This is a genomic window from Ruegeria sp. BG8 (genome assembly GCF_056538325.1).
This window is the reverse complement of the sequence record NZ_JBQFSZ010000009.1, coordinates 53,990-106,612: the sequence shown is the minus strand read 5'-3', so window position 1 is coordinate 106,612 and position 52,623 is coordinate 53,990. Positions and strand designations below refer to the sequence as shown.

Genomic DNA, 52,623 nt, shown 5'->3' with positions numbered 1-52,623 from the left:
AAAGGCAGGCCCCGCGCCGCGGATCAGGGCGCGTCCGGCCTCGGTCAGGCTGATCGAGCGTGTTGTCCGAATGAACAGCGCGGTGCCCAATTGGTCTTCCAACGCTTTCAATTGATGGCTGACGGTTGACGGCTTAATACCCAGAGCCTCGGCCGCAGCACGAAGCGATCCGTGGCGCGCGATGGCGGTAAAGATTTCAAGCGTGGCGAGTGGCAGGCGCATCGTCTCCCCGAACTGATTAATTATTCGATCCTATACATGAAAGAAGTGCCAGCAGGGTGAATTATCACGCTATGCCGGGATTATTATCTTAGTGTCACCGTATTCAGGAGGACACAAGATGAACACTCTGACCAAAGTTTCTGCCCTCACCGCTGCTCTGATCACAGGAGAGACCGCCATGGCCGCATCCCCAGAAGACAATATCAAGGTCGTTCAGGATTTCTTCGCCGCCTATGGCACCAGTGATCTGGACGGTATCGCAGCCGTGATGGACGAAAACGTCAAATGGCACATCCCGGGCCGCCACCCCCTGTCCGGAACCAAGACCGGTCGGGACGAGGTGCTGGCGTTTTTCGAACAGCTAGGCACCGCCGGGTTTCAGGCGGAACCCATCTATTTCGGCGCGGATGAGACCAATGTGGTTGATATCCACCGTGGCTGGTCGAACGCCGATGGCAAGCCGAATGTCGATACGACATGGGCCCTCGTCTACCGGATCGAGAATGGCAAGATCGTTGAGGCAACCAACTTGTCCGCTGATCAGGATGCGGCAAACACGTTTTTCTGGTCCCAATACTCGCTGGCTCCGGTCCCTGAGCGACTAGCCAAGTAAACCACAGACAGGTGGTTCAAGGGATCGACTACCCCAAAATCAGCACCTCTGATCATAAGAGCATTCTTGGATTAGGTGCTGAACTATGGCTTCGCTTCTCCCCTACAGTAGCTTTGACGCTCTGACGTCGGGACGCTCGAACAGCGGATTGGGCGGAATTCAAGCCAGTCTCTTTTTGTTGCCCAAGCAACTGACTGCAAATGTCGTAGCTTGGGGTATTGGTCCAAACCTGCTGATACCAGCATCATCCAGCGATGGAATCGGACGGAATGAATGGGGGCGGGGATTGCTGTATTGGCGTTAAAGCAACCGAAACCCTGGACCATCGGAGTTCTTACTAGCCACACTTGGGGCGTATTCGGCGCTGACGAACAGCAAAGCGACACATTCTTCAAACCTTTTTTAATTAGACGACCCATAGAGCGTAGACGTTCGTTCTCAACACCGAGAGCACGTATGATTGGGTAGCTGAAAAATGGTCGTCCCAATCAATGCCCAAGTTAAAAAGGTTGCCTGGATCGGGAGCCAGCGTGTGAGTTCTTCTGCAGGTTTACGAAACTGGGTCTCACCCTCGGAGAACGGGCCAGAAAACTGGGGCGCCGCATTATGGGCAACTTTCCTCTTCCCGAAATGACACGGTGGATCTGTAGCACCTTTTTAGGACCAACTTACCCACCAGCATCCATCCAATTATTGCATGGTTTTTTATGCGGACTAGCGGTGAAAGAGTAGACGCCTAGTGGCCAGCGAAAGCAATGTAGGTTATGTTTGAGCAATAAGAGACATGCATGCAGCCTCAGTTTGCGTCACATTACTCTAATGCTTGCTATCAAGTTGTATTGTTAGGTTTTGGTGGAGCCTAGGGGAGTCGAACCCCTGACCTCTTGCATGCCATGCAAGCGCTCTCCCAACTGAGCTAAGGCCCCAACATGTTCTGCCGCAGCAGTGGGCGGACGTTTATGAGACAGTGGCGGTGAGTGCAAGTCCAAAAATGGAATCCGCCAAAAACTTTCTGACCCAAATCCGGGATTGGCGCGAGGCGGCGAAGCGCCGCCTCAGACCGCGATCAGTTCTCGTCTTCGGACGACATGTCGGTGATGTCGTCCAGCGAGACATTGTCATCGCTGTCATCATCATCGTCCAGCAGATCGTCGTCCAGATCCACATCGACGTTGTCATCATCATCCAGAACCAGATCGTCCTCGGATGCGTTTTCGCGTGCTTTTGCCGACGCTGCGTCTTCTGCGTCTGCGGCGATCATGCGGCTTTTGCCGGTGTCCAGCTCCACGATCTCGCCGGTGTAGGGGCTTACGATCGGGTCCTTGTTCAGGTCATAAAACCGTTTGCCTGTTGTCGGACAAACGCGCTTTACGCCCCATTCTTCCTTGGGCATGTCAAATCCCCTTGATATCAGGTGAGTCGTGTCAACGATTCAGGTCACGTGCCACATGCGGCGGGGACTGTCAAAGCCTTTGAGCAGGAGAAACAGGACAATGGGAGATTACGCACTACCCGGAAGGCCTCCGGTGTCGTTGACCCTGCGCAAATCGGCGCGTGCGCGACGGATCAGCCTGCGGATTTCCCAGTTGGACGGGCGCGTTACCCTGACTTATCCGGTCGGTGTGCCCGAGACCGAAGCCCTGAGTTTTGCGCGGCTCAAAGAAGATTGGATTCGTCAGCATCTGCAGGATCGCCCCGACCCGGCGACGGTTCAATTCGGCCAGTCTATTCCCGTCGAAGGTCGTGCACGACGACTCGTTCCGGCCGAAGGGCGGCGTGTGTTGTTGAAGGATAATGAAATTGCCGTGCCAGAAGGGTCTGAGGCTAAGCGCCTTGCCCGGTTCCTGAAAGAATTGGCCCGTGATCGGCTGACCGGCGCGTGCGATGACTACGCCGCGATGTTGGGGCGCGAATACGCGAGCCTGACGATGCGCGATACCCGTTCGCGATGGGGGTCGTGCAGTTCGGCAGGTGGTTTGATGTTTTCATGGCGTCTGATCCTGGCACCGCCTGACATCCTGCACTACGTCGCAGCCCATGAGGTGGCGCATCTGGTTGAAATGAACCACTCTCAAGCTTTTTGGGTGCAGGTCGAACGCATCTTCGGTGACTACAAAGCGCAACGCCGTTGGCTGCGCGACAACGGGGCGCAGCTACATCAATACAGATTTGACACGAGCGTGAGTTGACGCTGGGCCAATTTGTGATCACATAGGGAAATGATTACCGCGCGGCCATCGGACTCTCAGACTGCGACTCATGATCGGGTTTATCGCGCCCTTCGTTCCAGGATCATGCATGGTGATATTGCGCCAGGACAGGCGCTGACCCTTCGCGGGATTGGTAAAGAATTTGGAGTGTCTATGACTCCTGCACGCGAAGCCGTTCGGCGGCTTGCAGCAGAAGGCGCTTTGTTCTTGTCATCCTCAGGCCGTGTCTCGACCCCCGAGCTTACAAACGATCGGATCGAAGAACTGGCCGCACTGCGCGCCCTGCTTGAGGTCGAACTTGCCAGCCGAGCGTTGCCGCGGGCCCATATCGCGCTGATCGACCGTTTGCAAAGCATCAATATGACTGTGGCCGAAATGGTCACCAAGCGGGACGCTGTCGGCTATATCCGAACGAACCTCGAATTTCACCGAACGTTGTATCTGCGGGCGCAGGCCCCGGCGATGCTGGCGATTGCAGAGACCGTCTGGTTGCAGTTGGGGCCGACCATGCGTGCGCTTTACGGTCGATTGCGCCGTACCGAGCCGCCCCATTACCACAAGCTGATCATAGCAGCGCTGAAAGCCGGGGATGAGCCCGGATTGCGGCTGGCTGTGCGATCCGACGTCACGCAAGGGTTAAGGATGCTGGTCAGCTAGGCGACCCATTGCCGATGCGCCTTGAATATCTGAATTCTGTGCAGCTGTTCTGGTTTGAGGGCCCGGTCTGGGCTACGCTGAACCAAATCACAACAAGAGCAGATTTCAGTCATGATAAATCGTCGAGTATTCTCAGTCGGCCTCGGATCTTCGCTGTTGGCCGCCTGTTCAGGGGGGACGCAATCTACGGCCCCTGTGTCCCGGATGCGCGCTGTTCCGAACGCAGGCTGGGATGCCTGGGTTGCCAGCTTTAAAAACCGTGCGGCAGGGCAGGGTATTTCTCAGACCACGATCAATCAGGCGTTTCAAGGCGCAGGCTATCTGCCCGGCGTTATTGAGCGCGATCGCAACCAGGTGGAATTCAAACGCTCACTTGAGGACTACTTGGCCATTGCTGCATCGGATGAGCGCATTGCGACGGGACAGCAGATGATGACGCGCCATGCTGGAACCCTTTCGCAAATCGAAGCGAAATACGGTGTCGACAAAGAAGTGGTCGTGGCGGTTTGGGGGCTGGAAAGTCGTTATGGCGCCCGTCGTGGCGATATTCCTGTGGTGTCGGCCTTGTCGACACTGGCCTATGACGGGCGGCGCGGTCAGTTTTTTGAAAGTCAGTTGGTTGCAGCGCTTGAGATTTTGCAGAACGGCGACACCTCGCCTGCGAACATGACCGGCAGTTGGGCTGGTGCGATGGGGCATACGCAATTCATCCCGACATCGTATCAGGCCTTTGCGGTGGACTTCACCGGTGACGGGCGTCGTGACATTTGGTCAGAGGATCCCACCGATGCGTTGGCGTCGACGGCTGCATACCTGTCGCGCTCGGGCTGGGTGCGTGGGCAGCCGTGGGGAGGCGAGGTTGGAACGGTGTCGGGTACCCCGGTTGCCGTATTGCAGCCGCAGGTGCCGGGGCCGCGTATCGCGGTTTTTCGCAATTTTCAGGTGATCAAACGCTACAACAACTCGGACAGCTATGCGATCGGGGTTGGGCATCTTTCCGACCGTATTGCGGGTGGTGCACCGTTTCAGACGTCGTTTGGGCCGGATGCAACAGGTTTGACGCTGGAAGATCGCAAAGAGCTACAACGTCGGCTGACCTCGGCTGGGTATGACACGCAAGGGGCAGATGGGGTGATCGGTAACAACACCAAATCTGCCATCAGCGGGTATCAAAGCGCCAATGGCTTGCCAGTGACCGGAGAACCCTCTGTATCCCTGCTGCGTAGACTTGGGAGGTGACGCTTAGGCGGCCAACCCTTTCGAGCCGATGTCCAGGAATTTCTGACGCCGGTGCCGGATCAGTGCGGCAGCGTCCTTGCCTTCAAGCTCTTGCAGCATTGCGGCAATCGCGGCGCGAACGGATTCTACCGTCGCGGTCCGATCCCGATGTGCACCGCCTTTGGGCTCTGTTATGATGCGATCGCAGACGCCCAGCTTGTACAGGTCCTGTGCCGTCAGGCGTAGCGCTTCGGCAGCTTCACGCATTTTCTCGGCGTCTTTCCACAGGATCGAAGCACACCCTTCCGGGGAGATCACAGAATAGACGGAGTGTTCCAGCATTGCGACACGGTTGGCCGTCGCGAACGCCACCGCACCGCCAGAGCCACCTTCACCAATGATGACAGACACCAAAGGCACGCCGATTTTCAGGCACATTTCCGTTGACCGGGCGATGGCTTCGGACTGGCCGCGTTCCTCAGCACCTTTGCCGGGATAGGCACCGGCCGTGTCGATTAATGTGATGACGGGCAGGCCAAAGCGGCCGGCCATCTCCATCAGTCGTACGGCTTTGCGATAGCCTTCGGGGCGGGCCATGCCAAAATTACGTTCGATGCGGGACTTAGTGTCCGAGCCTTTTTCATGGCCGATCACCATAACGGGTTGATCGTTAAACCGCGCCAGACCACCAATTACAGCCAGATCATCAGCGAAATTCCGGTCACCGGCCAATGGCGTGAACTCGGTGAACAGCGCCTCGACATAATCTTTGCAATGGGGGCGTTCCGGATGCCGGGCCACCTGGCACTTGCGCCACGGGGTCAGGTCTTCATAAAGCTCTTCCAGCAGTTTGGCGGCCTTGGCGTCCAATGCTGCGGCCTCTTCGGCTACGTCCATTTCTTCGTTGGCACGCGCCAGTGCACGCAATTCCTCGGCTTTGCCTTCGATCTCGGCCAGGGGTTTTTCGAAATCCAGATACTGGGTCATGACGCCTCTCAACGCGGAAGTTCCCTGCTATATGACCTGACGCCGCTTGGGATGCAACTCAGCAAGATTTGTGGATGCGCAATATGTTCAGTTGAGACGGCAAGGAAAGAGGATCGGATCGGATGGCAAACAGCTATGAGGCACGCATTCTGCGCGTTTTGGCCTATATCCACGACAACCCTGCCGGAGATCTGTCATTGGATGCTTTGGCGGATGTCGCTGCCATGTCGCGGTTTCACTGGCATCGTGTATTTCGGGCCATTACGGGCGAGACCTGCGCGCAGGCCGTGCGCCGGATCAGATTGCACCGTGCGGCCAGCCGTCTGGTGCAGTCCGACATGGCGATCGCGCAGATTGCGCGTGATGTCGGTTATCCGAACCTCAACTCCTTTGCGCGGGCTTTTACCGACGCCTACGGCGCCAGCCCGGCCGCTTTTCGAAAGGCCGGTCAGTTTTTGCCCGCAAATCCACTTTTCAAAACAGGAGACTATCCCATGCACCCAATTGAAACCCGCACCGAGCCCAGCCGGCGTATTGTCGGCTTGAAACACACCGGCAATTATTCCGAGATCGGCAAAAGCTTTGAAGCCTTCGGCGCGTTGTGCGAAGCTCGCCAGCTTTGGCCCAAACTTGGTCCGGTGATCGGCGTTTATCTTGATAGCCCTGACGAAGTGCCCGAAGACCAACTGCGCAGCTACGCCGGTGCCGAATTCTCTGGTGAGGCAACGCCGGATGGGATGGAGGATATGCAAATCTCCGGCGGTAAAACGGCAGTTCTGACCTACAAGGGCCCGTATTCCGGAATCCACGCGGCCTATCACAGCCTGTTTGGCAACTGGCTGCCGGGTTCAGGCGAAGAACCCGCCGATCAGCCATGTTACGAGATCTATCTGAACGATCCGCGCGACACCGCGCCCGAAGATCTTTTGACCGAAATCTGCCTGCCCTTGAAGTAGATAATCTGCAGCAGGGGTCTTTGCGTAGCAAAGCAGAGAACAGTGCCGCGATAACCTGATCGAAAAAACCGGCGCAGGGCTGCAAAAGCCCACGCCAACTGTTGTTCGGGAGCGGCCCTGACGCTGATGGATGATAGATAAACCGAGTTTCACAGGTTTTGGTACTCAGCGACGAGAACGTTCAGATTTCTGGAGCTCGATAAGCGCGTCGTATTTTGCGGTTTGATCGCGCGCCAAACACGCGTGTCAGCCGAATTGTGAAGAAGGCCTCACTTGCAGGGTCACAAGTCACACCGTAGTGTTCGGCCATAGTCCTAACCAAAATGGGGAAAAACCCCAATCGGGACCACACTCAGGGAGAAGACCATGAAATTCGTTGTTTCGACAGTGCTTGCATCTGCTCTGTTGTTGGCAGCTGGAGTTGCGATCGCGGAGCCCCTCAAGCTGACGCCAGCCAATCCTCAGCCGTCTAATCTAAAGGCCGGTTTGAACGTGAACTACGTTTGGGGAGGTTCGCCGCCCGCGGCTATCCAAAACGTTACATCCGCCAAGCTGCTTTTGAAGAAAAAAGCCGAACCCGGCGAACCGCTGAGGGGGTTGGACTATCGGGACACGCGTAAAGGGGATCCAGTTTTAACGCACCCGGAACACTATAATGTTGCTGCGGATATCTCGGGTTACATCCGGTTTGACTCCCCAGGCATCTATGAACTTGAGACGTGGTCAAATGATGGCGTGGAAGCTTTTATTGGCGGTCAACTCGTAGGAGACACTTTGGGTCGTCAGCCGTGTGATCCCAACCAGTTGGTCGAAGTCGAGGTTCCGAAGGCGGGCTGGTATGAACTCAAGATGGTCTATTTTCAGAAATACAGCACCGCGTGCCTCATGATGAAGTGGGGTAAGGCAGGCGAGAAGCTGACATGGGTGCCGAACGACGTTTTCGGTCGAAAATAAAACGGGCGCTTTGCCGCGCCCTTTAACTATTAGTTGCCCGCCGCGATCAATTCGGCCTGCGCGACGATCACCTCGGCCTGTTTGATGGACGCAATATCGACCAGACGGCCCTTATAGACGGTTGCCCCTTCACCGTTTGCTTTGGCTTGTTCCATCGCGGCCAGAATTTCGCGCGCTTCTGAAACGGCCTCGTCTGATGGGGTGAAGACCTCATTGGCCAAAGCGATTTGCTTGGGGTGGATCGCCCATTTGCCGACCATTCCCAAAGTGGCCGAGCGTTTGGCCTGTGCAATGAAACCGTCATCATCCGAGAAATCGCCAAAGGGCCCGTCTACCGGCAGCACACCATGGGTCCGGCAAGCAGCGACGATAGCGGCTTGTGCCCAATGCCAGGGGTCGGACCAGTGCTTTTCGCCCTCGCGCAGCATGTAATAGTTTTCCTGGGTGCCGCCGATGCCCGTGGTTTGCATTCCCATCGACGCCGCAAAGTCCGCAGCACCCAAGCTCATGGCTTGCATACGTGGGGATGACGCTGCGATTTCTTCGACATGGGCGATGCCTGCGGCCGATTCAATGATGACTTCAAAGCTGATCGGTTTGGTGCGGCCTTTGGCGCGCTCGATCGCGGTTACCAGCGCATCGACCGCATAAACATCAGCGGCACAACCAACTTTGGGGATCATAATCTGGTCCAAGCGGTCGCCAGCCTGTTCCAGCAGATCGACGACGTCGCGGTACCAATAAGGCGTGTCCAGCCCGTTGATGCGCACGGACATATACTTGTTGCCCCAGTCCACAGAATTTAGCGCCTCGATGACGTTTGCACGCGCGGCGTCTTTGTCGGTGGGCGCGACCGAGTCTTCGAGATCCAGATTGATTACATCCGCTGCAGATGCCGCCATTTTGGGGAATAGCTTTGTATTCGATCCCGGCCCGAACAATTGGCAACGGTTGGGGCGCGCAGGGGCGGTGGGTTGAATGCGAAAGCTCATCGGGACCTCGTGCGAGAAAGGAAATTACGTTTTTGTCGCCCTTGTGGGTATTAAATTGCGCGCACCTCCGCAAGGGGCTTTGTGCGAGTGCAGCATTGCAATCGCAGCATTCCCCGAATTCAGTGGTTGTTTCGATGGTTAAAGTTTAATCACTTTAAGAATTCGACAGATTTTCGCGCGAAATGACCCGTAGGCGCAAAATTTTCCCGACCAATTGAGTGCTGCCGGTCGAAAACGAGAAACACTCGTTCGGCACGTCCCATAGCCTGCGGCGGAATCAAAGGAGTGCACCGCAATGATCGAGACACCGTATCTGTTGTTTTTGGGCGATGCGCCCGACCAGCTCGCAGCAAAAGTTGCCATTGGTATCCGGGACTGGCGTCCGGAAAACGCCGTTGGTCAATTCCGGATGGATGGTTGCAAGGCCGATCTGGGGATGAAAGACCTGACCCTTGCCGAGGCGAAGGAAGCGGGCGCAAAGACACTGGTCATCGGTGTTGCAAACCGCGGCGGCGTTATCAGCGAGGCGTGGAAAGCGGTTTTGATCGAGGCGCTGGAGATGGGCTTTGACCTTGCTTCTGGTTTGCACAATCTCTTGCGCGACGAAGGTGATCTGGTTGCCGCGGCACAGACTCACGGCTGTACGCTGCATGACGTACGTGTTCCGACCGTGGGCTATCCGATCGCGAATGGTAAGAAGCGCACAGGCAAGCGGTGCCTGGCCGTTGGCACAGATTGTTCTGCGGGCAAGATGTACACTGCGATGTCGATGGATGCCGAAATGCGTGAGCGTGGGATGAAATCGACTTTCCGGGCTACCGGGCAGACGGGCATTCTGATCACCGGTGGTGGCGTTCCGCTGGACGCTGTGATCGCAGACTTTATGGCAGGCTCGGTTGAATACCTTACACCTGACAATGACGAAGACCACTGGGACCATATCGAGGGGCAGGGCTCTTTGTTCCATGTGTCGTACTCTGGCGTGACGATGGCTCTGATCCATGGCGGACAGCCTGACGCGCTGATTTTGTGCCACGAACCGACGCGGACCCATATGCGTGGCTTGCCCGAGTATTCTCTGCCCACCTTGCAAGAGCTTCGGGACACTGCCTTGCCGTTAGCGCGGATCGCAAACCCGGCTTGCCAGGTTGTTGGCATTTCGATCAACACACAGAATCTGGGTGAAGACGAAGCGAAAGAATACATCGCAAAGGTCGAGGCCGAGATGGGGTTGCCTGCGACAGATCCTTATCGCTTCGGCGCTGGCAAACTGGTGGATGCTTTGGCGGCTCTGTGATCTAAGCGATCCGGGTCTCTTAACTTCGATCCGTTTGAAACAAGGGGTGAACGCGTGCAGATCAACGTCGCTCGTGATGTATTTCGGTTGGCGCAGGTCTTTACGATCTCGCGCGGGTCCAGAACCGAGGCCAAGGTGCTGACTGTCCGTATCTCTGACGGTCAGCATCAAGGTTGGGGGGAATGCGTCCCCTATGCCCGGTACAACGAAACTCTGGAATCGGTCGAAGCCGAAATCAACGGCTTGCCCGATACCTTCGACTGCACGCAGTTGATCGATCTGTTACCGGCTGGCGCTGCACGTAACGCAGTGGACTGCGCGCTGTGGGATCTGGAGGCCAAGCGTGCAGGTCGACGTGCGTGGGACTTGGCGGGGTTGCCCGTGCCGGGCTCCGAAATCACTGCCTACACCCTTTCGTTGGACACGCCCGAGGCGATGCAGGCACAGGCCGCGCAGAACGCGCATCGCCCGTTACTGAAAATCAAGCTGGGTACACCCGATGATATGCCCAGACTGGAAGCGGTCCGCGCCGGCGCACCAAAGGCCAAGATCATCGTCGACGCGAATGAGGGCTGGTCTGCCGATGTTTACGCCGACCTTGCCCCGCATCTGGTGCGGTTGGGCGTGGCGCTGGTGGAACAACCTCTGCCAGCCGGGGATGACGAGGCGTTGATCGGGATGGATCGGCCAGTTCCGGTATGTGCGGACGAATCCTGTCATGACCGTTCCAGCCTGCCAAAGTTGAAGGGCAAGTATGATGTCATCAATATCAAGCTGGACAAAACCGGTGGCCTGACCGAAGCGCTTGAACTGCGCAAAGCGGCCATCGCCGAAGGCTATGACATCATGGTTGGATGTATGGTTGGCAGTTCCCTCGCCATGGCGCCTGCGACCTTGTTGGCGCAGGGTGCGATGGTAACAGACCTTGACGGCCCGCTTCTGTTGGCCGAAGACCGCGACAACCCGCTGACTTTTGATGACGCCGGGGTGCATCCGCCTGTGGCTGCGCTTTGGGGCTGAGGAGAACAACATGACCCGCACTGTTTACGTGAACGGAGAGTACCTGCCTGAAACAGAGGCCAAAATCTCGATCTTTGACCGCGGTTTTCTGATGGCGGATGCCGTTTATGAGGTCACAAGCGTGCTGGACGGTAAGCTCATCGACTTTGAAGGTCATGCGGTGCGACTGAAACGATCGCTTGACGAGCTGCAGATGGCAGAGCCCTGCACCAAGGAAGAGCTGCTGGAAATCCACCGCAAACTGGTCGAACTGAATGGGATCGAAGAAGGGCTGGTTTATCTGCAGGTCTCACGCGGCAGCGACGGCGACCGTGACTTTGTTTTTCCTTCTGCCGACACCAAACCGACGCTGGTTTTGTTTACTCAGAACAAACCGGGCTTGGCGGACAGCCCTGCCGCCAAAAAGGGTGCCAAGATCATCTCGATCGACGATATCCGCTGGGGTCGACGCGATATCAAGACGGTACAACTGCTTTACCCGTCCATGGGCAAGATGATGGCTAAGGCTGCGGGTTGCGATGATGCCTGGATGATCGAAGACGGCTATGTCACCGAAGGTACCAGCAACAACGCCTATTTCGTCAAAAACGGAAAGATCGTGACCCGCCCGCTGTCCAACGACATTCTGCATGGGATCACGCGCAAGGCCGTATTGCGCATGGCGGCCGAGGCGCAGATGGAAGTCGAAGAACGTTTGTTCACCATTGATGAAGCAAAAGATGCAGACGAGGCGTTCACCACATCTGCCAGCGCTTTTGTCATGCCCGTGGTGGAAATTGACGGTGTTGCGCTGGGCGACGGGACGCCCGGTCCGATCGCCACGCGTTTGCGCGAAATCTATTTGGATGAAAGCCGCAAAGCAGCGGTCTGAACCAAAGGCCCGCCGCTTGGCGGGCCTTTGTCCGATAAGGGGTTAACCCTTTTTCGTGACGTTCTCTTCGAAAGCGACCTTGAACTCTGCCTGCTTTTCAGGGCTTGCGTCGGTCTGGTAGTTCGCTTTCCACTCGTCCATGGTCATGCCGTAGAACTTCTGACGGGCTTCGTCCTTGCCCATCTCGATACCTTTTTCATTGGCTGCCTCTTGATACCAACGCGACAGGCAGTTGCGGCAGAACCCGGCCAGATTCATCATGTCGATGTTCTGAACATCGGTGCGGTCTTCCATCAGGTGCTTTTGCAACCGGCGGAACGCGGCGGCCTGAAGTTCGATTTCGGTTTGATTGTCCATGGTCTGGCTCCGGATAACGATCTCTTTGCCTTTGACCTAGCGGTCCGACGGCAATGTTTCAACAAACGTCTTGTCAGGCCAGCTTCAACGCCAGCCAAGGCACGACGCAGAACACAAGTGTAAGGATCTTGTAGTTGGCCAGATATCGAAAATACGCGCCCTTCACCTCGGGCGCGTCCATCTGGAACATCCTGCCATGTATGTCTGCAATCCGATCCTGCGCCAAAACAATCATTGCTGTTGTGAACAGCAAAACGGCAACGTTGATCACGGCCATCCAACCAAAGACGGCCATCAGAGTTTCCTGAGTCATGGTCGCCTCCTTTCCCCGCAAACATGGGGTTCAGGGTACGGCCTCACAATAGCGTGTGATCAAAGGTCGCTGTCAGCGAGCGCATCCTGCAATACAATCGCCAGCCGTTCGGCCCACGCCCTTTGACCTGTGTGATCTGCAATCAGATCGTTGCGCAACTCGATCAACGCATTTGGACGGCCAAACGTGGTGCAATGCTTGTCGATCGCATCACCGGGCAGGACACCGGTGTAAGGTTCGTTTACGCCAACACACAGATCGCCTTCCGATTTCAGCCGGTTGACCAGGGGGCGCGCAAACCGCTCGTCCGGCGTATGCAGAACGCCGATATGCCAGGGCCGCGGCGCGCGTCCACGCAGTTGGCGGGTAAACGAATGCATCGACACAATTACCGCATGGGGCAGGGCGGCCAGTTCCGCCAGCGCGTTGTGGTAGGGCCGGTAGCACATGTCCAGCCGCCGTTCGCGTTCTGCGGCATCTGCGTGACGATTACCGGGGATGATCGAGCCGTCATAAAGCTTCATCAATAGGGTCGGGTCGTCCTCACCCCGATTGGGGTCTATCACCAGCCGCGAGAAATTGGCCGCGATAACCGGGGCATTCAGGATTTCGCCCAAGTACTTGGATACTTCGTATGCACCAACATCATAGGCGATGTGGCGTTCCATATCCTCTCGCGCCAAACCAAGATCGCCACCGTTGATGCTGGGCGGTACGGTGTTGGTCGCATGGTCACATGTGATCAGCCAGCGCGATGGTCGATCCGCGCCATGGATAAAAAACGGAGAATACGTCATGAGCCTGTCATCTAGTTTGTCGCAGGTGTAGGGCAGTTGCTTCGAAAAGGGAATTGCGCAATAAGCAGCGCAAGACTTGTTTGCGGTAACATGACGCGTTTGAGGAGAGCTAGACCAATGCGACGCCTGAGAAGTGTAAAAATCGTGGCAACGCTGGGGCCGGCGTCCAATGACTATGATACAATTCGCGCTCTGCACGAGGCAGGTGCAGATGTTTTCCGCCTGAATATGAGCCATGGCAGCCATGACGAGATTCGCGAACGTCACCGTATGATCCGTCAGGTTGAAAAAGATCTGGACAGCCCGATTGCAATTCTGGCCGACCTGCAGGGTCCAAAGCTGCGTGTGGGTGTATTCGCAAACGAAGCAGAAGAGTTAGTGGAAGGTGCCTCCTTCCGGCTGGATTTGGATCCCGCTGAAGGCAACAGCGACCGAGTTTGCCTGCCCCACCCCGAGATTTTCGCAGCTCTGGAACCCGGCGCACGCCTGTTGGTCAACGATGGGAAAATTCGTTTGATCGTTCAGGACTGCGGGCAGGATTACGCAAATTGCACGGTTGAGGTTGGCGGCACGATCTCGAACCGCAAGGGTGTGAACGTACCGGATGTCGTCTTGCCGCTGGCGGCGTTGTCCGCCAAGGACCGTGACGATCTGGAATTTGTGTGTCAGTTGGGTGTCGACTGGCTGGCGCTCAGCTTTGTGCAGCGCGCTAAAGATGTCTTTGAGGCGCGTGCGTTGGCTGATGGCCGTGCCTCGATCCTGTCCAAGATTGAAAAACCCGCAGCGGTTGAGGCGTTTGATGACATCCTCGACGCATCCGATGGGATCATGGTCGCGCGCGGCGATTTGGGTGTAGAACTGCCAGTGTCTGCTGTGCCGCCGATCCAAAAACGTTTGGTGCGCAAGTGCCGGGGTGCCGCCAAACCTGTGATCGTGGCAACCCAGATGCTAGAAAGCATGATTGAAAGCCCGATGCCGACACGGGCCGAAGTGTCTGACGTGGCAACGGCAATCTATGAAGGCACTGATGCGATCATGCTCAGCGCGGAGTCTGCTGCCGGTTCGTACCCGATCGAAGCCGTGCAAACGATGAACAAAGTTGCAATCGAGGTCGAAGCAGACCCGACCTACACTCAGATTATCGCGTCCTCGAGGACTGCAAAGGGCACCACGATTGCCGACGGTATCGTTGCTGCTGCACGCGAGATCGCCGAGAAAACGGATATCAAAGCGATTTGCTGTTTCACCCAAAGTGGAACAACAGCCCTTTTGACAGCGCGTGAACGTCCCGGTGTTCCGATCATTGCAATGACGCCTGCCACAGGTACTGCGCGCCGCCTGTGCCTGACATGGGGCTGCCATTGCGTCATGACGCCCGAGCTTGAACGTTTCAAAGGCGCGGTGGTGAACGCCGCCCGCGCTGCGCGCGCAGGCGGTTTTGCCGCCGAAACTGATCAGATCGTGGTTACCGCAGGCGTTCCTTTTAACGTGCCGGGAACCACTAATATTCTGCGGATTGCTCCATGTGATGAACGGCTGATCTATAACACCGATCCAGGTTGATTTGCGGTCTGCGCACGGTTTTGCCTTAAAATTAGGCAAAAAATAAACAATAAAAACAAATGCTAAGGTGGTTAGGGGCTGAATGTTTCAGTTTCCCCTCTATTTTTCGGTGTTTTTCTTGGATACTGATGCACGTGGGCGGCCCTTTAAATCAGTTCCAGACTCCGGCTGCCCGACCCGGGGGCACGGGCCCCGGCATAATCAACAATATTGGAGGAACGTCATGACAACAAAGATTGTCATTGGGCTGGACGGGACAGAAACCGGAGAACGTGCGATTGCCTTTGCCAAGGATTTGGCCGGGCGTATCGACTCTTGTGAATTGCTGGTGGTTTACGTCATTGAATGGTCCCCTTTCACTTTCCAGACACCTGAGGAAAACGCTTTGCGCCACAAGCGACGCGAAGAAGAAGTCACGCTGGCCACGTCGCGGATCGTGACGCCAACAGTCGACGCGTTGACAAGCGCCGGTTTCAAAGCTCATGGCATCGTGCGCCACGGCGATGTGGCCGAAACGCTCAATGCGATTACGCTTGAGAATGGTGGCACACAGATCATCGTCGGCCGCGCTTCGGCTGACGGGTTCAAGAAACGGTTGTTTGGCAGCTCGACGCAGAACCTTGTGATGCATGCCGATGTTCCGGTCACGGTCGTGAACTGAGGGGAGGGACAAGAATGAACATTCAAAATAAATTGGGTCTTGCCACATTGGCTGCCTTGGCTGCGGGCCCTGCTGCGGCCCAAGAAGCGGTTGGCTTGGACCAGAAAATCAACCAGGCCTTTGCCGATTTCACCGGGCCTTTCGTCAGCTTTATTTTCGCGCCCTTCCCGGGAACGGGGTTCCCTTGGATCGTTGGTTGGCTGGTCGTCGCTGCGACCGTGTTCACGGTGTATTTTGCCTTTGTGCAGCTTCGGTTCTTCAGCCATGCGATCAGCCTTGTAAAAGGCGACTACTCCGATCCCAACGACGCCGGTGAGGTTAGCCACTTCCAGGCGCTTGCTACGGCGTTGTCGGGCACGGTCGGCCTTGGGAACATCGCGGGTGTTGCGGTGGCCGTCGGCATTGGCGGGCCGGGTGCTACGTTCTGGATGATTGTCGCGGGCCTTTTGGGCATGGCATCGAAATTCACCGAATGTACGCTGGGCGTAAAATACCGCAACGAATACGAAGACGGCACCGTTTCCGGTGGTCCGATGTATTACATGTCCAAAGGATTCAGCGAACTGGGTCTTCCGGGCGGTAAGATACTGGCCGTTCTGTTCTCAATCTTCTGTATCCTTGGCGCGTTGGGCGGGGGCAACATGTTCCAGGCCAATCAGGCGCACCAGCAGATCGCGGGCATCGTCGGCGATTACCCCGGCTGGATCACAGGCCTTGTCTTCGCAGGTATTGTTTTCGCGGTGATCGTCGGTGGTCTGAAGTCTATTGCACGTGTGACTGAGAAGGTCGTGCCCTTCATGGGGGTTATGTATGTACTGGCGGCGTTGATCATCATCATAATGCACGCTGACCAGATCGGCTGGGCCTTTGGTCAGATCTTCGCAGGTGCCTTCACGGGCCTCGGCGTTGCTGGCGGCATGGTCGGAGCGCTGATCCAGGGCTTCCGCCGTGCGGCGTTCTCGAACGAAGCGGGCGTGGGTTCTGCGGCGATCGCACACTCGGCGGTACGGACCAAAGAACCGATCACCGAGGGCTTTGTCTCGTTGCTTGAGCCGTTCATCGACACGGTTGTGATCTGTACTATGACGGCACTGGTGATCATCATCACCCAGCAGCTGATCATTGATCCGCAAACCGGTCTGTACATGCTGACTGAAGATGGCAGCGGTATCGCCACCGTTGATGGCAACTCAGGCGTCAGCCTAACCTCGGCGGCCTTTGCCAGCGCCTTTGGCTGGTTCCCATACGTGCTGGCGATTGCCGTGGTGCTGTTCGCCTTCTCGACCATGATCAGCTGGTCCTACTATGGCCTCAAGGCGTGGACCTACCTGTTTGGCGAAGGTCACACCAAGGAGCTGGTGTTCAAGATCATCTTCTGCGTTTTCGTTGTGATCGGTGCAGCGGCCAACCTTGGCCCGGTCATTGACTTCTCGGACGCGGCGATCTTTGCCATGGCGGTTGTAAACGTCTTTGCGTTGTACTTCCTGATGAAAGTCGTGCGAGAGGAACTGGCCAGCTATGCAGCCCGGCTGAAAAGCGGTGAAATCCGCAAGTTCGGTCACTAACTAAACCCACCGGGGCGACACATGTCGCCCCGGTGCCTGACCTTGCTGCGAAATGCGCAGATTCTGGTCGAAACCCCCTTGCCAGTATGATCGAACTTGCGTAAACGGCCCATCTGATCGCGTGACCGGCCGAGATGGCATGCCGAGTCGCGTTTAGTACCGAACCCTGGAAGGAGACGGAAATGCCTAAGATGAAGACAAAGTCGAGCGCCAAGAAGCGCTTTAAGGTGACTGCGACCGGTAAGGTCCTTGCTGGCCAGGCCGGCAAACGGCACGGCATGATCAAGCGGACCAAAAAGTTCATCCGCGATGCCCGTGGCAACACCACCCTGTCCGCCCCCGACGCCAAGATCGTCAAGGGCTACATGCCCTACGACCGCTAAGAGGAGATACCAACATGTCCCGCGTTAAAGGTGGAACCGTAACTCACGCCCGTCACAAGAAGGTCATCAAGGCCGCCAAAGGTTACTATGGCCGCCGCAAGAGCACCTTCAAGGTTGCCCGTCAAGCTGTCGACAAGGCCAACCAGTATGCAACCCGCGACCGCAAGAACCGCAAGCGCAACTTCCGCGCGCTGTGGATCCAGCGCATCAACGCGGCTGTCCGTTCGCATGACGAGGCACTGACCTATTCCCGCTTCATCAACGGCCTGAACCTGGCCGGCATCGAAGTGGACCGCAAAGTTCTGGCCGACCTGGCCGTACACGAACCGGAAGCGTTCGGTGCGATCGTCGCCAAAGCTCAGGCCGCTCTGACTGCCTGATCCTCTGGTACAGAGAGACAGTGAATGAAAGGCCGTCCCGTTTGGGGCGGCTTTTTTGTTTAAAAAGCTTTGTGACACCAGCTTTGTCTGAGCGATGATGTACGCGCTTGCAGGCTGTCTGATTTCTTATTTGCAAAAGCTTTGGTGCCAATGAGTTAGTTGAGATATGCAATATGACCCTATGGTGATATGTAAAGAAGGCAGACAAACAAATAGCTGAGTACGATGGCAGCAAAAATCGTTTTCCACTTGGGGCCTCAAAAAACTGGCACCACGTCTATTCAGGCTTTGATGGTCCAAAACCGTGCCAGATTGCTGCCAAGGGTGGGAACTGTCGTACACCCTCGGCAAAGTCGCGATCTTTTTTATGCGACCGAAGCTTGGCTGTCCGAAAAATCGGAAGACAACCGACTGAAAATAGCCAATGTCTTGCGCCGTGTGCAAAAAAGACATGATACCTGTGAAACTGTGATAATTTCGGAGGAACGGCTCATTAGCCACAGGCTGTTTTCAGAGACCTCTGATTTTATTGAAGATAGTGCGTGTTTGATTCCCTTGTTGGCAGAGTTAATCGGACCAGAGCGGTGCACGTTTGTCTATTACTACCGAAATTTTCAAAGCTGGATTGCAAGCGCTTATAGACAGGATGTTAAAAGGCTGTCGGAGAAGAGATCATTCTCTGAGTGGGTTGATAACCTGACCTTTGATTCAAACTGGCCATCGAAACTCGAATCGAAACTGGATCCGGGTATAAATCTGTTCTTTGTCGATATGACTGAAGACGCTCAATCTGGACCACTTGGCCGCAAATTGCTTGAAATCGCTGGCGTTGATAGCTGGGAGATCGATCAAATGAAACTTGTTAAGCCAATGAATGAAAGATTGCCAGATGGGGCGACTGCTTTCATGCGTGAAATCAATTTGCTTGGATTGAAGCCAAGAGTAGTGATGAAAATTCGCCAAGTCGTTCTTGATAACCAAGGTGTTTTCAATAAGGAATACGACCTATAGATTTGCAGCTCATTCGCCAATTTCTCGCTTGATTTTGCATACTATTACTGCGCGAAAAATCAGATGACGCATTTGACACCATCTGATTCTCCCCAGATTTGTGCAGGAATTTCTGTTTAATCGCGACTACCCAAACACACGCCCCAACGCACCGTCGACGGCATCGGTGATCTGGTCGATATCGTCCGGCGTCGCTATCAGCGCGGGTGAGAAGCACAGCGTGTTGTTCTTACCTGGAACCGAGCGGTTGGTGACACCGATGATCACGCCTTGCGCCATGCAGTCGGCGACGACTGCCTGCGCCAGTTTCTCGTTCACTGGCTCGCGGGTGGAGCGGTCCGAGACCAGTTCTGCCCCAAGGAACAGGCCCTTGCCGCGCACGTCACCGATAACCTTGTGCTTTTCCATCAGCCCCTGCAGGTTACCCATCATGCGGGCCCCCATGTCGGTGCAGTTCTGCAGCAGGTTCTCGTCCTCGATGATCCGCATGTTCTCGATCGCCGCAGCGGGGCCAGCGGTGCAACCGCCAAAGGTCGAGATATCGCGGAAATAGTTCATCGGGTCGTCTGCATTGTCTTTGAACATGTCAAAGATTTCTTCGGTCGTAACCATGCAGGCAATCGCGGCATAGCCCGACGCCACACCCTTGGCCATGGTCACAAAGTCAGGCTTCACGCCATATTGCTGATATCCAAACCATGTGCCGGTACGACCAATGCCGCAGACGACCTCGTCGATATGCAGCAAGATGTCGTATTTATCGCAAATCTCTTGCACGCGCTGCCAATAGCCCTCGGGGGCCTCGATGACGCCACCACCGGCAGTCACAGGCTCAAGGCAAAGGGCACCAACAGTGTCGGGGCCTTCACGCAGGATGACCTCTTCGATCTGGTCGGCGGCCCATTCGCCAAAGTTTTCCTCGGGCGCGCCGTTCAGCTCGTGCTTGCGGTATTCCATGCAATGGGGCACGCGCAAGAAATCCGGTGCAAAGGGGCCGTATTGCGCGTTGCGTTCATCCTGACCGCCAGCCGACATCGCCGCAAGGGTCGAACCGTGATAGTCGCGGTCGCGATACAGAATCTTGGTCTTCTTGCCGCCGTATTTCTTATGGGCGATCTGGCGGACCATCTTGAAGGCTTTCTCATTCGCCTCAGAGCCCGAGTTCATGTAGTAAACGCGGCTCATCCCCGGCATCTTGCTGATTAGCTTTTCGGCAAAGATCGAACCCGGGATAGACCCGGCCGAGTTGGCGAAATAGCACAGCTTCATCAGCTGGTCATACACGGCCTTGCAGATCGATTCGCGGCCATAGCCCACGTTGACCGTCCAGACCCCGCCGGATACCGCATCCAGATGTTCCTTGCCGTTCTGATCCCAGACGCGCATGCCTTTGCCTTCGACAATGATGCGCGGATCGTTGGTTTCAAAGGGCTTATGCTGGATCAGGTGGTGCCAGATATGGGCGCGGTCGGCCTCGACCACGCGGGAAAGATCGTTTTCGTTGAACGTGCCGTCCATGACATGTCCTTTCAGCAAAAGTGGGCGCGCAAGGTGCCTGAGGCCCCTGTGTTTTCGATGGCTCAGATCACCGCGAATGACCATCGGTAGATAGGGCCAGATTGCACCATCCCGTATTGCCAGTCTATGCCTGCGCCGTATTTCTACGGGTTTGTCAGAAACGTTTCTTTATGATCAAGTCGCGCATGCAAAAAGAGGGAGGGTCAGCCAATGACAAAGACCAGCATTTATGAACGTCATTTGGACAAGAGCCGGGCGAACTATACCCCGCTGTCACCGCTGAGCTTCATAGAACGAACTGCACAGATTTATCCGGACTACCCATCTGTTGTGTACGGTGAACGCCGATATACCTGGGCGGAAACCTATGCGCGGTGCCGGCGAATGGCGGGTGCGCTGTCTGCGCGCGGCGTGGGCAAGGGTGATACGGTCTCGATCATAGCGGCCAACATTCCCGAGATGTACGAGGCGCATTTCGGTGTGCCTATGACGGGCGCGGTTCTGAACGCGATCAATACGCGATTGGATGCGCCGATCGTTGCTTTCATTCTGAACCATGCAGAGTCCAAAGTCCTGCTGGTTGATCCGGAATTCTCGGGCGTCGTGAAAGAGGCCCTGACTCAGGTCGATCATGATGTGCTGATCGTTGATATCGTTGACCCCAGCTTTGAGGGCGGTGAAGCCTTGGGTTCATTGGCATATGACGCGCTGCTGGCCGAGGGCGATCCGGAATTCGCATGGTCTCTGCCGGATGACGAGTGGGACGCGATCACGCTGAATTATACGTCTGGCACCACGGGCAACCCAAAAGGCGTTGTATATCACCACCGGGGCGCGGCGCTGAATGCGCAGTCGGACTTGCTGGATTGGAACATGCCGAAACACTCGGTCTACCTATGGACGTTGCCGATGTTCCATTGCAACGGTTGGTGTTTCCCTTGGGCTATGGCTGCGAACGCCGGGGTTTCGGTTTGCCTGCGCGCCGTTCGCGATGAACCGATCTATGCCGCGTTCCGGGATGAGAAGGTGACGCATTTCTGCGGTGCGCCGATTGTCCTGAATATGCTTGCCAATGCACCCGAGCATCTCAAGGACTTCGACCATGAGATCAAGGTTATGACCGCAGGTGCCCCGCCGCCCGCAGCCGTGATCGAGAACATGGAGGGGATGGGGATCGAGGTCACGCACGTTTACGGCTTGACCGAAACCTACGGCCCTTCGGTCGTTTGCGCGTGGAAGGACGAGTGGAACAGCAAGGGCGCGGATGAACGCGCCGCGCTAAAGGTTCGGCAGGGCGTGCGCTATACAGCTTTGTCAGGGCTGATGGTCGCGGATCCAGAAACCCTCGAACCCGTTCCGGCAGATGGTGAAACCATGGGTGAGATATTTATGCAGGGCAATGTGGTGATGAAAGGGTATCTGAAGAACCCCGAAGCCACGGATAAGGCGTTCAACGGGGGATGGTTTGCGTCAGGGGACCTTGGGGTGATGCATCCCGATGGCTACATCGCGCTGAAAGACCGTTCAAAGGATATTATCATTTCAGGGGGCGAGAATATCTCGTCGGTCGAGGTCGAAGATATCCTTTATAAGCACCCGGCCGTGATGGAGGCTGCGGTCGTTGCCCGCCCCGACGAAAAATGGGGAGAGACGCCCTGAGCCTTTGTCGAACTCAGAGCAGGCGCAGAGGCCAGCGCGGCAGAGATCATTGCATTCTGCCGGGATAACATGGCGCATTTCAAAGCACCAAAGACCGTGGTTTTTGGCCCCTTGCCCAAAACCTCGACTGGAAAGGTGCAAAAGTTCAAGTTGCGGGATCAGGCCAGGGCGCTGGACTAAGCGCCCATCCGGTCAAAGATCGACAAGTCGAGGTCTAACATCTCACCCATCCAGACAGCACGGTCGCGGTGGTCTTCCAAGTGTTGGCCCGTTTCGGGGTGGGTGAAGATGGTCAAACCTTGTCTGTTCAACATCAACCAGGGAAGTACCTGATCCAAAGCGTCAGCGGCAAAGGCCAATTGGCAGCTCCAACGCGGGTGTGGTCCGACGTTCTTGGCGTGCATTCTTCCCATTTCGACCGGGAAAAGGCGCGCGGCGTCCTCGCAGACCTGCCGGGCCGTGTCCTGTGTGTCAGCATCGAAATAGACATGGGCGTGATAGCCGGTGATTTCGGGCATCAAAACCTCCTTCATCCGTTTCGCTAAGCATAGCGCATATCGGCGGTGAATCCTATTTCACCTGCCAAACAGACCCTGTGCAGCAGATCAGACAGACGCCACCTTGTCAGGATGCGCCGCAGCAAAAGCGGGGTGGCTTGCACAGGCTTTTTCGATAGCAAGGACGCGGGGCAGGTCGGTCAGATCGACCTCCCATCGGCGGGCGTTGTACATTTGCGGGATCAGGCATACGTCTGCCAGCCCCGGTTGAGGCCCAGTGCAAAACGGGTTCTGGTCATGCGCTGAAAGCATTGCTTCAAAGGCAAGCAAACTGGGCCGGATAAAGTGGCGCATCCAGTCGCCCGGCATATCTTCGGCCTCTTGGTTCAGCGCAGTGGCATGGCGTGCAACCGACAGATTGCAGACAGGATGCAAGTCTACTGCAATCGACTGCGCCAGTGCCAGCGCTTGCGCGCGCATAGCCGGTTCCGACGGCAACAACCCCAATCCGCGGGTCTGGTCCAGGTAGTCGATAATCGCCAGCGACTGCGTCAGGCGCAGACCGTCGATTTCAAGCACGGGCACCAGCCCTTGAGGATTTCTTGCAAGATGGTCTTCGGACTTATGCTCTCCTGCCACCAAATCGACCGAGACTGAACGATACGCGATGCCAGCCAGATTCAGAGCGATGCGCACACGGTAGCTGGCAGAAGATCGCCAGTAGTCGTACAGAACCGTGCCGCTCATGCGGGCCTCCTTAGGTGTTAGCCGTTCTGTAGCTTGGCCGCTTTCAGGGCTTGTGACAACACGCCAGCGTCTCCGATATGGTTTGCCAGAACCAGCACCAGCCGTGCATTCAGTGCGTCGCTGTCCGTCTTGTCCAGACCTTCATGCGCAGCAAGCAAACCGGCATAGAAGTCATCAGCGCTTTCCAAATTGGGCGTCAGGATCAAATCGGTCATGGTGCTTACTCCTTCCCTGTCGCGCGACGGATCGCTTGCCGGAACGCGTTTTCTTCGAACGTATCGCGGCGTGCGGCGACATGTTGGTCCGGGCGGATCAGATAGACCGCACTGCTGGCGTCACCCAGATATCGGCGCTTGAGCTCAAGCGTCAGATCGTCTTTAGCCGACAGTGCCAGCCTCGTGACCTCAACACCGCCCTCCTCAAGACGCTCGGGTGCATCCGCATCGATCGTCAGTAGGGTAAATTTCCCCGCCAATTGCGGCAGCAGGAACTTATCGCCCAGCGGTGCATCCGGGCAAGCTGACCCGGGGCGCGTTATTTCGGGACCGTTCAACGCGTCAGCCGAGTTCAAAGACGAGCCGTCATACGTGCAGGCCGTGCTCAGGCGACCCGAATTCACCAGCGGGCGGGCAAACTCATAATGTTCGCTGAGGTCAAGAACCGCGTCCCGCAAAAGCCGCGACATCTCGGATTTGGGTGTGATGAAATCAGTGGACCGGGTCGACGCCTGAATGTTTTCATCGGCAGCTTGCACCCGCTCGCGGCTGTAGCTGTCCAACAGTAACTCAGGGGCTTTGCCATCCAGTACCAGCTTCAGTTTCCAGCACAGGTTGTCCGTGTCCTGTATCCCCGAATTGGCCCCACGCGCCCCGAATGGGCTGACCTGATGTGCGCTGTCGCCAGCAAACAGCACGCGACCATAGCGGAACCGATCCATTCGTCGGCATTGGAACGTGTAGATCGACACCCATTCCAGATCGAAATCAACATCATCGCCCAGCATTGCCTTTAGCCGGGGAATCACGTTTTCGGGACGTTTTTCGCGCTCTTTGTCGATGTCCCATCCCAATTGCAGGTCGATCCGCCACACGTGGTCGGGCTGTTTGTGCAGCAGGGCAGATTGGCCGCGATTGAAGGGCGGATCGAACCAGAACCACCGCTCAGTGGGAAAGTCTGCATCCATCACCACATCGGCGATCAAAAAGTTGTCTTCAAAGACGCGCCCTTCAAAATCCAGCCCCAGCATACGACGCGTGGGAGAATGCGCCCCATCACAGGCGATTAGCCAGTCGGCCTCGATGTTGTAGGGGCCCTCGGGCGTTTCCACCTCAAGCTTGACGTGATCATCATGGGTGCCGATCGCCTCGACCTTGTTGCGCCCCCGAATTTCGATCGGGGCACCCTCGGCCTGCAGTGACCGAACCCTTTCGACCAGTATGTTTTCCAGATGGTATTGCTGCAGGTTGATAAAGGCCGGGTTCGCGTACCCCTTTTCCGGCTGCAGGTTAAACTCGTAAACCTTGCGGTCGTCGAAAAACACTTTGCCAGCATCCCATTGAACGCCGGTGTTAACCATCGGTGCGCCACCGCCCAGCCGGTCTGCGATATCCAGAGTGCGCTGTGAAAAACATATTGCCCGGCTGCCAAAGCTGACCTTGTCATTTTCGTCCAGCACCACAACCTCGACACCGTATTGGGCAAGGTCAATAGCGGCTGCTAAGCCAATTGGTCCGGCACCAACAACGATCACCTTATGACGTACCGGCGACGTAGCATCCTGATCCGGGCTGCGGTCATAAGCATAAAGCGGTGTCTCAAAGATCTTGTTCATGGGCTCTCCCCCGATGCTTTGGCGCAAACTGCTGCCCTCTGGCTTAACTTGGCCAGAGGTCTCAACCGATGGTCTCAGCGTTTTTCCCGTGGCAAAACGATCTGGATCAAATGCGACCGTATGTCCCTAGCTTTGAAGGGCTTCCCACATTTCCAGATCGCGCTGGGCAGTCCAGATGCGAGGCGTGTCTATGCCGCGTGCTTCATCGTAAGCGCGGGCCACGTTGAAAGGCAGGCAGTGTTCATAAATCGCGTAATCCGAGAATTTTGGATCGCATTCGGCGCGAACGGCATCCCATGCTTCTTTCAGTGACCCGCCCCGGGCGGCTACTTTCGCTGCTGGACGATATGTGCTTTCAACGAAATCGCGCGTGTTTTCGATTGCCTTGTTGACCATGTCTTTGCCGATCAGAGCGTCCCCGCGTCCTGGAGCGATGGCATCAACGTGGAACAGCTTGATTTCGTCCAGAGTGTCACCCCAGTCGTTGAAATGCCCGTCACCGCAGTAGCAGGCCGAGTGGTATTCGACGATATCGCCTGTGAACATGACGTTTTGATCGGGTACGTGAATGACGATGTCGCCTGCCGTATGCGCACGACCCAGATGCATCAGGTCAACGCGACGATTGCCTAGATAGACGGTCATCGTATCGCTGAAGGTGGTGGTGGGCCACGTCAGGCCCGGAATGCTTTCATGCCCTTCAAAAAGGCGGGGAAAGCGCTGAAATTCGCTGTCCCAGTCCTCTTGCCCGCGTTCCACAACCATCGCGCGGGCCATGTCGGACATCAGGATTTGCTGAGCGCCAAAGGCACTGGCACCCAGAACGCGTACGGCGTGATAGTGGGTCAGGGCCACATGCGTGATTGGCTTATCCGTGACCGAGCGCACACAGTCGATAACCTTCTGTGCCAAACGTGGGGTGGCCTGCGCCTCGATGATCATCACGCTGTCATCGCCGATAATCACACCGGAATTCGGATCCCCCTCGGCAGTGAAGGCATACAGACCTTCGCCGACTTCGGTGAACGAGATGTTCTTTTCAGACATGTCCCCTTGGGACGCAAATGCCTTTGCCATGGAGAGCTCCTTATCGTGCGAAGGGGTTTTCTAGCGCGGGAAGAACTGTGCCGACGCAATCGCCGAAACCGATGGTATATCCGTCGCCCTTAGCCGCGCCCGTCAGGGTGAGCGTGTCACCGTCTTCGATAAAACTGCGCGTCTCACCCGTGTCGAGGGTCAGCGGCTCCTTTCCACCCCAGCTGAGTTCCAGCAATGAGCCACGCTCGGGTTTTGTGGGCCCTGATATGGTGCCTGAGCCCAGCAGATCGCCCGTATTCATGGGGCAGCCCGAGGTGGTGTGGTGCGCCAATTGTTGCGCGGCGGAATAGTACATCTCGCGGTAATTCGTGCGGGCGATGGTAGTGGATGGTTTGTCAGTGGGCGCCATCGTCACGGACAGGTCGATATCATAGAGCATCGGCCCGCAATCCTTGAGGTGGTCCAACAGCTCATATTCCCGGGCCGGCGTGTCGCAGCGGAACGGCTCCAGCGCGGCTTTGGTCACAATCCAGGGGCTGATAGAGGTTGCGGTGGCTTTGGCCTGAAACGGGCCAAGGGGCTGGTATTCCCACGCCTGAATATCGCGCGCTGACCAGTCATTCAGCAAGACATAGCCAAAGATGTTGTCATCCGCCTGCTGAACAGAGATCGGACCCTCGGACGGGGTGCCTACAATTGCGCCCATTTCCAGTTCGATGTCGAACCGGCGGCTGGGCAGGAACGCGGGGCGATCGTGATCCGGGGATTTCAATTGCCCCCACGGACGACGGATGTCGGTACCCGAAACCACGACCGAGGACGCCCGACCATTGTACCCGATGGGAATATGCAGCCAGTTGGGCGGCAGCGCGTTTTCCGGCCCTCGGAACATGGTGCCGACATTCTGCGCGTGATGACGACCGGCGTAAAAGTCGGTGTATTCGCTGACGGCAAAGGGCAGGTGCATTTCCGCATCGCTTTGAGCGACCAGCAGCGCGCTGACCTTGTCTTGTTCGTCAGACCCTTCAGTCAGCAAGTTTGTCAGCCGCTCGCGGAACGCGGCCCACACGGCAGGGCCTTGCTCCATCAGCGGGTTCCAGAAGGGCAGGTCGAACAGCGGCTCATCGGTCAGGGTGATCAGCCCTTCGGCCTCGGCAGTTGTGACGTCAAGGATCATGTCACCGATGGCCACGCCGCAGCGCGGCTCATCACCATCGGTTGAAAAGACACCATAAGGCAGGTTGTTCAGGGGAAACGGGTGGTTGGCATCATTGGCCGAAGCGACCCAGGATTTCTTCAGTGACATAGTGTCTCCAAACATTTGCCAGAGGCTAAGATTTTTCGTCGAAAAATCTTGGACCTCGGACGGTATTTATTTCTTGCCCGGGGTGCCGTCGAACTTTTTCTCAAGTGAGGTCCAGCAGTCAATGTAGTCGTCCTGCAAAGGGGCCTCGTTGGCAGCAAAGGGGGTCAGGTGCTGGGGAAAGCGGGTTTCGAACATAAAGGACATGGTGTTGTCCAGCTTGTCCGGGCCTAGGTTCGAATTCGAGGCCTTGTCGAACGCCTCGCGATCCGGGCCATGGGGCAGCATCATGTTGTGAAGGCTCATGCCACCGGGAACAAAGCCCTGCGGTTTGGCATCATACTGGCCGTAGATGTTGCCCATCAGCTCGGACATGATGTTCTTGTGGTACCACGGCGGGCGGAACGTATCCTCGGCCACCATCCAGCGTTCCCGGAACAGAACAAAGTCGATATTGGCCGTGCCGGGCTGCCCGGATGGGGCGGTCAGTACGGTAAAGATCGATGGGTCGGGATGATCAAACAGGATCGCGCCGACCGGACAATAGGTGCGCAGATCGTATTTGTAGGGCGCATAGTTACCGTGCCATGCGACCACATCCAGCGGGCTTTGGCCGATTTTCGTCGTGTGAAACTGCCCGCACCATTTGACGGTGACGGTCGAGGGCACCTCGCGATCCTGAAACGCCGCAACCGGCGCCTTGAAGTCGCGGGGGTTGGCCATGCAGTTGGCCCCGATTGGACCGCGGCCCGGCAGTTCGAATTTCTGACCGTAGTTTTCACACACGAACCCGCGCGCGGGGCCTTCAAGCACTTCGACGCGGTACACCAGCCCGCGTGGGATGATCGCAATCTCTTTGGGCTCAAGGTCAATGATCCCCAACTCGGTCGCGAAGCGTAGGCGGCCTTCCTGCGGGACCACCAGCAGTTCGGAATCGGCTGAGAAGAAATAGTCGTCGACCATCGACTCGGTCACCAGATAGACATGACTGGCCATTCCGACCTGAGTGTTCACATCACCCGCTGTTGTCATAGTCCGCATACCGGTCAGCCACGTTAGGCCTTCGTCGGAATGAGCGACCGCGTCCCAGCGATACTGCCCCAGACTTATCACGTCGGGATCAACACACGGCGCGGATTTCCAGTACGGCAAGTCGATCTTTTCATACCGATGAGAATGTTTGACCGATGGTCTGATCCGGTAACACCACGTCCGCTCAGGCGGATTGGCGGTAAAGGCAGTACCGCTGAGCTGCTCTCCGTAAAGGCCATAGTTGCAGCGTTGGGGGCTATTCATTCCTTGCGGCAGCGCGCCGGGCAGGGCTTCGGTTTCAAAGTCATTTCCAAAGCCCGGCATATAGCCTGCGTGTGTGCCCACGGGGCTGCTGGCTTGGGTCAATTTGTGCGGATCAGTCGGACGGTTCATCCTGTGCTCCTTTCATTTGCTGGTTGTGAAATAATAGTTGATTTTGTAACTAACAAGCATGCCAAAGCCTGAATCCCCCAAAAATGATGAGTTTAATCTGCAGGATTTCCTGCCCTACCTGCTGAACCGTGCCGCCGAGGAAAGCAGCCTGGAGTTTCAGCGCGTTTACAAGGATCGGTTCGGGATGTTGCGCACCGAGTGGCGAGTTCTGTTCCATCTGGGGAATTACGGCGAAATGACTGCAAAAGAGATTGGGGAGCGCGCGCGTATACACAAAACGAAAATCAGTCGCGCGGTTAGCAAACTGGAACACCGCAGATACTTGATCCGATCACAAAGTGAGGCAGATAGAAGGGTCGAGAATTTATCGCTGACACCAGCGGGCCGTGCGGTCTATCGCGAACTTCGTACAACCGCCCGGCAATATGATGCAAAACTGGCGGGCATGTTCAGCCAAGAAGAAGCATCCCTTTTGCGTGCAATGCTCAGGAAACTAGCTGATATGGGATGAACACTGGTAAAATCGCGTAAGCGCCCCCAGATGACATCTTAATCTGACACAGGAATATTAAATGACGGCCACGGATACTATCGCGGCGAAATCCACAGACCTTATCAATTGGCTTGTCTCGCGCGGCCTAGAGGGTGCGGGTAAAGAAGAGCTTTTGGACGGGTATTGCAATCAGCTGGTTGAACTTGGCGTTCCCTTGATGCGCTTTCATGCGGCCCAATCGGTATTGCACCCGATTTATGGTGGTACGGGGTACAGCTGGTATCAGGATCGCGGCGGCGACTACCAGAAATTCGAATATTCCGAAGAACCCAGCAACGATTGGCAAAGCAGCCCCTTGTTTGCAATTCTGAACGACGATCTGGACTTTATCCATGAACGTATCGTTGATCAGAATGAACCCAGCCGATACCCGTTGATCAATGATCTGCGCGAAATTGGGGCGACTGATTACTATGCAACTGGCGTAACTTTCGACGCCCCGACCCATAACGCCGGGCCAGACGCGAAACGGCCCGTGGACGGAGTGTTGCTGTCTTGGACGTCGAACGCGCCGGACGGGTTTCAGGAAGATGATCTGGAGTTGATCAATTCCGCCCTACCGCATCTTGGGTTGGCGTTGAAATCAGCATCCAGCGCCCGGGTATCACGGGATCTGATGCGCGTTTACCTGGGCCGTGACGCCGGGCGCCGTGTGTTGGCGGGTGAAATCCGGCGCGGGTCGTTGCAAGAGATCGACGCGGTCATCTGGAATTTCGATCTGGAAGGCTTCACAAGCCTGTCCGAAGAACTTCCCGGTGCCGATATCATTGAGATGTTGAACGATTACCTCGCTGTTGCGGTCGGTGTCGTTCATGAAAATGGGGGCAACATTCTCAAGTTCATGGGCGATGGCCTGATGGCGATGTTTGACCTTGGTGAGATTGACGAAGACGCGCGGGCTGCTTTGAAGGCAGTTCCGATGTTGCAAAGCCGTATTGCAACGCTGAACGAACAGCGCGCCGCAGCGGGTTTGCGCGTTGCCAATTTTACCCTGGCGTTGCACTCGGGCGAAATTCTGTATGGCAATATTGGTTCGGATACGCGCTTGGATTTCACGGTCATCGGACCAGCCGTCAATCAAACGGCTCGAATTGCCGGAATGCACCGATCTTTGGGTCAGCGTATTCTGATCTCAGACGACGTCGCCCGCGCGGGGCATCCGGTTAGTCAGGAACTCATCTCGGTCGGCCGGTACATGCTGCGTGGCGTGCCCGAACCGAAAGAGTTGTTTACGGTCTACAGCCCTTAAAAGTCGATCTCTACGCCCGGCAGGTTCAGTTCTTTCATCATATCCCGCAGCTCTTGCCGTGCTGCAATGTTCGAGATGTTCAGTTGCTTGACGCCGATGTCCTTGAGATCCAGCAAGGTCAGGCCGCGCGGGAACAACTCGCGAAAGATAACGCGTTCGGAAAAGCCTGATGCCACCCGGAACCCGATCCTTTGCGACAACATCTCGATCGCGCGCTGCATCTTTTCCTTGTTGACCATGCGCTGTGTGCCAACGCGGTTGCGGACGACCACCCAATCAATGGGTTTCAATCCGGCTTGGGCACGCAATTGGCGCGCGTTCCAGACCATTTCGGAATACACTGACGGACCCAGGATTTTTTCACCCTTGGAGTCGATCCGCGCCAGCAGGTCAAAGTCAATAAAGCTGTCGTTGAGCGGGGTCACCAGCGTATCGGCCAGCGAATGCGCCACCTGGCTTAGGCGTGTATGTGAGCCGGGGCAGTCGATCAGAATGAAATCGCTGTCGCTTTCCAATTCGGCCACGGCGGCAGACAGGCGATGGTCATAGATGTTTTCGCCCGGTTTTAGCTTGGTCGCGTCTATTTCGGGTAAATCATGGTGCCGAGGGCTCGGCAACGTCAGGTCCGAGTTCTTCAGAAAATTGGCGCGGTTTTCAAAGTAACGACCCAGGCTGCGCTGTCGCAGGTCCAGATCCAGGGTGCTGACCTTGTGACCCAACCGGGCGAGCGCGGTTGCGACGTGCATCGAGACGGTCGATTTGCCTGCGCCGCCTTTCTCGTTCCCCACTACGATGATATGTGCCATGCCTGTATTCCCAAGTCCCGCCGTGTTTGACCACACGTTGTTAGGCACCACTATATGTTGTGGAGGCGTCGAAGGGAAGGACCCCAAGCGCCATCATGATGCATTATCCAACCCTGTTGCGAAAATTCCGGAGGAACATGCCGCGCTTGTCAAAAAGCAAGCAGTGTTTCACTGTGAATGCAAGGTGTTGGCTGAGGAGACTGCGTTGGAGCATCTGTTTCTGAATGTTCTGAACGTGGTGCTGCCGGTGCTGATTTGCGCCGCAATCGGCTATATTCTGGCCGTTACAAAGGCTCCGTTTGACAACAAAGTCATTGGCGGGATCGTATCGCGGGTCGGGTATCCCACGTTGATCATTTCGCATCTGTCGGCCACCAGTATCGCTATCGGCACCTTTCTGGATGTCATGGCCGCTGCGGCGTTGGCCATCGCGGGCTTTGGTGTTTTGGGCTTTGCCGCGCTAAAGACCATGGGTTTACCTGTTCGTGCGTTTCTGACCCCATTGATGCATGGAAATGTTGGCAATATCGGGTTGCCAATCACTCTGCTGGCGCTGGGCGACGCGGGGATGGCCTACACAATGGCATTTGTCGTGGTCGTTTTGATCAGCATCTTCACCGTAGGGATGTGGATTCCGGCGGGAGAGTTCTCGCCCAAGAAACTCGCGACTTCGCCAATACTGTATGCGGTCGCCATTTCACTGGTACTGATGGCCACCGGTGTCAGTTTACCGCAACCCTTGGCCAAATCCTTTGACATTCTTGGCGGGCTGTCGATCCCACTGATGTTACTGACACTTGGCCATACACTTGCGGGGCTACGGATCAACAGGTTGGGCCGGGCGGTGGTACTGACCTTGCTGCACCTGCTGACGGCGGTAGCGATCGCAAGCGTACTGGTCTGGGCATTCGGCTTTACCGGAGCAGAACGCGGAGCGGTGATTTTGTGCTGCCTCATGCCATCCTCGGTGGCCACTTATCTGTTCATTGATCAGCACATGCCTGAATACGGCCCGGATGTTGCGGGCTTCATCCTGGTGTCGACTTTAACCACGATCATCGCGCTGCCTGTTGCGTTGTCTTATTGGATATAGGCTGCGCTATTGCGTGGCTTCTGCTAAGGTATTGAAAAGTCCTGATCTGGGATCGTGGACGAATTTAGGAATTGGTGATGTCGAAAGAGAATTCAGGGGATTCCGGGGCGCGCATTGTTTTGGCGATGACGGCAATTTGCATGATGGTCGTTGGGTTCAACACAACCGCCGTTGCCACCATCCTGCCAAACCTGAAATCTGAATTCGATCTGACGCCGTCCGGTTTGCAATGGGTGATGGCGATTTACACCGTCGCCAGCGCGACACTTGTGACAATTCTCAGCCGCCTTAGCGACATAGCGGGCAAAATGGGTGTTTTCTTTTTTGGCATGATCATTTTTGCGGTCGGGTCCGCATCTGTGCTGTTGGCACAGGATTCAATCATGCTGCTGTTTGGTCGGGCCGCGCAGGGGGCAGGGGGCGCGGCATTGTTTGGCACTTCGTTATCCTTGCTGACGGCCGCAACGCCCGAGGAAGAACGCGCCAAAGTTGTCGGTGCGTGGGGAGCAATTGTTGGACTAGCGATTGGGTCTGGCCCAATCGTCGGAGGCGCGTTTGCGCATTACATCAATTGGCGGGCGGTTTTCGCGACGGACTTGATACTGCTCGCGGTGGCTTTTGGAATTGGTCTGATGGTCAGAAAACGCAAATACGTACCGGATACGCGCTTGGTGGACGCCAAGTTTGACTATCTCGGTGCAGTTGCAGTGGTGCTGTTCCTTGGGCCATTGTCCTTTGCGCTCAGCAACGGTGAAAGTGCGGGGTGGCGCTCTCCTATCACGTTAACGGCTTTGTGTGTTTCGGTACTGGCGATGATCGGCCTTATCCTGTCGGCCCGCCGGAGCGACGACCCCCTGATCGAGCTCCGCTATCTCCGACACCCCAGGTACCTAATGGCGGCAGCCGGGATGTTCGTGACCGGCTTCACGTTGTTTGGGTTCTTTGTGTTTTTCAACACTTTCGTGCAATCCCCGGATGCATTTGGATACAGCTCGATCGGAGCGGGCCTGGCATTGATGCCGTTGAGCTTGAGTATGTTCGTGATCTCGGTAACCGCGCCTCGTTTCCTTGCGCCTTACAGTTTTCAGTGGCCAGTGACGATTGGGCTGGGTCTGATATCTGTCGGGTTCCTATTGCTCATGACCACGTCAAACACCACGCAATATGCCGAGATTTGGTGGAAGCTGATGGTCCTTGGGATTGGTTTGGGGATTTGCTTTTCGCTTCTTCCGCGGCTGGGATTACGCCTATTGCCTGATGACCATGTCGGGCAGGGATCGGGGGTGATCAATGCCTGTCTTTATTTTGGGGCAACACAGGGCGCCGTGGTCTGTGGTCTGGCGGAGGCTATTACAACCCGACGCGGGCTATCAGAAGTGATTGATGCCTTGCCCAGCGGGTCTACTCAGCGCGACGATCTTGCGCACGCGCTGGCTCATGGTTCTCCTAGCGATATTCAGCAATTGCTTGCTGGGCTGGACCCCACAACAAGCACCACGCTCGCCAGTGCATTGCGGGATTTGCAGGATAACGCCTTCGACAATGCCATGATGGTTGCCGCGTTTGCCGCCCTTTTGGGCGTGGCATTGGCGCTGTTTTTGTTACGCGGACCAGTGCCGCCCCTTCACAGTGCCGCCGAGTTGACGCGATCGTCGGAACAGTCCGGTTAGCTGCCCAGATACACGCCATCCTTGGGGCGATAGAAAATCTTCTGATCATGCAGCTTGCCCAATAGGTCGTGAACGCCGCGCAGGTTGTCTTCGCGCGCCTTTTGCGCTTCGGCGGTTTCGTCCAGGTCGATCTGCGACAGCGATGCCGCCATTCCGCGCAATGCTGTTTCGATCAGATCCATATCTTCGATGGAAAGTTCGAACATTTCATTGAATTGGGGCATCTCAATTTCTCCGTCCGGTCCAAGCAGTGTCTCAAACAGCTTAACACTTCTAACCCTGATGGGGTACGTTTTGGCGTGCAGCAACAAAAAAGGCCGCCCCGGGTCGGAGCGGCCTTTCGCATTTCAATGGGGTCAGGCTTAGAAGCCCAGACCTTCGTATTTCTTCTTGAACTTCGACACGCGGCCGCCGGCGTCCATCAGGCGCGACGAACCACCGGTCCACGCTGGGTGCGAGGAGGGGTCGATTTCCAGAGCCAGCTGGTCGCCTTCGGCGCCCCAGGTGGATTTCATCTGAACCACGGTGCCATCGGTCATTTTGACGTTGATGACGTGATAATCGGGATGGATGTCTTTTTTCATCTTTCCGCTCCTTACGCCTCGGCGCCAGCCTTGGGCTTGTAGTTGGTGACTTCTGCGATACGCGCGGATTTACCACGGCGCGAGCGCAGGTAGTACAGTTTGGCGCGACGAACGCGGCCACGACGGACAACGGTGATGCTGTCGATGTTGGTCGAGTGCAGCGGGAATACACGCTCCACGCCCTCGCCAAACGAAATCTTACGGACGGTGAACGAACCGGCGATGCCGCTGCCACCTTTGCGCGCGATGCAGACGCCTTCGTAGTTCTGCACACGGGTACGCGACCCTTCGGTCACTTTAAAGCCGACACGGATGGTGTCACCGGCTTTGAAATCGGGGATGTCTTTCCCCAGGGCGGCAATCTGTTCCGCCTCAAGCTGTGCGATCAGGTCCATCGCATTTACTCCTATATGCTCGTGGTTGGTCCACGAAGTTTGGGCACGGGCTGAGAGCTCTTGGTCTTCACCGGGTCCTGCAAAGCAGCCCGCCAGAGGTCAGATCGAATGTTCCTTTTGCTCGGTTCACCGTGCTGCGCCTTGGCCGAAGAAAGCGGGGCGTCACAACATGGTTCAACCAAAAACACCGGAGTCGCGCAGGACGCGGCACCGGATTGCGGTCGTTTAGGGAATTTGAAGGCAGGGATCAAGCCTAAATCGCCTTGGTTTCGGCAGAAAAACGGTGGGTTTCCGCCGTTCGCGAACTGCGCAGTTGCCTTGTTTGGGTGATCGGGCATTCTGATGGCAATTACAAGAGCAGTCATTTGAGCAGGAACATGTCATGCGCACCGCGTTGATGTTGACCCTTGCGGCCTGTTTAGCCGTTTCTTGTGGTCGCGGCAGCCCTCCGCCGCAGCAGGTCGAAGCCAAGGCTTTTCTGGACACGACATCGCCGTCGGTGATTTTCCCGAAGTTTGGCGATGCTGACCCCCATGACTGGGACGGTCGCCATCCTGGCCATTACCCAGTGCACGGGCTGGATGTGTCTCGTTGGCAGGGGCCGATAGATTGGCAAAAAGCCAAGGCATCGGGCGTCAGCTTTGTATTTATCAAAGCGACCGAAGGCGGGGACGTTGCCGACCCCATGTTCGCGAACCATAGTAGCGGGGCCAAAGCCGCAGGCGTGCCCTGGGGGGCATATCACTATTACTATTTCTGTCGCCCCGCGCGCGAGCAGGCGCGGTGGTTTATTCAGAACGTTCCCAAGGGATCTGACCTTCCGCATGTTTTGGATATGGAGTGGACACCCCATTCCAAGACCTGCACCCTGCGCCCGGACGGCGCGACCGTGCGGGCCGAGGCGCAGCGTTTTCTGGATATTCTGGAACGCCATTATGGCCGTCGTCCGATTGTCTACACCACTGTGGATTTCTATGGCGACACCGATATTAACCGCCTCTCCAAGACCGAGTTTTGGTTAAGATCGGTGGCGGGGCATCCGCGCAATGTATACCCCAAGGCAATCTGGCGGTTCTGGCAATATACCGGCACCGGCTTGGTACCCGGTGTGCAGGGGCCTGTGGACATTAACACCTTTAACGGCCCGCCCGAAATCTGGGCCAGATGGAAAAAGGGTTAGTCGCGCGACTTTTGATACCTGTCCCAAAGGTCCGGCCTACGCTCACGGGTGATCTCTTCCGAGGTCTCGTGTCGCCACTTTGCGATGCGGCCGTGGTGGCCCGACATCAATACTTCAGGGATGGGGCGCCCTTTCCATTCTGCCGGGCGTGTGTATTGTGGGTGTTCCAACAGCCCCGATGAAAAGCTTTCTTCTTCGGCAGAGGCCTGATTGCCCAAGACACCGGGGATTAGTCGCACGGTGGCATCAATCAGCGCCTGTGCGGCGATCTCGCCCCCGGTCATGACGAAATCACCCAACGAGACTTCCTGAACGCCGTAATGCTCTAACACACGTTCGTCCACGCCTTCGAACCTGCCGCACAGCAAGGTCATTCCATCGCATCGCGCCAGGTTTTGCATCATCTGCTGGTCCATCCGGCGACCACGCGGGCTGAGATAGATCAGCGGCCAATTTCCTTGAACGCCAGCCATCGTCTGTTCAATCGCTTCGCCCAAAACGTCCGCGCGCAGAACCATGCCCGCGCCACCGCCCGCCGGGGTGTCATCCACATTACGGTGCTTGCCAACGCCAAACTGGCGCAAATCAACAGTTTCCAACTGCCACAACCCGTCCTGCAGGGCTTTGCCGGTCACGCTTTCGCCCAACATCCCCGGAAAAGCTGTCGGAAAAAGCGTGATGATCTTGGCTTTCCAAACTCCATGCAAATCCGGCGTAGGCGTCAGCAATTCGCGCGGTTTCAATGTTGGACGGATTGCCTTGCGTCCGTGAGATTTCGAGGGCTTGTCGGTCATGGCGTCCCAATCAGCGCCCGCTCGGCGCGTTCCACTACGGCAGCCTTTTGTTCGATTAGCGCAGCTTCGTCCAGACGAGAACGGTTCAGGTCCAACAATTCGGCCAAAACATCCTCGGGCAGTCGCGGGTTGGCTTTGGTCGGCGGAACCAGCAGCTTGGCCTTGTTGCGCGGCAAGGCAAGGTAATCGGCAAACGGAGCGCCGGGACCGAAACGCCGAAGCTGCAAGTCCTCCAGCCATTCCGTCATAACTGTAACTGTGGGCAGTTTTTCTCGGATCAGTTCGACCGTGGCCTGCATTGAAGGCAGGTGTTCTATACTTTCGCGAAAGGTTTCGAAATCCTGAACTTGCCGCATCCGCTGCAAGTCATGCGCCCATAAACTGCGCAACCAGCCACCTCGCTGGCGCAAAGACAGATAAAGCGTGATCTCAATCTCTTGCCCTGAAAAATGCTGCCGGATCGTGTCGACCAGGCACGCTGCAAGATCCGGGGCCGCAGCATATCCTTGTTCAAGGTTTTGGCTGGGCCTCAGTCCGGCAAAGTTTTCCTCGCTGACAAGCAATCCACGTTTTTCGCCGAAATCCAGGGTACCCAGAAAGGCGCGCATTTGACTGCCAAACTCGGACAGAGAGCCAACCGTGCCGTAAACCGAATGGTTCGTGGCAGCGCGCGACAGGCCCGAGTTGCGGGTGCGGTAAGGTAAGACCAGCGCGAAATGGGGCCAGATCAACGCGCGGTTTTCGAAAAGAAAAGACTGCGCTGCCGTCGTGCCTGTTTTGTGTAAACCCAGATGCAGCAGAACGCGCCGCATCAGATCAGCCCTTCTGGAGGGTCGGCGATAATACGCCCTTTGTCCAAGTCGACGGTCGGTACCACGTCGAGTGTAAAGGGCAAAAGGACGGTAGATTTCAGGCCGGGACCGTGCAGCTCCAGCAAATCTGCCGCGCCGTGGTTTTGGACAGACTTAACCTGTCCCAAAAGGGTTCCGCCCGTATCATAGACCTCAAGCCCTATCAGGTCCGTGTGGTAGAATTCGTCATCCGGTAAGGAAGGCAACTGGTCGCGGCGTGCAAAAAGGCGCAGGCCTTTCAGGGCGTCTGCTTCTTCTTTGGTTTCGACGCCGCCCAACCGCGCGGCAAATCCGTTTTTGATCGTGCGGGTCAGGACCAGAGGGTAACGTTCGGCACCCGCCTCATCGGTCAGGGGCGAATAAGCTTCGATATCTTCGGGGATGGCGCAATAGCTTTTCAGGCGCACTTCACCGCGTACGCCGTAAGATCCTGCAATACTACCCACGCAGATCAGATCACTCATTTGGTTCATCCACTGTCACACAAAGCCCGTCCTGCCATTGTCCGCGCAACTCGCACGCTTCGCGTTGGTTCGAGCGCTCGAAGAATACGCCCACAATAAAGGCGATCATCAGCAGGATGGGAAGCCGTATCAGTCCGAACATGTCTATCGTACCTCAACCGGTAAGGCATCGTCGCGACATTCCCAGCCGACTTGCTCAAGTTCCGGTGTATCCGACAGTGTTTCGGGAATGCCGATGCAGAAATAGCCGATCAGCCTCCAGTTTTCGGGCACCGCCAGATCACGAGCCATCTGGTCCGGGTCCAGAATGGACACCCAGCCCAGCCCCAACCCTTCGGCCCGTAGTGCCAGCCAGAACAGGGTTACGGCAGAAACCACGGAATAGCGCCGCATCTCAGGCATCGTGCCAGCACCAAGCCCTTGCCCCTTGTCGGTCGCATCATCGCAGAACACGGCAAGCTGCACAGGTGCTTCTTGCATGCCTGAGAGTTTTAGGCGGCTGTAAAGCTGTGCCTTTTCGCCGGAATAGCCTTCGAGGGCTTGCGCATTGGTGGTTTGAAAATTCTTCAGCGCCGCGTTACGCGCGACTTCGCTCTGGACACGGATCACGCGCCAGGGTTCGCTTAGCCCGACAGATGGGGCAAGACGAAACGCATCGAGGCAGCGCGTCAGCACTGCCTCGTCAATCGCGTCGGTGCGGAACCGACGCACATCGCGCCGGAGCCGCAGCAACAGGTCAAACTGCGTACGAAAATCGTCGGTGAAAGTCTGATCCCGCACGCGCTTGCCTGCTTATTCTTCAGCAGCCACTTCTTCAGCCGGTGCAGCAGCAGCTTCTGCCGCCTCAGCAGCCTTGGCCGCTTTCTCTTCCGCGCGCTCCTGAGCTTTCTTGCCCGGGGTACCCTTGTTGGGGTTGTTACGCTCGGCCTTGTCACGGGTGCCGGCAGCTTCGAGCATACGTGCGATACGGTCGGTGGGCTGAGCGCCCTGATCCAGCCAGTACTGAACACGTTCCATGTTCATTTTCACGCGCTCTTCGCTGTCTTTGGGCAGCAGCGGGTTGTAGGTGCCCAGTTTCTCGATGAAACGGCCGTCGCGCGGCATACGGCTGTCAGCCGCAACGATGCGATAGAAGGGACGTTTTTTCGAGCCGCCGCGGGCGAGACGAATTTTCATTGCCATTGTGGTATCTCCTTTGGATGGCGTGACTGGGACATGCCCAGTTATTCTTGGTATTCGTGGAACCGGAGGGTCACTCTTGATGTTTCCGGTGATGTCGGATGACTTCCTGAATGATGAAGTTCAGGAAAGCCTTGGCGAAATCAGGGTCCAGATCGGCCTGTTGCGCCAGGTCTTCTAACCGCGCGATCTGCGCGGCTTCGCGCGTGGGATCGGACGGGGGAAGGTCGTGTTCGGCTTTGAGCTTGCCAACGGCCTGCGTGTGCTTGAACCGCTCGCCCAGCGTATAGACAAGGATCGCGTCCAGCCGGTCGATGCTTTCGCGATGCTCTTTCAGCACCGCGGCTGCCTGTGTCACGGGGTCGGTCATGCGTAGGCCTCCATGCCGCCATTCACCAGATCGGCCGGGGCGGGGTGCCGCCAGATTTCGGTGATGCCGAATTTCGGGTGTTCATAGTGATAATCGAACGTAGCCCCCAGACGGTTGGCCACGGCCTTGCTGGCGTGATTGTCAGGGTCGATCAGCGAGATCGCCGTGTCCCAGCCCAGCACGTCATAGGCATGAGCGCGTGCGGCCAGCGCGGCCTCGGTTGCGTAGCCTTTGCCGGTGGCGTGGTTCATCAGGGTCCAACCGACTTCGCGTTCGGGCCAGCTGTGCGGATACCATAGGCCGACATGTCCCACGTAAGTCCCGGTGTTCTTTTCCTCGACCGCCCAGAAGCCATAGCCGCGCATCGACCAATGGCCCAAAAGCTGTGCAAGGACGCGCCATGTCTCTTCAGGGCTTTTGGGGCCACCGAGAAACTTCGCCGCGTCCGACGCAAAAAACTCAGCCTCGGCTTCGAAATCAGCCTCGGAGGGCGAGCGCAGGATCAGGCGCTCGGTCTCAATCCGCGGGATATGATCGGCAATCAGGTTCACTTTTTCTTCCCAAACCCGCTGAGCCCCGGAGGCAGCGCCATTCCGCCGCCCATTCCGGGCATGCCACCGGGCATCTTGCCCATGGCCTTGGCCGCCTGTTCCAGCGCCTTGGGGTCCATGCCTGCGGCCATGTCCTCTGGCGAGGGGCCGCCTTTGCCGAACATGCCCTTCATGGCCTGTTTCAGCATCTTGCCTTTGCCCATCTTGCCCATTTTCTTCATCATGTCCGACATCTGCCGGTGCATCTTGAGCAGCTTGTTGAGGTCGCTGACCTCCATCCCCGAACCCGCCGCGATCCGTTTCTTACGGCTGGCCTGCAGCAGTTGCGGGTTGGCGCGTTCGCGTTTGGTCATGGACTGGATCATCGCGATCTGCTGGCGCAGGATCTTGTCGTCCAGACCGGCCTGATCCATCTGCTTGGCCATCTTGCCCATGCCCGGCATCATGCCCATCATGCCCTGCATGCCGCCCATCTGGATCATCTGCTCCAGCTGCATTTTCAGGTCGTTCATGTTGAACTGACCCTTGACCATGCGCTTCATCATGCGCTCGGTCTGTTCCATCTCCATCGTTTCCTGGGCCTTTTCGACCAGAGCAACGATGTCGCCCATGCCCAGAATACGACCGGCGATCCGGTCCGGCTCGAAGGTTTCGAGCGCGTCCATCTTTTCGCCCAGACCGACGAAACGGATCGGCTTGCCGGTTACTGCGCGCATCGACAGCGCCGCACCGCCGCGTCCGTCACCGTCCATCCGGGTCAGGACGACGCCAGAAATGCCGACTTTGGCGTCGAATTCCTCGGCGACCTCAACGGCGACCTGACCGGTCAGGCCGTCAACCACCAGCAGGGTCTCGCGCGGGTCGACCGCGTTGCGCACCTGCTCGACCTCGTCCATCAGGACTTCGTCGATATGCAGACGACCCGCGGTGTCGAGCATATAGACGTCATAGCCACCCAGCGTCGCCTGCTGCTTGGCGCGTTTGGCGATGTCGACGGGTTTCTGGCCGGGCACGATCGGCAGCGTGTCCACGCCCACCTGCGTGCCCAGAACGGCCAACTGATCCATCGCCGCCGGGCGATAGACGTCGAGCGAGGCCATCAGGACCTTTTTGCCCTCTTTCTCTTTGAGGCGTTTCGCCAGCTTACCGGTGGTGGTCGTCTTACCCGAGCCCTGAAGGCCGACCATCAGGATCGGCGCGGGCGGGTTGTCGATCTTCAGCTTGCCGGGGTCTTCTTCGCCGCGCAGCGTATCGACCAGCGCGTCATGCACGATCTTGACGACCTGCTGGCCGGGGGTGATCGACTTGGTGACGGCCTGACCGGTCGCCTGTTCCTGCACCTTCTTGACGAATTCGCGCGCCACGGGCAGCGAGACGTCGGCCTCAAGCAGCGCAACCCGGACTTCGCGCAAGGCGGTTTTCACGTCCTCCTCGGACAGCGCGCCTTGTTTTGTCAGCCGGTCAAAGACGCCGGAAAGGCGTTCGGATAGATTTTCAAACATGCCTTCGGCCTCCTTAGCCGGTTGTCTGGTGGCGCCTCCTAGATAGGATGCGTCGGTTAAATGCACAAACGCCCCCACGGGCGAAACTCGCTGGTGGGGGGCGATCCCTGAACGACTCAAGGGACCGGAAGGTCATACGCTTCCGGATGTTTGCGTGGGCTTTAGGCTGATTGATTGTCAGAGTCAACCATGCGGGCTGGAAGCCAGTTATTGACCGCATCGACCAATCGTTGTGCACCGTGCCCGCTGACATAGGCGCTCACAATCGGGTGGCGTCCGGCGCTCATGCCTTTATCCAGCACCAAAACAGGCCTGTGCACGTCGGTCGAGCCGTTATCGTTGCGCGACGTCGTCGTTTCGACCTCGGCGTGTGAAAGGTTCGAGAGGATATGCTCGACAGTGTCATAGCCAAAGACCGATTGGCGGCGGATCAGAATGCTATTGTCGCGCCGGTCCAATATGACCTGAACGCGTCGTACAAAGACGCAAAATGCAGCAAAACCCATGCCGCCACCGAACAAGGCAAAGACGAGACCGAACAGGATCCCTTCGCCACCTTCGCTGGCCAGAAAAAGGCCAGCCGCCACAAATGCAAGAATGAAGACGATCAACATAAAACCGATAAGCCAGGGTGTATTGGACAGGATCAGTTGATTTGGCGTATTGCGCGTAACTTTCATGCTGGCACGCTAACACTGAATACAAAACCTGTCGTGACTTGAATTTACCTGTCGGTTACGCGATGAGCGCGACAAACAGGAGGACCTTATGGACGCATCATCGGCTTTTCAGGATAGTTTGCCGCTCAGCTCGGATGCATTGTTGGCTCAGCTGGACGACTGGGGGCTGGCCTACCGTTTGCATACCCATATCCCGCTGCGCACAGTCGAAGATGCCAAAGGGGTTGAAGACCAGTTCATGGTGCCGGGTGAAAACGCGCTGCGGCTCAAGAACCTCTATTTGCGAGACAAGAAAAAGCGAAATTATCTGGTGACGCTGGAGCAGAGCCGGGAAATCGACCTTAAGGTTCTTGCCGCTGAGTTGGGCGCAGGGAACCTGTCTTTTGGGTCTGCTGATCGTCTATTGCAGAATCTGGGCATCCGACCCGGTGCGGTCAGTCCGCTTGCGATGGTCAACGGGGTCGATAAGGGGGTTCAGTTCTTTATGGATGCGCAAGCTCAGCACGCTGATGTCATCTATATGCATCCACTGGTGAATGACCGGACTGTGGCGATGTCTCGCGACGATTTTATGGCATATTTTGAGCGGATCGGTGCTGCAGTAAACTGGCTTCCCTGATCATTCCTCAAGCGCCTCTTTCAACGCAGCGGCCACGTGCGCGGCAGACGGGTTTATGAACAGATGGCCGTCGGCTTCGAACACGGGGTCGTCGAGATGCTTGGGAAACGCCAATGGTAATTCGGTGCAGGCCAAAAGAATGGCTGTTCCCGGCTCTGCGTGCCGATTGCAAAAATCCAGCAACCGTGCATGGGCCGAGGTGGACGCGCCGCCGTAGAAATCTGTATCGATCATCGCCTGCATCTCGGCAATGTCCGAGTCTGGAAGGCGTGCATTTGCTTTGACACCCAAGTCGGCAAGGGTGTTGGCGTAGTGATTGGCCTCCATCGTAACGGTCGTGCCCAAAACCAGAGCGGTAGAAGTCCCGGTCGATGCAGTCACCGCCGCGGTGGCGTCGAAAATACTAAGAACGGGCATTGTGACACCAATGCGGATCGCATGCAGCCGCGCATGAGGGGTGTTCGATGCGATGATGCCGAAATCGCAGCCCGCGCGCTCTAGCGTTAATAAAGCCTGGCGGAACACATCGTCGAACGCGGCCCAGCTTTCCTCGTCGCCAGCGACGCCGCGCAATGCACGGGTTTTGGCCTGTGTCACAGATTCAATCGTTATCGGTGGGACCGGTAAGGGCGAGCTGTGTCCAAGCTGTGCAAAATGGCGACCTGAACCCTCGGCAATCGCCCGATAGTAATCTACGGTCGAGGCCCAGCCTACACCGCCCAGAATGCCGATCTTTTTCATTGGAAACGTCCAGCCTGCCTAAGTTGTCTAACATGCAGACTGAACGTTTCCGAGGGCGCAGGTCAATCAGGCAGCAAGTTCTGAGACGGCATTTTGCGCTTTGGCCAACGTTCCAGGCGCATCAAGGGCCATTTGGTCGGCTGCGATGACTTCAACTTTGTGGATTCCGATAAAACCCAAAACGTGTTTGGCATAGTTGGTTGCGAAATCGATTTCGGAACCAACGGCTGTCCCGCCTGATGCGATGGCCAGAACGGCCCGCTTGCCTTCCAACAGGCCTTTTGGACCGTCTTCTGTATACGAGAAAGTCAGTCCGGCACGGGCCACAAGATCAATCCAGGCCTTGAATGCTGCCGGGACAGAAAAATTGTAGATGGGCAGGCCAATTACGATCATGTCGGCTTTCTGCAGCTCATCCACAAGCGTGTCCGACAAAGACAGATGGCCACGCTGCACATCGTCCCGTTGGTCTGCGGGGGTGAAATTGGCGTTGATCCAATCTTCGGTCAGCAAGGGCAGGGGAGAAGCCAGATCGCGGCGGATGATACGTTCGGCGCCCAGGTGCTTGACGATGCGGTCTGACAGGTCACGGGTGGCGGAGCCTTCGCGGCGGGCCGAGGCGTCGATATGCAGAATGGTGTTGGTCATCTGTTTGCGTCCTTTGAAGGTTTGAATTTGCGTCTTGCCTCAATATGAAAGTTGCGCTGACGAACAAAACTCTGATAAGCCAACAGCTAGTGTTAAAATTTGCACAATGGAAATGATGCAATGGATAATTGGGACGAAGTCAGAACAGCCTATCAGGTTGCGCGAATGGGCACTGTAAGTGGTGCGGCGGATGTGTTGGGCGTCCACCACGCAACTGTTATTCGCCATATTGATGCGATCGAGGCGCGTTTGGGGGTCAAGCTGTTCCAGCGGCATGCCCGCGGGTACACCCCAACCGAAGCGGGTGAGGATCTTTTGCGCGTGGCACAGGCCACCGAGGATCAGTTTAACCAGCTTGTCGGGCGTATGAAGGGACGTGGCGACGATGTCTCGGGCGAGCTGGTCGTAACGTCCTTGTCGTCGCTGGCCCCGCTGGTCGTTCCAGTCCTGAGCGAGTTTCAACGCCTGCATCCTGAGTTGATCGTGCGCTATTTGACGGGTGATCGCCTGTTCCGGCTTGAATATGGTGAGGCACATGTGGCGATCCGCGCGGGTTCCGCTCCGGATCAGCCGGACAATGTGGTGCAGCCATTCATCACGCAAGAGGTCGGTCTTTATGCCAGTGCCGGGTATATTGAACGGCACGGTAAGCCCTCCGGAATTGAGGATTTTCCCAACCATTTCTTCGTGAGCACCGATGACGAAAACAGCCGTGCGCCGTTTTCACGCTGGTTGCGCCAGACCGTTCCGGCAGACAGGATCACCTTCCGCTGCACCAATAACTTCTGCATCAGTGAGGCCGTTCTTTCGGGCGCGGGAATCGGGTTTATGGCGCGCTGGGAAGCTGCTCGGGATGACAACCTTGTCGAGGTGATTGACCCGATGCCCGAATGGTTCGGCAACCTTTGGCTGGTCACCCATGTGGACCTTCATCGAACCACAAAGGTGCAAGCGTTTCTGACATATCTGAAAGAACAGGCCAAAGGCTGGCTTCCATGAGCCCCGAAGCCCGCGGCCACGCGGCGATGCTGGCTTTTTCGGCCCTCGTCGCAGGCAGCTTTTCCTTAGGGTCTCTGATTGCCAACGAAATTTCCCCTGAGGCGGTGACGGCTGCGCGGTTCGCTATCGCCGCGATCGTCATCGGTGTTGCGGCAATGATAACGACGGGTGTGCCCCGCAGCGCAGCGCAAGCACCGTGGCGCTACCTTGTTCTGGGTGGCCTGTTCGGGGCCTATTTTGTTTTGATGTTTCACGGTCTGAAAACCGCCCCTCCTGTAAGCGCGGCGGCCGTGTTTACTCTGACGCCGGTTCTGTCGGCAATCGCCGGGTGGGTTTTGTTGCGGCAAGTCACGACTTCGCGCATGGCGGCGGCTTTGGCGATTGGGGCAGTTGGGGCTTTGTGGGTTATTTTCCGGGCTGATTGGCAAGCATTCACGGCTTTCCAGATCGACACCGGTGAAATCATCTATTTCTGGGGCTGCGTTGCACATGCCGTGTACACGCCAATGGTACGCAAGCTGAACCGAGGAGAGCCTGCCGTCGTTTTCAGCTTTGGCACTATGGTTGCCGGGTGTTTGCTTTTGACGCTTTATGCGTGGTCCGACATTTGGAACACGGATTGGGCCAACTTGCCTATGATTGTTTGGATCGGGCTGTTTTACCTTTCCATTTTTGCGACCGCTGCCAGCTTTGTTCTGGTGCAATATTCTGCGCTGCGCCTGCCATCTGCCAAGGTGATGGCTTACACTTACCTTGTGCCCAGCTGGGTTATCCTGTGGGAAATCGCGCTTGGAAACGGGGCACCGGTTGCTTTGGTTCTGGTGGGCGTTCTGCTGACCTGCGTCGCCCTGCTGATGCTGTTGCGACCCGAAGGGCAGGGCCAGAAAGGCTAGGGTTCTAACAGTCTTGAGGCAGATCAATGTAGACATATTCGAGTTTCGATATGCCTGAAGGTGAGGAGGAACTCACCATGTACAAACACATCATGTTTCCCGTCGATCTGCACTTGCCACCCGAAGTGCGCAAAGCCGCAGATGTGGCTGCCGAGATCGCCAAGTGGCAAGGGGCTAAAATTACGGTCGTCAGCGTGACCGGGATTCAAGGCACCGATCCGGTTCAGACACATGAAGAATTTAGCACAGAACTAAAGGCCTTCGCTGACGAGTTGGCTGAGACCAGCGGTAGCGAGGTCGCGTTCCGCAACATCCATTCAGTCGATGTAGGGGCAGAAGTAGACGGTGATCTGACCCGTGCTGCGGAAGAGATCGGCGCAGACCTAGTTGTGGTCGGTACCCATGCCCCACGGATCATGGATTACATCTTTTCAAGTCACGCCGGGTATCTGGCAAGGCATGCCAGCATGTCAGTGTTCGTGGTCCGCTGACCGCTTAGTCAGGGTTTTCGGGCAGTTCGGTTTCCAAAAACCGTTCGAACGCGTCCAGGTTGACGGGTTCGAACTGCCCAAAGCCCTGCATCCACACCGACGCGGCCCGCAGGGCGTCTGGTTCCAGCTTGCACCATTTCACCCGCCCGCGCTTTTCCTGAGAAATCAATCCGGCCCTGGTCAGGATCACCAGATGTTTCGAGATCGCCGCTAGCGACATCTCGAACGGATCGGCTACGTCTGTTACAGCCATATCATCCTCGAGCAGCATCGCCAGGATGGCGCGGCGCGTGGGATCGGCGAGTGCCGCGAAGACAGTGTCGAGATCGTTGGACATGTCACCGCTGAACCACAGCGGTTCAGTTTGGTCAACCATTTGGTTGAATATCGGGATTCAGTGCAGTTCAGGTAATTGGCGCGCCCACCCTGTAGGTGGGTCTTTTCGATTTCATGATATTTCTCATTAAAAACAATGATTTGACATGCGGCAATTCGGGCGTCCTAGACCGTTGACTCTGTCAGGCCTGACGCTTAGCACCTACCCCAAGACTGTGCGAGGAAAACGCCCGTGACCGATGACGACCAAAAGCAGCGTATGGCGCAGCTGGAGGCCAAGATCGAAGCGGCGAAAAAGGCCAAAGAGCCCCAAGCCCGCGCAGATGCTGACATATCCGGCGGCGAGCTTGCCTGGAGGATGGTCATCGAAATGGTATCCGGTCTGGGGATCGGATTTGGCATCGGATACGGGCTGGACAGCCTGCTCGGGACGATCCCGATCTTTCTGGTGCTGTTCACATTGCTGGGCCTTGTCGCGGGCGTGAAGGTTATGCTCCGCAGCGCGAAAGAGGTTCAAGAGAAACAAGCGGCAGCGACGGCTGCCGAGAAGGACGAGAGGGACTGAACGTGGCAACTGAGACCACCGCAGCAGAAGGCAGCAGCCTGGTATTCCACCCGATGGACCAGTTCATCGTCAAACCTTTGTTCGGCGACGGTGCAGTGGGCATGTTTACCATCACAAACGTGACACTGTGGCTGTTCTTTGCGGTACTGGCCGTTGCAGCGCTGCTGGTTCTGCCGACTTCCAAGCGCGCAATCGTTCCAAGCCGGATGCAATCCGTTGCAGAACTGGCATACGGGTTCATCTACAAGATGCTCGAAGACATCTGTGGTAAGGAAGGCGTTAAGTACTTCCCTTACGTCATGACGCTGTTCATGTTCATCGTTACCGCGAACTTCCTGGGGCTGATCCCGACGTCGTTCACCACCACATCGCATTTCGCCGTGACCATTCCGTTGGCTCTGGCAGTGTTCCTGACCGTGACTGTGTTGGGCTTCGTCAAAAACGGCGCGGGTTTCCTGAGCCTGTTCTGGGTGTCCAGCGCCCCGCTGGCACTGCGGCCTATTCTGGCGATTATCGAGCTGATCTCGTACTTCGTGCGCCCGGTCAGCCACTCTATTCGTCTCGCCGGTAACGTCATGGCCGGACACGCTGTGATCAAGGTTTTCGCGGGTTTTGCCGCAGTTGCCGTGATCTCGCCCGTGTCGGTTCTGGCGATCACCGCAATGTATGGTCTTGAGGTCCTGGTGGCCTTTATCCAGGCCTACGTATTCACCATTCTGACCTGTGTTTACCTCAAGGACGCTCTGCATCCGCATCACTGATTGGGTCTTGCACCCGACACAGGAACGATAACCCAACATCGAAACTTCCAATTCGTAAGGAGATACATCATGGAAGGCGATCTCGCACACATCGGCGCAGGCCTGGCAGCAATCGGTTCAGGCGCAGCCGCAATCGGGGTGGGCAACGTTGCAGGCAACTTCCTGGCCGGCGCCCTGCGCAACCCTTCGGCGGCTGCTTCGCAGACCGCAACCCTCTTCATCGGTATCGCATTCGCAGAAGCGCTGGGCATCTTCGCATTCCTGGTCTCGCTGCTGCTGATGTTCGCCGTCTAATCTGCGGAACCTGATCCTTACGCGCAGGTGGGCCCAAGCCATAGCGGCCCACCTGTTGTAAAGACAACGTTCCGACGGAGGACATCATGGCGACTGAACCCCTAGCCAAAGAAGTAGCAGGTACCTGTGTCGACTCGCATGGCTCTGCCATCGGGATGCCTCAGCTCTGCTTCGATTGGTTCCCCAACCAGATTTTCTGGCTGGTCATTACGCTGGTCGTCATCTTTCTGGTCCTGTCTCGCGTGGCTCTGCCCCGCATCGCGGCAATCCTGGCTGAACGTCAGGGGACCATTACAAATGACCTGGCTGCGGCCGAAGATCTGAAGGCCAAGGCGGTCGAGGCCGAAGAGGCCTATAACAAGGCGCTGGCCGATGCCCGTGCCGAAGCGCAGCGTATCGCTGCCGAAGCACGTGCTGAAATCCAGTCTGGTCTGGATGACGCGATTGCCAAGGCGGACGCAGAAATCGCTGCAAAGGCGGCTGAATCGGAGAAGGCAATTGCCGACATCCGTGCCGGTGCGCTGGAAAGCATTCAAGTGGTTGCCAAGGATACGGCGGCTGAACTGGTCACCGCGCTGGGCGGCGAGGCGGATGCCAAAGCCATCGACAGTGCAATTGACGCGCAGATGAAAGGATAAGTGACATGCGGAATACTATTGCCCTTATCCTGACCCTCGGCGTTGCCAGCCCCGCGCTGGCCGCAAGCGGCCCGTTCTTCTCTCTTGGCAACACAGACTTTGTGGTCCTTTTGGGCTTTATCGTCTTCATCGCGGTCCTGTTCTACTTCAAGGTCCCCGGCATGATCGGTGGCGCATTGGACAACCGCGCAGCAGGCATCCAGTCGGAACTGGACGAAGCCCGCGCTCTGCACGAAGAAGCGCGCGGCCTGCTGGCCTCGTACGAGCGCAAACAGCGCGAAGTGCAAGGGCAGGCGGACGCCATCGTGGCGGCTGCCAAAGAAGACGCGGCAATGGCAGCAGAACAAGCCAAAGTCGATTTGGAGAAATCCATTGCACGCCGTTTGGCCGCTGCACAGGATCAGATCGCGTCGGCTGAAGCCTCGGCTGTCAAAGAAGTGCGCGACCAGGCGATCTCGGTTGCTGTGTCGGCTGCCAATTCGGTCCTAGCCAAGCAGATGACGGCCACTCAGGCCAATAAACTCATCGACGCATCCATCGCGGATGTGGGTGAGAAACTGCACTAAGTTGCGAAAATTCTTACGAGAAACCCGGCCGCCGAGCCGGGTTTTTTGTTTTGCATCCCTCTAACGTGGCAGTTCAGCAAAGATGTCCGAGTAGTCGCTTGAGGCTTCAAAAACGCTGGGTAGTTTATCAAGCACGGCGTCAATTGGGTCGTAGACTTGGGACGCCTTTGCAAGGATGTCTTCGGGTATAGATTTGCGCGCACGATCAACGCGTTCAGGTAGGGTGAATTTGAGGTCCAAGAAGTCCTCGACGATGGGCTGCGCGCTCCAAATGGCTTCGTAATTCAGGCATAAGACTGGTGCATCTTCGAATGTCGCCCACTGCCGAACCTGTTCGGCTTGGTTGAGAACATCGCGCTGAAACAGATCTTCGATAGGGCCAGTGGCACTCAGGTGCCCAAAATGCTCATTCACCCAATCCCGCCCGAACCTGTCCAATGCAGAATAGACTGAAAGCGCAGAGTCTTTCGAAGACCCAAAACAAAACAAGGTTTTCACATTTGATTTGTCTTTGAGTGCCGTCGGGAAGTCGTGCGTTTTTACAATTGTCCCCGGTGCCAGTTCAGCGACGGCAAGGCGTTTCTCAAATGCTGATTTGGATTTGCGGGGCCAGTAGCGCTTTTTATTGGCGGTTCGCAACGCATCGAACATTAGTGTGCTACCGGATCGCCCATTGCTGGCGACGACTATGCATGGACCAGTCTGTGTTCTGAAGCTGGGGAAGAGATTACGCATTGCGATACCGTTATTAGTCCAACTTTAGTGACCAGCGCGTTGTCGCTCGCCATGGGACGAGTAACTGCCAACTCCACCCAATGTCCAGTTCCCGTCAGGTATCTGTCATGGCTTATTAGCGGCTGAACGCCTCAGCCACAAAAGTGATGCGACTAGGACAAGGCAGATTTCAATCGCAAATGTCCAATGGTTTAAAAAGGACAAAATCCAATGGGAATGGGTGGCCTGTACCTCTACCAAAGGCCGAGCATAGTTCGAAAACGGCCAAGCCCATGCGACGTTGCCGACAACACTATCCAGTGCCAAATGCACCAGACCTCCTGCACCAAAGAAAGCCAGAACGGTCCCCGCATGTGTTTGAAAAGCCCTTAACAGCAGGCCCAACAGGACTATGCCAACCCAAATGGCCGGCCGATGTGTGAGGTATGAATGGTGATGATGAGCGCCTTGATCCACGAAATAAAACCAAAGCATGTCCACATCTGGAATAACGGCTCCGATCATTGCAGCTGCAAAAGCGGCGCGACCAATGTTTGGTGCGGTTGCGCGAAAAAAGAGATATGCGCCCGGAAGGTGCCCGATGAACATTTGATCTAGTTGGTCTCGTGGTCCAGCCGCTGCTGTGCGATGGCTTCGTTTCGGATCGCTTTCTGGTGATCTTCCATGCACTGGCCCACGAAACTGAGGTGTTTATGCACTGCGTCGCGGGCGCCTTCGGGGTCTCTCGCCTGTAGCGCTGTGTTGATGGCCCGATGCTGATCCAGGATCGCGGATCGGGTGGTGCGTTGGCTGAACATAACCTGGCGGTTGTAGAAAACCCCTTGTCGCAGCAGGTCGAACATCGACCGCATCATATGAAGCATGACGACGTTGTGGCTGGCCTCGATGATCGCCATGTGAAACTGGGCGTCCAGGTTGGCTTCGGCGTCGGTGGCATTGCGGGCATGGGCGGCTTCCATCTTGTCGAAAATGGCCTGCACAACCTTTAGGTCGCTGTTCGATCCAAGGCGCGCCGCGCGCTCGGCGGCCAGACCTTCCATGTCGCGACGGAAGGAGAGGTAGTCTGATACAGCCTCTTCGTGGCTGCCGAAAAGCCGGATCAAAGCCGGGGAAAAAGCGGACCCCAAAACCTCGGCCACGTAGATACCTGAGCCTGCTTTGGCGCTCAGCAGACCCTGTTCCTGCAACTCCGATATAGCTTCCCGTAATGAGGGGCGCGAAACCCCCAGTCGTTCGGCCAATTCGCGTTCGGCGGGCAATCGTTCTCCGGGGCGCAGAATGCCGCGCAAAATCAGCAGCTCAATCTGTCGCACCACCGCAATAGACAGTTTTTCGGTTTGGATTTTTTGAAAGGGCATACGGACACTTTGC

General features: G+C 56.7%; 65 protein-coding genes, 1 tRNA gene and 1 pseudogene (1 of these 67 running past the window's edge). 31 read left to right on the top strand and 36 right to left on the bottom strand.

Features of this window, described 5'->3' with window-relative positions:
• Positions 1 to 222, bottom strand: partial view of a LysR family transcriptional regulator gene (locus ACR0DG_RS16800; protein ID WP_480698735.1) — the 5' end (the start) only. Its footprint begins 675 nt before the window's first position; only the first 222 of its 897 coding nucleotides appear in the window; it begins with the start codon at positions 220 to 222; its stop codon lies off the left edge, out of view.
• 118 nt (positions 223 to 340) lie between these two features.
• Between ACR0DG_RS16800 and ACR0DG_RS16795 the strand changes: the two genes are divergently transcribed.
• On the top strand, positions 341 to 835 hold the full coding sequence (locus tag ACR0DG_RS16795) for a nuclear transport factor 2 family protein (RefSeq protein ID WP_480698733.1): 495 nt from the start codon (positions 341 to 343) through the stop codon (positions 833 to 835).
• An 85-nt stretch (positions 836 to 920) separates the two neighbouring features.
• Complete coding sequence (locus ACR0DG_RS16790; protein ID WP_480698731.1) at positions 921 to 1,139, top strand: hypothetical protein; 219 nt, start codon at positions 921 to 923, stop codon at positions 1,137 to 1,139.
• A 546-nt stretch (positions 1,140 to 1,685) separates the two neighbouring features.
• Here ACR0DG_RS16790 and ACR0DG_RS16785 read toward each other — a convergent pair.
• A tRNA-Ala gene (locus ACR0DG_RS16785) sits at positions 1,686 to 1,761 on the bottom strand.
• A gap of 140 nt (positions 1,762 to 1,901) precedes the next feature.
• Complete coding sequence (locus ACR0DG_RS16780; RefSeq protein WP_480698729.1) at positions 1,902 to 2,228, bottom strand: TIGR02300 family protein; 327 nt, start codon at positions 2,226 to 2,228, stop codon at positions 1,902 to 1,904.
• Positions 2,229 to 2,328: 100 nt separating this feature from the next.
• On the opposite strand from ACR0DG_RS16780, the gene ACR0DG_RS16775 reads away from it, so the two are divergent.
• The 3 genes from ACR0DG_RS16775 to ACR0DG_RS16765 all read left to right on the top strand — a co-directional run bounded on the left by ACR0DG_RS16775 (position 2,329) and on the right by ACR0DG_RS16765 (position 4,941).
• Positions 2,329 to 3,024 carry a M48 family metallopeptidase gene (locus tag ACR0DG_RS16775; protein WP_480698727.1) on the top strand — a complete coding sequence of 232 codons (696 nt, stop codon included), beginning with the start codon at positions 2,329 to 2,331 and terminating at the stop codon, positions 3,022 to 3,024.
• Between the two features lie 30 nt (positions 3,025 to 3,054).
• Positions 3,055 to 3,702 carry a GntR family transcriptional regulator gene (locus ACR0DG_RS16770; RefSeq protein WP_480698725.1) on the top strand — a complete coding sequence of 216 codons (648 nt, stop codon included), beginning with the start codon at positions 3,055 to 3,057 and terminating at the stop codon, positions 3,700 to 3,702.
• 111 nt (positions 3,703 to 3,813) lie between these two features.
• On the top strand, positions 3,814 to 4,941 hold the full coding sequence (locus tag ACR0DG_RS16765) for a lytic murein transglycosylase (protein WP_480698723.1): 1,128 nt from the start codon (positions 3,814 to 3,816) through the stop codon (positions 4,939 to 4,941).
• A 3-nt stretch (positions 4,942 to 4,944) separates the two neighbouring features.
• Here ACR0DG_RS16765 and ACR0DG_RS16760 read toward each other — a convergent pair whose 3' ends face one another.
• Entirely contained in the window at positions 4,945 to 5,907 is a 963-nt protein-coding gene (locus tag ACR0DG_RS16760) for an acetyl-CoA carboxylase carboxyltransferase subunit alpha (protein WP_480698721.1), read from the bottom strand.
• 122 nt (positions 5,908 to 6,029) lie between these two features.
• Between ACR0DG_RS16760 and ACR0DG_RS16755 the strand changes: the two genes are divergently transcribed.
• Both ACR0DG_RS16755 and ACR0DG_RS16750 read left to right on the top strand, forming a co-directional pair.
• Positions 6,030 to 6,863, top strand: coding sequence for an AraC family transcriptional regulator (locus tag ACR0DG_RS16755; RefSeq protein WP_480698719.1), 834 nt, complete (start codon positions 6,030 to 6,032; stop codon positions 6,861 to 6,863).
• Positions 6,864 to 7,229: 366 nt separating this feature from the next.
• A complete protein-coding gene (locus ACR0DG_RS16750) occupies positions 7,230 to 7,817 on the top strand; it encodes a PA14 domain-containing protein (protein ID WP_480698717.1) in 588 nt (195 codons plus the stop codon).
• A 29-nt stretch (positions 7,818 to 7,846) separates the two neighbouring features.
• Here ACR0DG_RS16750 and ACR0DG_RS16745 read toward each other — a convergent pair whose 3' ends face one another.
• A complete protein-coding gene (locus tag ACR0DG_RS16745; protein ID WP_480698715.1) occupies positions 7,847 to 8,809 on the bottom strand; it encodes an L-malyl-CoA/beta-methylmalyl-CoA lyase in 963 nt (320 codons plus the stop codon).
• Between the two features lie 295 nt (positions 8,810 to 9,104).
• Between ACR0DG_RS16745 and dgcN the strand changes: the two genes are divergently transcribed.
• From dgcN to ACR0DG_RS16730, 3 genes are read left to right on the top strand one after another with little or no spacing between them, the layout of a single operon-like run.
• Positions 9,105 to 10,106 carry an N-acetyltransferase DgcN gene (dgcN, locus tag ACR0DG_RS16740; protein WP_480698713.1) on the top strand — a complete coding sequence of 334 codons (1,002 nt, stop codon included), beginning with the start codon at positions 9,105 to 9,107 and terminating at the stop codon, positions 10,104 to 10,106.
• Between the two features lie 54 nt (positions 10,107 to 10,160).
• A complete protein-coding gene (gene dgcA / locus ACR0DG_RS16735; RefSeq protein WP_480698711.1) occupies positions 10,161 to 11,126 on the top strand; it encodes an N-acetyl-D-Glu racemase DgcA in 966 nt (321 codons plus the stop codon).
• Positions 11,127 to 11,136: 10 nt separating this feature from the next.
• Positions 11,137 to 11,997 (top strand): D-amino-acid transaminase, encoded by an 861-nt coding sequence (locus ACR0DG_RS16730; protein ID WP_480698709.1) that lies wholly within the window; start codon positions 11,137 to 11,139, stop codon positions 11,995 to 11,997.
• 42 nt (positions 11,998 to 12,039) lie between these two features.
• Here the strand turns inward: ACR0DG_RS16730 and ACR0DG_RS16725 are convergent, their stop codons facing one another.
• The 3 genes from ACR0DG_RS16725 to ACR0DG_RS16715 all read right to left on the bottom strand — a co-directional run bounded on the left by ACR0DG_RS16725 (position 12,040) and on the right by ACR0DG_RS16715 (position 13,464).
• Entirely contained in the window at positions 12,040 to 12,354 is a 315-nt protein-coding gene (locus tag ACR0DG_RS16725) for a DUF1244 domain-containing protein (RefSeq protein WP_480698707.1), read from the bottom strand.
• A 73-nt stretch (positions 12,355 to 12,427) separates the two neighbouring features.
• A complete protein-coding gene (locus ACR0DG_RS16720; protein WP_480698705.1) occupies positions 12,428 to 12,667 on the bottom strand; it encodes a DUF6868 family protein in 240 nt (79 codons plus the stop codon).
• A 59-nt stretch (positions 12,668 to 12,726) separates the two neighbouring features.
• Positions 12,727 to 13,464, bottom strand: coding sequence for an N-formylglutamate amidohydrolase (locus ACR0DG_RS16715; RefSeq protein ID WP_480698703.1), 738 nt, complete (start codon positions 13,462 to 13,464; stop codon positions 12,727 to 12,729).
• 117 nt (positions 13,465 to 13,581) lie between these two features.
• On the opposite strand from ACR0DG_RS16715, the gene pyk reads away from it, so the two are divergent.
• From pyk to ACR0DG_RS16685, 6 genes are all read left to right on the top strand, one after another.
• Positions 13,582 to 15,027, top strand: coding sequence for a pyruvate kinase (pyk, locus tag ACR0DG_RS16710; RefSeq protein ID WP_480698701.1), 1,446 nt, complete (start codon positions 13,582 to 13,584; stop codon positions 15,025 to 15,027).
• Positions 15,028 to 15,250: 223 nt separating this feature from the next.
• Positions 15,251 to 15,688: a universal stress protein gene (locus ACR0DG_RS16705; RefSeq protein WP_480698699.1), complete on the top strand. Its 438-nt coding sequence runs from the start codon at positions 15,251 to 15,253 to the stop codon at positions 15,686 to 15,688.
• Between the two features lie 14 nt (positions 15,689 to 15,702).
• The gene (locus tag ACR0DG_RS16700) at positions 15,703 to 17,253 is read left to right on the top strand and encodes an alanine/glycine:cation symporter family protein (protein WP_480698697.1); all 1,551 of its coding nucleotides are present in this window, start codon (positions 15,703 to 15,705) and stop codon (positions 17,251 to 17,253) included.
• A gap of 182 nt (positions 17,254 to 17,435) precedes the next feature.
• A complete protein-coding gene (gene rpmI / locus ACR0DG_RS16695) occupies positions 17,436 to 17,636 on the top strand; it encodes a 50S ribosomal protein L35 (RefSeq protein WP_010443552.1) in 201 nt (66 codons plus the stop codon).
• 14 nt (positions 17,637 to 17,650) lie between these two features.
• On the top strand, positions 17,651 to 18,016 hold the full coding sequence (gene rplT, locus ACR0DG_RS16690; protein WP_152457001.1) for a 50S ribosomal protein L20: 366 nt from the start codon (positions 17,651 to 17,653) through the stop codon (positions 18,014 to 18,016).
• 225 nt (positions 18,017 to 18,241) lie between these two features.
• Entirely contained in the window at positions 18,242 to 19,027 is a 786-nt protein-coding gene (locus ACR0DG_RS16685) for a hypothetical protein (RefSeq protein WP_480698695.1), read from the top strand.
• Between the two features lie 126 nt (positions 19,028 to 19,153).
• Here the strand turns inward: ACR0DG_RS16685 and ACR0DG_RS16680 are convergent, their stop codons facing one another.
• Positions 19,154 to 20,545, bottom strand: a complete 1,392-nt coding sequence (locus tag ACR0DG_RS16680) for an aminotransferase family protein (protein WP_480698693.1) — start codon at positions 20,543 to 20,545, stop codon at positions 19,154 to 19,156.
• Positions 20,546 to 20,755: 210 nt separating this feature from the next.
• Here ACR0DG_RS16680 and ACR0DG_RS16675 point away from each other — a divergent pair.
• Positions 20,756 to 22,384 (top strand): annotated as a pseudogene (locus ACR0DG_RS16675) (acyl-CoA synthetase).
• Here ACR0DG_RS16675 and ACR0DG_RS16670 read toward each other — a convergent pair.
• The 7 genes from ACR0DG_RS16670 to hmgA form a co-directional block, all read right to left on the bottom strand.
• Positions 22,381 to 22,722, bottom strand: a complete 342-nt coding sequence (locus tag ACR0DG_RS16670) for a DOPA 4,5-dioxygenase family protein (protein WP_480698691.1) — start codon at positions 22,720 to 22,722, stop codon at positions 22,381 to 22,383. The pseudogene ACR0DG_RS16675 and the gene ACR0DG_RS16670 sit on opposite strands and share 4 nt — an antisense overlap.
• 87 nt (positions 22,723 to 22,809) lie before the next feature.
• Positions 22,810 to 23,448 (bottom strand): maleylacetoacetate isomerase, encoded by a 639-nt coding sequence (maiA, locus tag ACR0DG_RS16665; RefSeq protein WP_480698689.1) that lies wholly within the window; start codon positions 23,446 to 23,448, stop codon positions 22,810 to 22,812.
• Between the two features lie 17 nt (positions 23,449 to 23,465).
• Positions 23,466 to 23,663, bottom strand: coding sequence for a DUF2783 domain-containing protein (locus tag ACR0DG_RS16660; RefSeq protein ID WP_480698687.1), 198 nt, complete (start codon positions 23,661 to 23,663; stop codon positions 23,466 to 23,468).
• Positions 23,664 to 23,668: 5 nt separating this feature from the next.
• Positions 23,669 to 25,279 (bottom strand): FAD-dependent oxidoreductase, encoded by a 1,611-nt coding sequence (locus ACR0DG_RS16655; RefSeq protein WP_480698685.1) that lies wholly within the window; start codon positions 25,277 to 25,279, stop codon positions 23,669 to 23,671.
• Positions 25,280 to 25,405: 126 nt separating this feature from the next.
• On the bottom strand, positions 25,406 to 26,356 hold the full coding sequence (locus ACR0DG_RS16650; RefSeq protein ID WP_480698683.1) for an MBL fold metallo-hydrolase: 951 nt from the start codon (positions 26,354 to 26,356) through the stop codon (positions 25,406 to 25,408).
• Positions 26,357 to 26,366: 10 nt separating this feature from the next.
• Entirely contained in the window at positions 26,367 to 27,623 is a 1,257-nt protein-coding gene (gene fahA, locus ACR0DG_RS16645; RefSeq protein ID WP_480698681.1) for a fumarylacetoacetase, read from the bottom strand.
• A gap of 66 nt (positions 27,624 to 27,689) precedes the next feature.
• Entirely contained in the window at positions 27,690 to 29,045 is a 1,356-nt protein-coding gene (gene hmgA, locus ACR0DG_RS16640; protein WP_480698679.1) for a homogentisate 1,2-dioxygenase, read from the bottom strand.
• Between the two features lie 58 nt (positions 29,046 to 29,103).
• Between hmgA and ACR0DG_RS16635 the strand changes: the two genes are divergently transcribed.
• The gene (locus tag ACR0DG_RS16635) at positions 29,104 to 29,556 is read left to right on the top strand and encodes a MarR family winged helix-turn-helix transcriptional regulator (RefSeq protein WP_480698677.1); all 453 of its coding nucleotides are present in this window, start codon (positions 29,104 to 29,106) and stop codon (positions 29,554 to 29,556) included.
• A gap of 61 nt (positions 29,557 to 29,617) precedes the next feature.
• The gene (locus tag ACR0DG_RS16630; protein WP_480698675.1) at positions 29,618 to 30,847 is read left to right on the top strand and encodes an adenylate/guanylate cyclase domain-containing protein; all 1,230 of its coding nucleotides are present in this window, start codon (positions 29,618 to 29,620) and stop codon (positions 30,845 to 30,847) included.
• Here ACR0DG_RS16630 and ACR0DG_RS16625 read toward each other — a convergent pair.
• Positions 30,844 to 31,653, bottom strand: a complete 810-nt coding sequence (locus tag ACR0DG_RS16625) for a division plane positioning ATPase MipZ (protein WP_480698673.1) — start codon at positions 31,651 to 31,653, stop codon at positions 30,844 to 30,846. The two genes, ACR0DG_RS16630 and ACR0DG_RS16625, sit on opposite strands and share 4 nt — an antisense overlap.
• A 205-nt stretch (positions 31,654 to 31,858) precedes the next feature.
• Between ACR0DG_RS16625 and ACR0DG_RS16620 the strand changes: the two genes are divergently transcribed.
• Together ACR0DG_RS16620 and ACR0DG_RS16615 are read left to right on the top strand one after the other, a co-directional pair.
• Entirely contained in the window at positions 31,859 to 32,746 is an 888-nt protein-coding gene (locus ACR0DG_RS16620; RefSeq protein WP_480698671.1) for an AEC family transporter, read from the top strand.
• A gap of 77 nt (positions 32,747 to 32,823) precedes the next feature.
• Entirely contained in the window at positions 32,824 to 34,416 is a 1,593-nt protein-coding gene (locus ACR0DG_RS16615; protein WP_480698669.1) for an MFS transporter, read from the top strand.
• On the opposite strand, the gene ACR0DG_RS16610 is transcribed toward ACR0DG_RS16615, so the two are convergent.
• From ACR0DG_RS16610 to rplS, 3 genes are all read right to left on the bottom strand, one after another.
• Positions 34,413 to 34,640, bottom strand: a complete 228-nt coding sequence (locus ACR0DG_RS16610; protein WP_480698667.1) for a hypothetical protein — start codon at positions 34,638 to 34,640, stop codon at positions 34,413 to 34,415. The two genes, ACR0DG_RS16615 and ACR0DG_RS16610, sit on opposite strands and share 4 nt — an antisense overlap.
• A gap of 138 nt (positions 34,641 to 34,778) precedes the next feature.
• On the bottom strand, positions 34,779 to 35,000 hold the full coding sequence (rpmE, locus tag ACR0DG_RS16605) for a 50S ribosomal protein L31 (RefSeq protein ID WP_170428949.1): 222 nt from the start codon (positions 34,998 to 35,000) through the stop codon (positions 34,779 to 34,781).
• Between the two features lie 11 nt (positions 35,001 to 35,011).
• Entirely contained in the window at positions 35,012 to 35,395 is a 384-nt protein-coding gene (gene rplS / locus ACR0DG_RS16600; RefSeq protein ID WP_170328369.1) for a 50S ribosomal protein L19, read from the bottom strand.
• Between the two features lie 382 nt (positions 35,396 to 35,777).
• On the opposite strand from rplS, the gene ACR0DG_RS16595 reads away from it, so the two are divergent.
• Positions 35,778 to 36,575 (top strand): glycoside hydrolase family 25 protein, encoded by a 798-nt coding sequence (locus tag ACR0DG_RS16595; protein ID WP_480698665.1) that lies wholly within the window; start codon positions 35,778 to 35,780, stop codon positions 36,573 to 36,575.
• On the opposite strand, the gene trmD is transcribed toward ACR0DG_RS16595, so the two are convergent.
• The 10 genes from trmD to ACR0DG_RS16545 all read right to left on the bottom strand — a co-directional run bounded on the left by trmD (position 36,572) and on the right by ACR0DG_RS16545 (position 42,966).
• A complete protein-coding gene (gene trmD, locus ACR0DG_RS16590; RefSeq protein WP_480698664.1) occupies positions 36,572 to 37,369 on the bottom strand; it encodes a tRNA (guanosine(37)-N1)-methyltransferase TrmD in 798 nt (265 codons plus the stop codon). The two genes, ACR0DG_RS16595 and trmD, sit on opposite strands and share 4 nt — an antisense overlap.
• A complete protein-coding gene (locus ACR0DG_RS16585; RefSeq protein ID WP_480698662.1) occupies positions 37,366 to 38,181 on the bottom strand; it encodes a hypothetical protein in 816 nt (271 codons plus the stop codon). The genes trmD and ACR0DG_RS16585 overlap by 4 nt, the downstream gene beginning before the upstream one ends.
• On the bottom strand, positions 38,181 to 38,684 hold the full coding sequence (rimM, locus tag ACR0DG_RS16580; protein ID WP_480698660.1) for a ribosome maturation factor RimM: 504 nt from the start codon (positions 38,682 to 38,684) through the stop codon (positions 38,181 to 38,183). The genes ACR0DG_RS16585 and rimM overlap by 1 nt, the downstream gene beginning before the upstream one ends.
• On the bottom strand, positions 38,677 to 38,826 hold the full coding sequence (locus tag ACR0DG_RS16575) for a hypothetical protein (protein ID WP_480698658.1): 150 nt from the start codon (positions 38,824 to 38,826) through the stop codon (positions 38,677 to 38,679). Before ACR0DG_RS16575 ends, rimM begins: the two co-directional genes overlap by 8 nt.
• Before the next feature lie 2 nt (positions 38,827 to 38,828).
• On the bottom strand, positions 38,829 to 39,464 hold the full coding sequence (gene bluB, locus ACR0DG_RS16570; protein ID WP_480698656.1) for a 5,6-dimethylbenzimidazole synthase: 636 nt from the start codon (positions 39,462 to 39,464) through the stop codon (positions 38,829 to 38,831).
• Positions 39,465 to 39,476: 12 nt separating this feature from the next.
• Positions 39,477 to 39,866, bottom strand: a complete 390-nt coding sequence (gene rpsP / locus ACR0DG_RS16565; RefSeq protein ID WP_480698654.1) for a 30S ribosomal protein S16 — start codon at positions 39,864 to 39,866, stop codon at positions 39,477 to 39,479.
• A 70-nt stretch (positions 39,867 to 39,936) separates the two neighbouring features.
• Positions 39,937 to 40,233: a chorismate mutase gene (locus ACR0DG_RS16560; RefSeq protein WP_480698653.1), complete on the bottom strand. Its 297-nt coding sequence runs from the start codon at positions 40,231 to 40,233 to the stop codon at positions 39,937 to 39,939.
• Complete coding sequence (locus ACR0DG_RS16555) at positions 40,230 to 40,784, bottom strand: GNAT family N-acetyltransferase (RefSeq protein WP_480698651.1); 555 nt, start codon at positions 40,782 to 40,784, stop codon at positions 40,230 to 40,232. The genes ACR0DG_RS16560 and ACR0DG_RS16555 overlap by 4 nt, the downstream gene beginning before the upstream one ends.
• Complete coding sequence (gene ffh, locus ACR0DG_RS16550) at positions 40,781 to 42,286, bottom strand: signal recognition particle protein (RefSeq protein ID WP_480698650.1); 1,506 nt, start codon at positions 42,284 to 42,286, stop codon at positions 40,781 to 40,783. The genes ACR0DG_RS16555 and ffh overlap by 4 nt, the downstream gene beginning before the upstream one ends.
• Positions 42,287 to 42,447: 161 nt before the next feature.
• The gene (locus ACR0DG_RS16545; RefSeq protein ID WP_480698648.1) at positions 42,448 to 42,966 is read right to left on the bottom strand and encodes a hypothetical protein; all 519 of its coding nucleotides are present in this window, start codon (positions 42,964 to 42,966) and stop codon (positions 42,448 to 42,450) included.
• Positions 42,967 to 43,054: 88 nt separating this feature from the next.
• Between ACR0DG_RS16545 and ACR0DG_RS16540 the strand changes: the two genes are divergently transcribed.
• Positions 43,055 to 43,585 (top strand): prolyl-tRNA synthetase associated domain-containing protein, encoded by a 531-nt coding sequence (locus ACR0DG_RS16540; RefSeq protein WP_480698646.1) that lies wholly within the window; start codon positions 43,055 to 43,057, stop codon positions 43,583 to 43,585.
• Here the strand turns inward: ACR0DG_RS16540 and ACR0DG_RS16535 are convergent, their stop codons facing one another.
• Together ACR0DG_RS16535 and ACR0DG_RS16530 are read right to left on the bottom strand one after the other, a co-directional pair.
• The gene (locus tag ACR0DG_RS16535; protein WP_480698644.1) at positions 43,586 to 44,326 is read right to left on the bottom strand and encodes an aspartate/glutamate racemase family protein; all 741 of its coding nucleotides are present in this window, start codon (positions 44,324 to 44,326) and stop codon (positions 43,586 to 43,588) included.
• 66 nt (positions 44,327 to 44,392) lie between these two features.
• Entirely contained in the window at positions 44,393 to 44,974 is a 582-nt protein-coding gene (locus tag ACR0DG_RS16530; RefSeq protein WP_480698642.1) for an FMN-dependent NADH-azoreductase, read from the bottom strand.
• Positions 44,975 to 45,094: 120 nt separating this feature from the next.
• On the opposite strand from ACR0DG_RS16530, the gene ACR0DG_RS16525 reads away from it, so the two are divergent.
• The 3 genes from ACR0DG_RS16525 (at position 45,095) to ACR0DG_RS16515 (ending at position 47,357) form a co-directional block, all read left to right on the top strand.
• Positions 45,095 to 45,973: a LysR family transcriptional regulator gene (locus ACR0DG_RS16525; protein ID WP_480698641.1), complete on the top strand. Its 879-nt coding sequence runs from the start codon at positions 45,095 to 45,097 to the stop codon at positions 45,971 to 45,973.
• On the top strand, positions 45,970 to 46,866 hold the full coding sequence (locus tag ACR0DG_RS16520; protein WP_480698639.1) for a DMT family transporter: 897 nt from the start codon (positions 45,970 to 45,972) through the stop codon (positions 46,864 to 46,866). The genes ACR0DG_RS16525 and ACR0DG_RS16520 overlap by 4 nt, the downstream gene beginning before the upstream one ends.
• 77 nt (positions 46,867 to 46,943) lie before the next feature.
• Positions 46,944 to 47,357: a universal stress protein gene (locus ACR0DG_RS16515; protein WP_480698637.1), complete on the top strand. Its 414-nt coding sequence runs from the start codon at positions 46,944 to 46,946 to the stop codon at positions 47,355 to 47,357.
• A 4-nt stretch (positions 47,358 to 47,361) separates the two neighbouring features.
• Here ACR0DG_RS16515 and ACR0DG_RS16510 read toward each other — a convergent pair whose 3' ends face one another.
• Positions 47,362 to 47,694, bottom strand: coding sequence for an ArsR/SmtB family transcription factor (locus ACR0DG_RS16510; RefSeq protein ID WP_480698902.1), 333 nt, complete (start codon positions 47,692 to 47,694; stop codon positions 47,362 to 47,364).
• A 231-nt stretch (positions 47,695 to 47,925) separates the two neighbouring features.
• Here ACR0DG_RS16510 and ACR0DG_RS16505 point away from each other — a divergent pair, with 231 nt between their 5' ends.
• The 5 genes from ACR0DG_RS16505 to ACR0DG_RS16485 all read left to right on the top strand — a co-directional run bounded on the left by ACR0DG_RS16505 (position 47,926) and on the right by ACR0DG_RS16485 (position 50,517).
• The gene (locus ACR0DG_RS16505; RefSeq protein ID WP_480698635.1) at positions 47,926 to 48,258 is read left to right on the top strand and encodes an AtpZ/AtpI family protein; all 333 of its coding nucleotides are present in this window, start codon (positions 47,926 to 47,928) and stop codon (positions 48,256 to 48,258) included.
• A gap of 2 nt (positions 48,259 to 48,260) precedes the next feature.
• Entirely contained in the window at positions 48,261 to 49,019 is a 759-nt protein-coding gene (locus ACR0DG_RS16500) for a F0F1 ATP synthase subunit A (protein WP_480698633.1), read from the top strand.
• Between the two features lie 69 nt (positions 49,020 to 49,088).
• Positions 49,089 to 49,313 (top strand): F0F1 ATP synthase subunit C, encoded by a 225-nt coding sequence (locus ACR0DG_RS16495; protein ID WP_005981269.1) that lies wholly within the window; start codon positions 49,089 to 49,091, stop codon positions 49,311 to 49,313.
• An 86-nt stretch (positions 49,314 to 49,399) separates the two neighbouring features.
• Positions 49,400 to 49,951 carry a F0F1 ATP synthase subunit B' gene (locus ACR0DG_RS16490; RefSeq protein WP_171364534.1) on the top strand — a complete coding sequence of 184 codons (552 nt, stop codon included), beginning with the start codon at positions 49,400 to 49,402 and terminating at the stop codon, positions 49,949 to 49,951.
• A gap of 5 nt (positions 49,952 to 49,956) precedes the next feature.
• Entirely contained in the window at positions 49,957 to 50,517 is a 561-nt protein-coding gene (locus ACR0DG_RS16485) for a F0F1 ATP synthase subunit B (RefSeq protein ID WP_480698631.1), read from the top strand.
• A gap of 60 nt (positions 50,518 to 50,577) precedes the next feature.
• On the opposite strand, the gene ACR0DG_RS16480 is transcribed toward ACR0DG_RS16485, so the two are convergent.
• From ACR0DG_RS16480 to ACR0DG_RS16470, 3 genes are all read right to left on the bottom strand, one after another.
• Entirely contained in the window at positions 50,578 to 51,252 is a 675-nt protein-coding gene (locus ACR0DG_RS16480) for a hypothetical protein (protein WP_480707225.1), read from the bottom strand.
• A 105-nt stretch (positions 51,253 to 51,357) separates the two neighbouring features.
• Positions 51,358 to 51,840: a metal-dependent hydrolase gene (locus ACR0DG_RS16475; protein WP_480698628.1), complete on the bottom strand. Its 483-nt coding sequence runs from the start codon at positions 51,838 to 51,840 to the stop codon at positions 51,358 to 51,360.
• Positions 51,841 to 51,845: 5 nt separating this feature from the next.
• Entirely contained in the window at positions 51,846 to 52,610 is a 765-nt protein-coding gene (locus ACR0DG_RS16470) for an FCD domain-containing protein (RefSeq protein WP_480698626.1), read from the bottom strand.
• Between the last annotated feature and the right edge of the window lie 13 nt (positions 52,611 to 52,623).

Excerpts from the sequence above, each read along its gene's own strand:
- ACR0DG_RS16795 (WP_480698733.1), top strand. The coding sequence starts at position 341 with ATGAACACTCTGACCAAAGTTTCTGCCCTCACCGCTGCTCTGATCACA.
- ACR0DG_RS16790 (WP_480698731.1), top strand. The coding sequence starts at position 921 with ATGGCTTCGCTTCTCCCCTACAGTAGCTTTGACGCTCTGACGTCGGGA.
- ACR0DG_RS16780 (WP_480698729.1), bottom strand. The coding sequence starts at position 2,228 with ATGCCCAAGGAAGAATGGGGCGTAAAGCGCGTTTGTCCGACAACAGGC.
- ACR0DG_RS16775 (WP_480698727.1), top strand. The coding sequence starts at position 2,329 with ATGGGAGATTACGCACTACCCGGAAGGCCTCCGGTGTCGTTGACCCTG.
- ACR0DG_RS16770 (WP_480698725.1), top strand. The coding sequence starts at position 3,055 with ATGATTACCGCGCGGCCATCGGACTCTCAGACTGCGACTCATGATCGG.
- ACR0DG_RS16765 (WP_480698723.1), top strand. The coding sequence starts at position 3,814 with ATGATAAATCGTCGAGTATTCTCAGTCGGCCTCGGATCTTCGCTGTTG.
- ACR0DG_RS16760 (WP_480698721.1), bottom strand. The coding sequence starts at position 5,907 with ATGACCCAGTATCTGGATTTCGAAAAACCCCTGGCCGAGATCGAAGGC.
- ACR0DG_RS16755 (WP_480698719.1), top strand. The coding sequence starts at position 6,030 with ATGGCAAACAGCTATGAGGCACGCATTCTGCGCGTTTTGGCCTATATC.
- ACR0DG_RS16750 (WP_480698717.1), top strand. The coding sequence starts at position 7,230 with ATGAAATTCGTTGTTTCGACAGTGCTTGCATCTGCTCTGTTGTTGGCA.
- ACR0DG_RS16745 (WP_480698715.1), bottom strand. The coding sequence starts at position 8,809 with ATGAGCTTTCGCATTCAACCCACCGCCCCTGCGCGCCCCAACCGTTGC.
- dgcN (WP_480698713.1), top strand. The coding sequence starts at position 9,105 with ATGATCGAGACACCGTATCTGTTGTTTTTGGGCGATGCGCCCGACCAG.
- ACR0DG_RS16730 (WP_480698709.1), top strand. The coding sequence starts at position 11,137 with ATGACCCGCACTGTTTACGTGAACGGAGAGTACCTGCCTGAAACAGAG.
- ACR0DG_RS16725 (WP_480698707.1), bottom strand. The coding sequence starts at position 12,354 with ATGGACAATCAAACCGAAATCGAACTTCAGGCCGCCGCGTTCCGCCGG.
- ACR0DG_RS16720 (WP_480698705.1), bottom strand. The coding sequence starts at position 12,667 with ATGACTCAGGAAACTCTGATGGCCGTCTTTGGTTGGATGGCCGTGATC.
- ACR0DG_RS16715 (WP_480698703.1), bottom strand. The coding sequence starts at position 13,464 with ATGACGTATTCTCCGTTTTTTATCCATGGCGCGGATCGACCATCGCGC.
- pyk (WP_480698701.1), top strand. The coding sequence starts at position 13,582 with ATGCGACGCCTGAGAAGTGTAAAAATCGTGGCAACGCTGGGGCCGGCG.
- ACR0DG_RS16705 (WP_480698699.1), top strand. The coding sequence starts at position 15,251 with ATGACAACAAAGATTGTCATTGGGCTGGACGGGACAGAAACCGGAGAA.
- ACR0DG_RS16700 (WP_480698697.1), top strand. The coding sequence starts at position 15,703 with ATGAACATTCAAAATAAATTGGGTCTTGCCACATTGGCTGCCTTGGCT.
- rpmI (WP_010443552.1), top strand. The coding sequence starts at position 17,436 with ATGCCTAAGATGAAGACAAAGTCGAGCGCCAAGAAGCGCTTTAAGGTG.
- rplT (WP_152457001.1), top strand. The coding sequence starts at position 17,651 with ATGTCCCGCGTTAAAGGTGGAACCGTAACTCACGCCCGTCACAAGAAG.
- ACR0DG_RS16685 (WP_480698695.1), top strand. The coding sequence starts at position 18,242 with ATGGCAGCAAAAATCGTTTTCCACTTGGGGCCTCAAAAAACTGGCACC.
- ACR0DG_RS16680 (WP_480698693.1), bottom strand. The coding sequence starts at position 20,545 with ATGGACGGCACGTTCAACGAAAACGATCTTTCCCGCGTGGTCGAGGCC.
- ACR0DG_RS16670 (WP_480698691.1), bottom strand. The coding sequence starts at position 22,722 with ATGCCCGAAATCACCGGCTATCACGCCCATGTCTATTTCGATGCTGAC.
- maiA (WP_480698689.1), bottom strand. The coding sequence starts at position 23,448 with ATGAGCGGCACGGTTCTGTACGACTACTGGCGATCTTCTGCCAGCTAC.
- ACR0DG_RS16660 (WP_480698687.1), bottom strand. The coding sequence starts at position 23,663 with ATGACCGATTTGATCCTGACGCCCAATTTGGAAAGCGCTGATGACTTC.
- ACR0DG_RS16655 (WP_480698685.1), bottom strand. The coding sequence starts at position 25,279 with ATGAACAAGATCTTTGAGACACCGCTTTATGCTTATGACCGCAGCCCG.
- ACR0DG_RS16650 (WP_480698683.1), bottom strand. The coding sequence starts at position 26,356 with ATGGCAAAGGCATTTGCGTCCCAAGGGGACATGTCTGAAAAGAACATC.
- fahA (WP_480698681.1), bottom strand. The coding sequence starts at position 27,623 with ATGTCACTGAAGAAATCCTGGGTCGCTTCGGCCAATGATGCCAACCAC.
- hmgA (WP_480698679.1), bottom strand. The coding sequence starts at position 29,045 with ATGAACCGTCCGACTGATCCGCACAAATTGACCCAAGCCAGCAGCCCC.
- ACR0DG_RS16635 (WP_480698677.1), top strand. The coding sequence starts at position 29,104 with ATGCCAAAGCCTGAATCCCCCAAAAATGATGAGTTTAATCTGCAGGAT.
- ACR0DG_RS16630 (WP_480698675.1), top strand. The coding sequence starts at position 29,618 with ATGACGGCCACGGATACTATCGCGGCGAAATCCACAGACCTTATCAAT.
- ACR0DG_RS16625 (WP_480698673.1), bottom strand. The coding sequence starts at position 31,653 with ATGGCACATATCATCGTAGTGGGGAACGAGAAAGGCGGCGCAGGCAAA.
- ACR0DG_RS16615 (WP_480698669.1), top strand. The coding sequence starts at position 32,824 with ATGTCGAAAGAGAATTCAGGGGATTCCGGGGCGCGCATTGTTTTGGCG.
- ACR0DG_RS16610 (WP_480698667.1), bottom strand. The coding sequence starts at position 34,640 with ATGCCCCAATTCAATGAAATGTTCGAACTTTCCATCGAAGATATGGAT.
- rpmE (WP_170428949.1), bottom strand. The coding sequence starts at position 35,000 with ATGAAAAAAGACATCCATCCCGATTATCACGTCATCAACGTCAAAATG.
- rplS (WP_170328369.1), bottom strand. The coding sequence starts at position 35,395 with ATGGACCTGATCGCACAGCTTGAGGCGGAACAGATTGCCGCCCTGGGG.
- ACR0DG_RS16595 (WP_480698665.1), top strand. The coding sequence starts at position 35,778 with ATGCGCACCGCGTTGATGTTGACCCTTGCGGCCTGTTTAGCCGTTTCT.
- trmD (WP_480698664.1), bottom strand. The coding sequence starts at position 37,369 with ATGACCGACAAGCCCTCGAAATCTCACGGACGCAAGGCAATCCGTCCA.
- ACR0DG_RS16585 (WP_480698662.1), bottom strand. The coding sequence starts at position 38,181 with ATGCGGCGCGTTCTGCTGCATCTGGGTTTACACAAAACAGGCACGACG.
- rimM (WP_480698660.1), bottom strand. The coding sequence starts at position 38,684 with ATGAGTGATCTGATCTGCGTGGGTAGTATTGCAGGATCTTACGGCGTA.
- ACR0DG_RS16575 (WP_480698658.1), bottom strand. The coding sequence starts at position 38,826 with ATGTTCGGACTGATACGGCTTCCCATCCTGCTGATGATCGCCTTTATT.
- rpsP (WP_480698654.1), bottom strand. The coding sequence starts at position 39,866 with ATGGCAATGAAAATTCGTCTCGCCCGCGGCGGCTCGAAAAAACGTCCC.
- ACR0DG_RS16560 (WP_480698653.1), bottom strand. The coding sequence starts at position 40,233 with ATGACCGACCCCGTGACACAGGCAGCCGCGGTGCTGAAAGAGCATCGC.
- ffh (WP_480698650.1), bottom strand. The coding sequence starts at position 42,286 with ATGTTTGAAAATCTATCCGAACGCCTTTCCGGCGTCTTTGACCGGCTG.
- ACR0DG_RS16545 (WP_480698648.1), bottom strand. The coding sequence starts at position 42,966 with ATGAAAGTTACGCGCAATACGCCAAATCAACTGATCCTGTCCAATACA.
- ACR0DG_RS16540 (WP_480698646.1), top strand. The coding sequence starts at position 43,055 with ATGGACGCATCATCGGCTTTTCAGGATAGTTTGCCGCTCAGCTCGGAT.
- ACR0DG_RS16535 (WP_480698644.1), bottom strand. The coding sequence starts at position 44,326 with ATGAAAAAGATCGGCATTCTGGGCGGTGTAGGCTGGGCCTCGACCGTA.
- ACR0DG_RS16530 (WP_480698642.1), bottom strand. The coding sequence starts at position 44,974 with ATGACCAACACCATTCTGCATATCGACGCCTCGGCCCGCCGCGAAGGC.
- ACR0DG_RS16525 (WP_480698641.1), top strand. The coding sequence starts at position 45,095 with ATGGATAATTGGGACGAAGTCAGAACAGCCTATCAGGTTGCGCGAATG.
- ACR0DG_RS16520 (WP_480698639.1), top strand. The coding sequence starts at position 45,970 with ATGAGCCCCGAAGCCCGCGGCCACGCGGCGATGCTGGCTTTTTCGGCC.
- ACR0DG_RS16515 (WP_480698637.1), top strand. The coding sequence starts at position 46,944 with ATGTACAAACACATCATGTTTCCCGTCGATCTGCACTTGCCACCCGAA.
- ACR0DG_RS16510 (WP_480698902.1), bottom strand. The coding sequence starts at position 47,694 with ATGTCCAACGATCTCGACACTGTCTTCGCGGCACTCGCCGATCCCACG.
- ACR0DG_RS16495 (WP_005981269.1), top strand. The coding sequence starts at position 49,089 with ATGGAAGGCGATCTCGCACACATCGGCGCAGGCCTGGCAGCAATCGGT.
- ACR0DG_RS16490 (WP_171364534.1), top strand. The coding sequence starts at position 49,400 with ATGGCGACTGAACCCCTAGCCAAAGAAGTAGCAGGTACCTGTGTCGAC.
- ACR0DG_RS16485 (WP_480698631.1), top strand. The coding sequence starts at position 49,957 with ATGCGGAATACTATTGCCCTTATCCTGACCCTCGGCGTTGCCAGCCCC.
- ACR0DG_RS16480 (WP_480707225.1), bottom strand. The coding sequence starts at position 51,252 with ATGCGTAATCTCTTCCCCAGCTTCAGAACACAGACTGGTCCATGCATA.
- ACR0DG_RS16475 (WP_480698628.1), bottom strand. The coding sequence starts at position 51,840 with ATGTTCATCGGGCACCTTCCGGGCGCATATCTCTTTTTTCGCGCAACC.
- ACR0DG_RS16470 (WP_480698626.1), bottom strand. The coding sequence starts at position 52,610 with ATGCCCTTTCAAAAAATCCAAACCGAAAAACTGTCTATTGCGGTGGTG.